Origin of the sequence: Aquimarina intermedia (assembly GCF_008124785.1) — a bacterium.
GTDB lineage: Bacteria > Bacteroidota > Bacteroidia > Flavobacteriales > Flavobacteriaceae > Aquimarina > Aquimarina intermedia.
On the sequence record NZ_VNHU01000007.1, the window covers coordinates 173,014 to 230,684 of the forward strand.

Sequence of the window (57,671 nt, forward strand, 5' to 3'; positions counted from 1 at the left end):
TTGCAATAAATGATATGATTATTATTGATCGAGGACGTGCAATTGACGAACAAAGCGCAATTTTAATAGAAGCAGGAGAGTTTAAGGGTATCGGCTTTTTTAATTTAAACTATCAAATCCAAAAAATTGATATCTTAAAAACTATTATCACCCCAATGCAACACGATGCAGACATCCAGCATATCATACAAAGCTATACAAGAAAACATAAACGTTTAAAAATTATAAAACCAACTTATAATGACTAAAATTACTCATATCTTATTATTTTTCCTTTTAAGTTCATCACTTTTTTCCCAAGAAACATATAATTATAGAAATATCCTTGTTAGTAATTCTGATTTGAACAATACTTCATATGATAAAGATAGTACCGCAAATGCATTTTTCATCTATGAAAAAGGATATAGTCGGATACAAAATGGTAATAAATACAACTTACTAACAGACTACGAGGCTAAAATAAAAATTTTGAATGAGCAAGGATTTGAGCATTCTACCGTAGAATTTGTTTTGTATCGAAACAAGGCAAGAAAAGAACGTTACAGAAATTTAGAAGCCTTCACACATAACATTGATGATGGAAAAATAACCAAAATCAGTATCCAGAAAGATCAAATTTTCGAAGAAATTTATAACGAAAATTATACTGTTGTTAAATTCACTTTTCCGCAGGTGCAGCCTGGTTCTGTACTAACTTATAAATACCAAATTGAATCTCCATTCATATTTAATTTTAATGGCTGGGACTTTCAAAATTCTCTTCCAAAAATGTACAGTGAGTACGTATCGGATCTTCCTGGAAATTACCATTATAACATAGGTTTAGTTGGAACTTTAAAATTAGAAACTAACAAATCGTCCATCATAAAAAATTGTCTCGAAGTTGGCATGGGAGGGGCTTCCGACTGTGTTCACAATACCTATGTTATGAAAGATATCCCAGCTTTTAAGACTGAGAAATATATGACTGCCAAAAAAAATTATTTCTCTCGTATCAAATATGAACTAAAAGTGTTCAAAGGTTTTGATGGAAGCGTTAAGAAGTATAGTGAAACATGGAAAAATGTTGACAGGCAATTACAAAAAGAACGAACAATAGGCCTTCAACTAAAGAAAGTAAAATCAACAAAGGATATTTTCCCAGATTCGCTACAGGTACTTCCTAATACTCTATCAAAAGCTAAAAAACTATATACCTATTTCACAGAAAACTACGTATGGAACAATAAATATGAAATTTTCAGATATGGTGATATACAAGATGTTTTGAAAACTAAAACTGGAAACGTTGCTGGAATTAATATTCTACTTCATAACGCCCTAAAACAACAAGGCTTTAAAGTCAATTCTATTCTATTGTCAACTAGAGAAAATGGCTATGCAACAAAAAATTATCCAATATTAACTGATTTCAACTATATAATCGTACAGATATCAATTAACGGTAAGAAATATTTATTAGATGGAACAGAAAAAGCTCTAACCTTTGGAGAAATCCCATATAGATGTTTGAATCAATACGGAAGGCTTTTAGATTTTAAAAATGGTAGTTCATGGGTGGATTTAAAACCTACTCAACGATCTCTTCACTTCTTCAAAGAAGAAATCAAACTAGACAAGGAGCTCAACTTAATGGGGGTTGCCAAATATACCTACCTAGGGTACCCCGGCTTTTATAAAAGAAAAAAAATAGACCAAATTGGCAAAGATGCGTTTATAGAACAAATAAAATCTCGCAATGTTGATTTAACTATACATGATCTTAAATTATATAATAGAAAAAATTCAGACAAGCCCTTTGAAGAAGAGTTTTCATTTAATAGGTTAGCAGAAGAAATAGATGGCCTAATTTATGTAAGACCATTTACAAAGCCTTTTTTTAAAGAAAATCCTTTCAAGCTAACTGAAAGAAGTTTCCCTGTAGATTTCGGATTTAAGGACACCTACACATATTCTATATCCCTTGAAATTCCAGACAAATATAATTTTATTGACACGCCCAAAAATTCATACTATTCCATTCCAAATAATTTGGGAAAAGTCGGGGTAAGTTATAACCAGAACGGCCAACAGCTTTTAATCACTTATAGAATTAATTTTAATTCTTCATATTACCCTACAGAATATTACCCTATACTTAAAAAGTTTTTTGAATTAGTCGTTAATATAGAAAATAACACTTTCATTACGATTAGTAAAGAAAGTTAATTTTATTTACTTTTATTTAAAACTAAGCCTTGACTGAAAACATCAAAAAAAACTGGAGAGAGAAAATTCATGAAATAATTTATGAAGCAGATACTCCTGCAGGTAAATTGTTTGATGTTGTCTTACTAATCTTAATTATTCTGAGCATCATTTTTGTAATGATGGAAAGTGTCAAAGGTTTGTCTGAAAAAATGTACGATTTTCTGTTGTACGCAGAATGGATCATTACAATTTTCTTTACTATTGAGTATATAGCCCGAGTAATCTCTATTAAAAAAGCAACATCTTATATATTCAGCTTTTACGGTATCATTGATCTTTTATCGACCATTCCGCTATATTTATCTTTTTTCATACTTGGGTCTAATGCGTTGCTAACGGTTCGTGCACTACGTTTACTAAGAGTTTTTCGAATATTAAAAATTACGAGATATATCGGAGAAGCTAATAAACTGACCAGAGCATTAAAAGATAGTCGACCTAAAATTTTAGTTTTCCTATTTGCAGTCTTGGTACTTTGTATCATAATGGGAACCCTCATGTATATCGTAGAAGGAGAAGAAAGCGGATTTAAAAATATCCCTGTGAGTGTATATTGGTGTATTGTAACCCTTACCACCGTTGGTTTTGGGGATATCGCTCCTGTCACCCCACTCGGACAGCTGATAGCTGCAATCATTATGATCATGGGTTATGGTATTATTGCTGTGCCTACAGGTATTGTTAGTGCAGAATATGCCGCAAATAAAAAAACTATTCCTCTGCGCAACAACACACAGGTTTGCTCAAACTGTAATGAAGATAAGCATCAAAATGATGCAAAATATTGTCATAACTGCGGATACACACTTTTTAATGAATAAAAATTTAATAGTCGTAACCGGAACAACTGCTATTGGCAAGACAAGTTTAGCTATCGCTATCGCAAAGCATCTAAAGTGCGAGATTATCTCTGCAGATAGTCGACAATTCTTTAAAGAAATGAATATAGGTACCGCTGTACCTTCTCCAGAAGAATTAGCCGCTATTCCTCATCATTTTATTCAACATCGCAGCATACACGAACCTTATAGCGTGGGAGATTTTGAAAAAGATGCGATGCAATTAATTACTTCCCTTTTCCAAGCAAATAAAAATATAGTTCTGGTCGGTGGTTCCGGCTTGTATATTAATGCAATTGTCAATGGGTTGGATGAATTTCCGGAAGTTGATGAAACTACTAAATCTCAAATTCAGCAGCTCTATAATGAAAAAGGAATAACAGCCTTACAGGAGCAATTAAAACTTCTTGATCCGATGTATTATAATAAAGTGGATCTTCTTAACACACATCGTGTCATGCGTGCTGTAGAAGTAAGCTTAAGTAGTGGTCAACCCTATTCTTCTTTTTTAACCAAAAACAAAAAAACCAGACCTTTTAAGTGCATTAAAATTGGTCTCACCGCCGAAAGATCTATTATTTACGATAGAATCAACTATCGCGTAGATCAAATGGTGAACGAAGGTCTTGTGACCGAAGTTTCGACTTTATATGAGTATAGAAATTTAAATGCACTAAATACAGTGGGCTACAAAGAACTGTTCTCATATCTAGACAAAAAATGGGAACTAGACTTTGCTATTAGTGAGATCAAAAAAAATACACGTAGATTTGCAAAAAGACAGCTCACGTGGTTTAAAAAAGATAAAGAAATAACATGGTTTGATATCGACACGAATCGTGAAGAAATTTTATCCTTCATTGAAAAAAACTCGTTGTAGATTATTCGTTACAACAACGAGTTTCTTCCTCAAAAGATTACCGTTAAAACTTTTCTTAGGCTTCCTCGTTTCTTACAACAAGTCTGAACCCTTCTCCGTGGATGTTAAGAATCTCCACATTGTCATCTTTTTTAAGGTATTTTCTCAATTTTGCGATATATACATCCATACTTCTGGAAGTAAAATAGTTATCATCTCGCCAGATCTTTGTCAATGCTAATTCTCTTGGCATTAAATCATTAAGATGTAAAGCCAGTAGACGTAAAAGCTCATTCTCTTTAGGTGATAATTTGATCGCCTCTTCATCCTTATAGGTCAAAAATCTAAGTTTAGAATTTAAGTGAAACCCTCCAACATTAAATTCAAACTGCTTACTGTCAGCAATTGATTCAGTGCTTTTGCGCTGCATGATTGCTTGAATTTTCATCAATAAAACTTCACTGTCGAACGGTTTGTTCAAATAGTCATCTGCTCCTACTTTATATCCTTTAAGAACATCCTCTTTCATTGCCTTTGCAGTCAAGAAGATGATAGGAATCTCTTCATTTTTATCTCTGATTTCTTTAGCTAGAGTAAATCCATCCTTGTAAGGCATCATAACATCGAGAATACACATGTCATAATCGTCCTTTTTGAATTTTTCGAAGCCTTCCATACCATTCTTGGCATGAACCACATCATAATCGTTCATAATAAGATAGTCCTTTAACACTGTTCCAAAGTTTGGATCATCCTCTACAAGTAAAATCTTTTTGTTCTCTGTTTCCATATTTTTAAGATATTAACGGTAATTTAATTATAAAAGTGGAGCCTTTTCCTTTTTCGCTCTCCACCCATATTTGACCATGATGGTCATCTACAACTCTTTTTACATAGGTTAATCCCAAACCATGCCCTTTGACATTGTGAAGATCTCCCGTATGTTCTCTAAAAAATTTTTCAAATATTTTCTTTTGAGCAATTTTGCTCATACCAATACCCTGGTCTCTTATTTTAACTATAATACTGTTCTTGGCATTTTCTGTATATACATCTATTTTTGGAGCACCTTCAGAATATTTAACTGCATTGTCGAGTATATTCACAAGCACATTGGTAAAGTGATTATCATTAGCCAACACAGATGATTTTAACGCACCTAAATGCGTCTTAATATAACCTCCACTATCCTCAACCAACAGCGACACATGTGTAATGGCATCTTCTATAAGATCATGAAGTTTCATCCGCTCTTTGGGTATGTTCAATTCATTTTTCTCTAATTGAGATATTCTAAGAACATTCTCTACTTGAGCATGCATTCTTTTATTTTCTTCCCGGATCATATTCATATAACGCTTTACCTTATCCGGGTTGCTTCCAATTTTTGGATTTTTTATCGAATCTAACGCCAGATTTATAGTCGCTATAGGTGTCTTAAGTTCATGCGTCATATTGTTGATGAAATCTGTCTTAATTTGCGAAATTTGACGCTGTTGCATAAGTTGGGATAAAGCGCTGGAATAGGCAACTACAATAATCAATGTAAACACAATGGATAATAACGCCATACTTCTGATTGAAGAAAGCACATATTGTTTTTTATCTGTAAACTTTACGTACAATTGATATTTACTTTCGCCATCCTGATTGACAAACAACGGAACAGCATATGTATTGGCATAATCTAAACTAAAATCCTCAGACCGAATTTTGGTTGCCAAGGCATTACTATAAATGGCATATTCAAAATCCACGTTGATGTCGCGCTCCTCTAACTCTCTCTGAATCATCGATCGAATTTCTTTCTTATCTACTCTGCGATGAATAGGTATATAACTAGCAATATCACTTACAACAATCTCATAATCCATGCGTTGCAAATCAGTTAGGCTCTTTATACGCTGCATCTTGAGTTTTGACTTCTTACTAGACTTTTCTTCTTTTCCTTCTTCAGAAACAATATCCGCAGTACGATTTAAAATATCTTTTAACTTGATCGTATCTATATCAAAATTAATAAAAGAAGAAAAAAGCTTATAATCATCCTCTAATGCACCATTATTGTATGAAAACGTTCTGTTGGTTCTTTTATCTATACTAATATTAAGAAGCTGTCTAATAGTTGAATCATCAGGCTCCTCAATACTATCCAAAATTTCTTTTAAGGGATAGTATATTTCTTCAAATTCGTTATACTGAATTTTATTGGATACAGTAATAAGTACCTGCTTGGCATTAAACGAAAATTGTTCCTCATTATTAACAACCGTATTGTTTATCCAATACCCTTGAACAAAAATAATCCCGATCAGTGACAGACTCATTAGGATTATTAGCAATACGAATATCCTTTTATTCATAGACCAAAAGTAAGACTTTAACATTTACCTACTTTACGGTTTAACCAAATGTTAACAAAATGGGCTAATCCCACTATAATCGCCTTACTCCATGAACTTTTGATGAAGCTCCAGCACCTGTTTTTTGGCTTCTTTAAGGTCAATATTTTGAATAACAAAGTCGGCTAAAGGAATTTTTTGACTATCCTTCCATTGGTTATTCATACGCTGTTTTACCTTCTCAACAGAAGTGTCATCACGATCTAAAACACGTTGGATACGAAGTTCTTCGGGAGCGGTTACAAGAATTGTATGATCACATTGCTCTTGGCCTTTATTTTCAAATAAGATCGCAACCTCTTTGATACCATATCTGGCGTTTTGCCGGTTTTTCCAATTTTCAAAGTGCCGTGCTACTGCCGGATGTACAATGGCATTTAGTTTTTCTAATAACGCTTTATCCTTAAAAACTTTATCGGCAATAAATGTCCGATTAAGAGCGCCTTCTATATAAGCCTTTACTCCAAAAAGATTTATTAAAGCACGTTGTACCTTTGGGTCGTTATTCATTAATTTCTTAGCCTCGATATCTGCTATATAGACGGGCACGCCAAGGCTTTTAAACATATTTGCAATCGTTGATTTACCGCTTCCTATGCCACCTGTTAACCCAACAATTTTCATTCTTTATTCACTATTACAAATTGAATTTGTTTTTCCTGCAATCGAACGTCATGTATTTTTTCCGGAGATTTTATGAGTTTCAAAAAAAGAAACGCGTTATTTTCAGAGGCCTCTCTATAATCTGCAATCACTTTGAAGTCTCGTTCTGAGATATCATCATATTTATCTAGACCTACTCTATAAACAATTTTAACTTCTTTAGGAAAAATCTTTACTTCTTCGTTCTCTGGCACATTTTCCAAAATTATAGGAACATTCTGACTCCCCTCAGTAAATTTACTTACTGATACCGAAGCGTTTATAATTCTAGGAACAACATTTACCACCTCCTGCAGACTGTCCATTTTTATTGGCACCTCTTCCTCCCAATTCGATTTTAGTCCGTCCACGGTAAGTGAGGTCGTCACTACATAATTAATTGAGTCTAATACTTGTTTAATACCACTAAGCATTATAGAATCCGGTTGAATCTCCAGACCTTCACTACTTCCATATCCGGCAGCATATTTTAAGCTCACATTGGGACGTACAGGTACTTTTTTATCAAAAATTGTATGTAATTTTAAAAAGACAGTATCTTTTTGAAGGTCGATCACATTTCCCTTGAATTCTAATTTCCGTTTAATAAAATCACCTTTTTTATCTAACGCAAACACATATTCATTTGACCTCTTTTTTGCACTCTCTTTATAATCAAAAACAAGTTCGGGTGTAGTCCAGCTATGTGCTATTAATCGAAAACCATTGCCACCCAAAGTAACCAACAATTTTGCATCACTAGTAGGATCTATAGCCTTATCGTCTGGGATATTAATATAAACAATATCCGCTTCGAGCGTACGTGTGTAGTTTTTTGAGAATTGAATAAATAGCCAAAGTATAGATGTCGCAACCAAAAAAAACAGAAAAACCTTTACATTGTTTCTTTTAAATGAAAATCTATTCATACGTTATTTTCTAAAATTCTTATTTAAAAAAAAGCTTTTTAAATTGCTTTTTAGGATCTCTTTTCAACAGATGAATATAATAATAAGATTTTAAGAATCCACTACCATATCCATAAAACTGAATAAGAGCAGCGGACACAGACATACACGCGATTCCAAAATTCGAGTATTTCTGCAAGGCGCTCACCCATAGTATAAAAAGATAGACCCCTAAAAACGCTAAGGGAACCCAAGTGGAAAAGAAAGCTACTATTATGGAAGCTATGACGAACAAAATAAAAAAAGCAGGAAACCAATACGTTAGTTTAGCCGTCTTAGGGTGCCATAAATTTAGAATAGGTCGCACTAATCCAAACTTGTTTACTTGGATATAAAATTTATGCCATGAAATACGTCTTTTATGAAACACCTTAGCCTCTTCGATTAAAGCTGTTTCATATCCTTGTTTCCATAACCTGATAGTTAAGTCCGGATCCTCACCGGGATGGATATCTCCAAATCCCTGAGTAGCATTAAACGCTTCTCTGGACAACCCCATATTAAAGCTACGCGGTTGAAACTTACCTACAGCACTTTTTTTACCTCGTATACCACCGGTAGTTAAGTAAGACGTCATACTAAAACTTATTGCCTTTTGCAGCTTTGAAAATTTTACATGTGCATCATCAGGTCCTCCATAACAATGCACAAATGAAGTAGACAAATATTTATCTACAGCTAACAGATAGTCGCTAGGCAGAATAACATCGCTGTCGAGAATAATAAAATAATCCCCTGTTGCTCTTAGCATACCGTAATTTCTGGAATCACCCGGCCCCGTATTTTGCTTCTCATAATAACTAATGTCTAATTGGTTATGGAAACATGCTATACATTCTTTTGAATCCTCCGTTGATCCATCTTCGACAATTACTATTTCATAAGGCTTGTCAAAGGTTAAGGCTACCATACTCTCCAACAGTTCAAAAATCTCCTGCGGACGGTTATAAACAGGAATTATAAAAGAATACATAGACAACTATTTTTTAATAAACAGAAAAATCCCATCAAGTTTCTTGAATGGGATTTTGAGAGATATTTAAATTATATTTTAATTTTCTTCTGTAAATTTTTGCATGACCATTTCACTTACGCCCACGTTAGAGAATCCTCCATCATGAAATAAGTTTTGAAGGGTCACTTTCTTAGTTAAATCAGAAAACAAAGTAATAGTATAATCCGCACATTCTAAAGCGCTCGCATTACCTAGTGGTGACATTTTATCTGCATACTCGATGAATCCATCAAATCCTTTCACTCCTTTCCCTGCAGTTGTTGCGGTTGGTGACTGGGAAATTGTGTTTACACGAACTTTTTTATCCCGGCCAAAGAAATATCCAAAACTACGTGCAATAGACTCAAGATACGCTTTGTTATCAGCCATATCATTATAATCCGGGAACACTCGCTGTGCAGCCATATAGGTTAAAGCTACAATGCTTCCCCACTCGGTCATAGCATCCTTTTTATATAAGGTTTGCATTGTTTTATGAAAAGAAAGTGCTGAAACATCCCATCCTTTTTGGCTCCAATCATAATTAAGATCCGTATAGTGACGACCTTTTCTTACATTCACTGACATCCCAATAGAATGCAGCACGAAGTCTAATTTTCCACCAAGTATTTCAACCGATTTTTCAACCAAATTTTCCAAATCTTCTAGAGACGTAGCATCCGCAGGAACAATTTGAGAATTAGTCTTCTCTGCCAGTTGATTAATAGCTCCCATACGCATCGCTACCGGAGCGTTGGTAAGCACAAATGTAGCTCCTTCTTCGTGAGCTCTCTCTGCTGTTTTCCAAGCAATAGAATTTTCATCTAATGCTCCAAAAATTATTCCTCGTTTACCTTTTAGTAAGTTGTGTGACATTTAATAATAAATTAAAATATGTTCTACGAGTGGTAAAGATAACAAAACCCTGTTAACAGCTATCGTTATCAAAAAAATTTACCACTCTTTTTTATGCTCAAAAATTAATTACTTTTCGTAACCTTAGTAATACTATACCTGTAAAAGTGATTTAGCGTGTGTTAAAGCAGATTCGGATATATCCTTACCTCCTATCATCTCTGCTATTTCATTAATTCGTTCTGTAGGATTCAATAATTTCAATCGAGTGACTGTACTCGCATCCATATCTTCCTTAAAAACTTTATAATGCCGTTCTCCGTTTGCCGCTATCTGAGGTAAATGTGTGATACTAATGACTTGAAGGTTTTTACTCATAGATCGCATTAAATCGGCCATTTTATGAGCTATCTCTCCTGACACTCCAGTATCAATCTCATCAAAAATAATAGTAGGTAACTTTGTATATCGCGAGAGAATCACTTTTATACTTAACATAATACGAGACAACTCACCACCTGAAGCTACTTTTTTAAGAACCCCATACGTACCTCCTTTATTAGCAGAAAACAAGAAACTTAATTCATCTTTCCCATTAAATGCATACGCATCACTCATGGTAACATCAGCTTTAAACGTGGCATTCTCCATTCCAAGTGATTTTAAAATTGTCTCCAATTCGTTTATCAATTTAGGTAATGCTTTCTCCCGCTTAGCATGAATTTTCTCTGCAACTTGATCTAATTGTTCTTGTATAGCTATGATCTCAGATTGTAACTTTTCAATTTCATCGTTTAACGAATCCGTTTTTACTACTTTTTCTTCCAACGCATCCCGGATTTCTAATAATTCCCGAATACTTGAAACGGCATGCTTTGTTTGTAAATCGTGGATCAGTTGAAGCCTTTGACCTACCACAGTCAAACGTTCAGGATCCGCCTCTAGTTTATCTAATTCGTTTTCGAGAGACACAAGAATATCTTCTATTTCTATTGCTACACTTTCTACACGGTCCGACAACTCTTTGTAAGTAGCTGTGTATGCTGTTATTTTGTGCAAATTTGATTTTGTTGCACGCAATTGGTCAGACACCCCAAGTTCTTCGGCTCCCACCAACTGTATTGATGCCGATATGCGTTCTTGAATGTCCTCAATATTGTTAAGCGTCTCATAGGCTGCTTCCAGCTCCACAAGTTCGTCTTCTTTTAACTTAGCCTCTTCTAATTCTTTAAAAAGAAACGTATTATATTCATAAGCTTTAGTCAATTCTTCTTGACTTGCAATAAGTGATTTAACCTCTTTTTCTTTAGCTTTCAGAAGATGTAACCCTCGTTTATAAGAATCAATTTCTCTTTCTGTTTCTGCTAACGCATCCAGTACTTCAAACTGAAAGTCATTGGATGTTACTTCCAATGTTTGATGCTGACTGTGAATATCAATCAGATGGAAGCCTACGGCATTCAAAGCGCTAAGCGTTACAGGTGTGTCATTAATAAATGCTCTGGATTTTCCTGACGGAAGAATTTCACGCCGAATAATAGTTTCATCTTCATAATCAAGTTCCTCTTGTTCAAAAATTTCTTGAAGTTTATAGTCAGCTATCGAAAAAACACCTTCTATAACACATTTTGAAGTATTATCTTTTACACTGGTTAGATCTGCTCTTTTACCCAAAAGAAGTCCAAGCGCCCCTAAAAGCAATGATTTACCAGCACCTGTTTCTCCCGTAATAATGATAAGCCCAGAGTCAAAAGATACCTGAAGCTGGTCTATAAGGGCGTAATTTTGTATTGATAAGCTTTGTAGCAAATGCTATAAATATTAAGGTTAATCCTACGGGTAAAGATACTATACTTTTAAAAGGATTTCAAAAATATACATTTCTAAAATTTAATGGCTGACCAATTTTTAGAATATGTAGGCGCAATTTGATTTAACACAGTGACGGTTTCTGCTATGTTGACTGAAGGACCTCCTGAAAGAATACTGGATATCTCGTCGGCTTTTGAATCAAAGAAAATACGCATTAAATATGAATTTGGTCTCCTGTCATGCATTTCTTTTAAAGCGGCCAGCGACTCAATAATTGTCAACTTACCGGTCTTGAGTTCTTGATGCATAACATCTAACCCCTCTCTATGATAGGTATACAGTGCTTTTCTATACCCATCAAACGTTCCTGATAGCAAGTCATCATTAAGCTTGAAACGAGTTTGTGTACCATCTTGTAAATTCCAGCCCAACGAATTACTGGTCTGTGCGTTACCAACGATATTTTTTGCTTCTTGGTAATATTTAGTCCCTCCGTTAAGTTCAAAAGTATCCGCATCAATACCTAGGATGGTGTATAGATAAAATGCGGTTACTGAAATAAGGTTTGATTGAAAACTATTTGCATCATAATTAAGTGGCTGAAACTCAACATAGCTAAAAGTAAACTGTTTATCAATGCTATTAAATGTAGTGCTATTATAATTGGAGCCGTAAACAGGTCGTGACGCCTGAACCTGTATAGTAGCCGAAAATGTATCGTTATTATAAGCGTTAATATTGATTACAAAACTACAATTGATGCGCTCCTCGTTGCGATAATCAACCGCTGTCCATTTGGTAGTATTAATAAATTCTATTAATGAACGTTCGAGCGTTTTAAATACCTGAAGATTGGGCTGTCCGGTTTGTTCTGCATTCACCACTACCCTTGCATTGAATTCTTGTGCTGTACCAAAGAACCCAACACCTACTAACAAAAATAAAATACTGTATTTATACATAGTGTTTGAATCAGTCCCGTTCTCAACTCTTAACCAAATGTAGACAATTATAAATTCAACAAAGACATAATCTTTTCAAAAATATCCTTAGCTACTTCTGTTTTACTTTTTAATTCAAACGTTTGGATATTTTGTTTATGATCGATGAGCGTAATTTTATTTGTTTCATTTTTGAAACCTGCCCCCGCATCGTTCAATGAATTGAGCACAATTAAGTCTAAATTTTTTCTTTTTAGCTTCCCCTGTGCATTAGCAAGCTCATTTTCCGTTTCTAAGGCAAACCCGACCAAATATTGCTTGTCCTTATGATCTCCTAGCCATCTGAGAATATCTGTCGTTCTTTCTAAAGCAATACTCAAATCCCCGTCTTTCTTTTTTAATTTTTGATCAGAAACCTGTTTAGGACGATAGTCTGCAACAGCTGCGGCGGAAATAACTACATCACACGATGGATAATGCGTTTTAACAGTCTCAAACATTTCTGCTGCACTGGTAACAGGAAGCACTGTAATATGTTTGTGAGTTACGGTAATGGCAGAAGGTCCTAAAACACATATCACCTGAGCACCTAAGTTAGCTGCAGTTTTTGCAAGCTCAATACCCATTTTTCCACTGGAATGATTCCCAATAAAACGAACAGGATCAATTGCTTCATATGTTGGTCCCGCAGTAATGAGTATTTTTTTATTTTTTAAAGGAAGTGTTTTAAGAATATGTTGCTCTATAAAGTCTATGATATTATCGGGTTCAGCCATTCTCCCTTCGCCTACTAATCCGCTTGCTAACTCACCGGATTCTGCAGGTATCATAATATTTCCATATCCTTGAAGCGTAGAGAATGTTTTATGAGTGGATGGATGATTGTACATATCCAAGTCCATAGCGGGAGCAAAATACACTGGGCATTTTGCAGACAAATAGGTCGCCAGCAAAAGGTTATCACTGGTTCCTGACGCCATTTTTGAAAGGGTATTGGCTGTGGCGGGTGCAATCACCATGATATCCGCCCATAACCCTAAATCTACATGATTGTTCCAAATTGCGTTATCATCCTCGTCATCATAAAATGAAGAATGTACAGGGTTCTTAGAAAGCGTAGAAAGCGTAAGCGGAGTAATAAAGTCTTTTGCCGCCGGTGTCATAACAACCTTAACCTGTGCTCCACTTTTTATAAGGCCTCTAACTAAAGAAGCCGTTTTATAAGCGGCGATACCAGCAGTGATACCTAAAAGAATTTTTTTACCGCTTATAACAGACATTTCTATACAGTTTCTGAATCAGTCTTTGTATTTCTATGATAAATTTTACCTTCCAGCCATTCCTGAGCTGCTAATGAGTGCGGTTTTGGTAAACGCTCATAAAACTTAGAAACTTCTATTTGCTCTTTATTTTCGAAAACTTCTTCTAAGCTATCGTTATAAGTTGCAAATTCATCTAATTTTTCTAAAAGCTCCTTTTTAATATCCGTATTGATTTGATTAGCTCGTTTTGAAATAATAGAAATTGCTTCATAAATATTATCAGTAGGCTTATCAATTAAATTCTTATCAATTGTAGTAGTATTAACAGGCGCGTTACTCTTTTTTAAATCCATCTTCTCCTAAATTTTCTATTTAAATTCTTCTAATCTTGATGTAATATCTTGTGCTATATCTTCTGCTTGCTGATTAAATTCACCAGCCTTATAATATTTCTTATAGGTCAAATAATATCCCTCAGCTTCTTTAAGACGCTCCTCGACCAAACTTTGATAACTTCCGACAGCCAAAAGATATTGAGATTCCAGCTTGTAGTAAAGCACACTTTCTCTAAAAGGTGATCCCGGATAGTCTACTAAGAAATTATCAAAAGAAGCTATAGCCACTTTATAATCTTCTCTATGATGATATTTCTTTGCAATCTCAAAAGCCTTCTTTTCCTTTTTGACACGAAGTTCGCTCACCATAGTATTTGCTTCTTCTAAGTAAGCACCTTCAGGAAAACCATTTATATACCCCTGAAGTTTCTCTATAGCTTTATCTGTGTCGCTTTGATCCAACGTGTAACGTGGAGATAAAAAATAATAGCTTTTTGCTGCTTTATACGCTGCTTCTTCATTTTTATCACTCTTAGGATAAGACTTTACAAAACGTTCAAACTGATATCCTGACAAATAAAAATCTTCTAATTGATAATACGTATCAGCATAATAGTACATAACGCGTTCTGCCTGTGGCTTCCCTCTGTATTGAGGAACAACTTGCTCAAACAAACGCAACGCCTTCTTATATTTCTCCTCTTTATACAGCTTTTCGGCCATGGTATACTTAACGCTTGCATCTTCACTCTTTAGCACTTTTTGATATTCGCTGCAAGAGGCTAACGTTATTATACTAATAAGTAATAGTACTACTTTCTTCATATTAAAAAATATCTGGCAAAAATAGCTATTTCTACCGTATTAAAAAATTTTAATTTCCCTTATAAATAACGTGTCGTAAACCTCAATGTTGCAATCTTTGATCAACTAAAATCTATCTACATACAATAAAGAATTATTAGTTGAATCCCCATGACTTTCGGTCTCACTATTTTAAGAGTGTAAAAACTTTTCAATTTTTTGAGACAAAGACGAAGAAGCTTTTATTAATGGCAAGCGTACATAGCTTTCACACACCGATCTTTCTTTCAGAATCTGTTTAATTCCCGCCGGGTTTCCTTCTTCAAAAGCATAATCAATTATTGGTAATAAGCGATATAAAATTTCAAAAGCCTCTTTACCTTTACCTGATAATCCTAAACGAACCATTTCTGAGAATTCCTCCGGGAGCCCCTGTCCTATAACACTTATAACACCATCTCCACCAGCCATAATTGCAGGCAGCGCAAGTGCATCATCTCCAGAAATAACCAAGAAATCTTTTGGACGATCTTTTAGAATCTTCAGCAATTGCATAACATCAGACGTTGCTTCTTTAATACCTATAACATTATTTAGCTGCGCCAGTCTCAAAGTCGTTTCTGCAGTCATATTGGATCCTGTACGCGATGGTACGTTGTACAATACTATCGATTTTGAAGTAGCTTCGCTCAACATTTTATAATGCTGATAAATACCTTCTTGCGTAGGTTTGTTATACATGGGAACTACAGAGAGAATTGCCTCAAAGGATGATAGATCACGCGATTGAATTTCCTCAATAATTGCTGCTGTGTTATTACCGCCAATCCCTAGAACCAATGGCAACCTGCTCCTATTGGATTTGATAACACAATCTATAACAGCTTGCTTTTCATCTGCAGACAGCGTTACCGATTCTCCAGTAGTACCTAACACGACTAAATAATCAATTGTACCTTCTACACAAAAATCAACAAGCCCGGAAAGTCCTGCAAAATCAATTGTTCCGTCCTGATTAAAAGGTGTTACTAACGCTACACCGGTTCCTTTAAGAACTGTACTCATATTAATTTTAAAATTTTAAGATATTTTTTTAATTCTTCTATAAACACATCTACCTCTTTCATACTAGTTGCTATACTCAAATCGTTAATCCTAGCATCAACCTCAGGAAAACCAACTTTAAACTTTGCTTTTGACAAAGATGCGATATAGTTGAGCTCTAACAGGTCTGTTTGGTAAAAGTTGATTAACAAATCATACGAATGATCAATTATTTTATTCAAATCTTGATCTACCAGCGCACCTTTATATGTAAAAGCTTTATCGGTATACCAAACTTTACTATGTAATGACCCTGATTCTTTGTTATTTTCCTGATATTCCAGAATATAGAAGTTTTCTGAATTCACCCCTATTTCTTTGCTAAAATTCTTAAAATGGGAGACTAGATCAAAAGATTCGCTTTCTATCAGGATTGCAATACTTTTAATCCGGGCTACTTGCTGAACGTTTCTATTCGCTAATTGAACTTCAATAATCCGTTTCAGCGCATTTCGCTTTAACCCCTTTAAAATCATTAACTAAAAATTAGATGACAAATGTAGCTATTTTATGATTTAAAAAAGAATACGACAACAGATAAAGCCACCTTAGAAACCCTATAACACTGTATTATATAATTTTACAGATAGATATTTTTTTCTTTAACAACTTCTCTTTCCCTAGCTTCTACCAAAAATTTAGTGTAGAAAAACAACCCTAAGGATTCAGCAATGTTAATCACTACGGTAAAGGCTACGTGATAGTAATAGAACTCGTTGATAGGTAAAAAAGCATTAACAAACAGACAGCAGCAAACCGAGATAAAAAGAAGAAAACTCCCTTTATATCTATTCACCAAGTAAATATACATACACACCCCTACAAAATTAAGCTGGGTAGTACATATAGCTATAAAAAAAGACACGGAATTTTTTAAGTTTGGCGCTATCATATCAACCACAGAAATCATCAAATAAATTACTAAAACGAAACTGGTTATAACAGGTAGCGTTAAAAGCTCTTTAATTTTAATTCTTTCAAACCGAATAAACTGTTTAAGAGCAAGAGTACAGGCTACATAAAACAAAGAGATTACCACAGAAATAACACGAAAATACATTGAGAAATCTAAATAGACCAAAGTATCATTTATAATAATTAAAAACATGCTGATATAAAACCAACGGTTACTCCATTTTTTATGAAAGTAAAACACCCATACCAATAGCAATGTTATCACAGGCTTCAGAAATATTAAATTACTTCTTTCGAAACATACGATGACTACTACCAATACTACCAGAGCAATACTAAATAAGAAAACACTTTTTTTATTCATCTTTGAGTTAAGCTGGCAGCACTGATTTTAATTTAAAAAATAAAGTCATCTGTATTTGGTTGTAACTGATCTTGAGTGATAAAAAAACGGATAAGAAAAAATTGACCTAGAAGTTGTAATAAAATGATTATTAAATAAAAAACCTCAACATATACATACAACTCATTTAAGGTGGTCAAAATGTTTACTATTAAAAAACAAGATGCTGCAACCATAATAGCATGGCTGACCACAGCTTTACTATTTAAATAGATATAATATGAAACTCCTAAAAATATAGTAAACGAAATTATCACTCCTAGAAGATGCCATTGGTAAAGAGAAATTTTAGGAAGTATCAAATTGGTTACTGCATAAAATAAATAGAGAATTAAAGACATAGTTACCACAAGCTGTAGCGATAGGACGTTCTTAAACGTAAGCTTTAATTTTCTTAAACTTTTCCAAAGCAATGCCGTTGTTACAAGGTAATAAAGAGAAATCAAATATGTGATTTCTTCAAAAAACAGTAAAAAGTTACGATGTGCATACGTTTCTGTAACTAAAATCAACAAAATACTAATTATTACAAACACATCTATTTTACCTACATGAATTGTGTAATACCCAATTAACACTAGTAATGTTATTGGTTTTATATAATTAACCAGGTCATGTGAAAATACCCCGGCCAGTATTGTGAGTAACGACAGAAAAAGGAATAATGGATAAAGAAGAGATTGTAACTTTTTTCTCATAGGCCAAATGATTTTGCCCTATAGATAAACGAACCTCTGACACCCAGAGATAGATCAGGCATTTTCTTATAAATTTGAATAAAAAATTGATTAGACATCGTTACAATACTCAGTTTTTGATTAAAATTTAAGAATTTCGCGAATTTATAACAATCTTTTTAAATATGAATGTGTTTAATCTACTAATTGTTAAGCCACTACGTAATTCATTTACTAAAAAAATCCTTTTATCCAATGTCGCACTGAAGACATAGCAGTAACCGTAGTTAGCACTGAATCCATAAAACTTTACCTTATCATGTTCAAAAAATCAACCTCTGATATTATAGAAATACCCAATTTTGTGGCTTTTTCTAATTTACTGGGCCCCATCTTATCACCTGCTACCAAAAAAGATGTTTTAGCTGAAATCGAACTTGAGACTTTACCTCCATTATCCTCAATAAGCTTTTTTAATTCATTTCTGGTTACCTGAGTAAACACTCCGGATACTACAAATGTCTTATCTGCCAAAGTCGTTGTTTGACTAGCCAACTTCTCTGCCGAAAGTTCAAGTTGCAACCCGCTTGCTCTCAACCTGTTTATGAGAGAAACAGAATATGGCTGCTTGAAAAATTCAACAACACTTTCAGCAATTTTAATCCCTATTTCGTCAACCATAACAAGCTGCTCTTCTGTTGCAGACATAATAGCATCAATAGATTTGTAATGTTTAGCCAGTTTTTTAGCCACAGTCTCACCAACATAACGTATTCCTAAAGCAAACAACACCCGTTCAAACGGGATCTCGATAGATTTTTGCACTCCTTGAATTAAATTGTCGGCACTTTTTTCTGCCATACGCTCTAAGGGCAATACATCTTCTTTTTTCAATGTATATAAGTCAGCATAATCTTTTATCAAACCAGCTTTAACCAAAAGCGCTACAGTTTCACCGCCCAAACCTTCTATATCCATAGCTTTACGCGAAATAAAATGCTGTATTCTACCCACAATTTGTGGAAAGCACCCAAAGGTGTTCGGACAATAATGTTGTGCTTCCCCTTCAGCTCTTAGCAGTGGCGTCCCACATTCGGAACAATTTTGTATATAAGTTGTGGGAATAGATTTCGAATCTCTTTTTGTAAAGTCAACTCCCACAATTTTAGGAATGATTTCACCTCCTTTTTCTACGAAAACAGTGTCATTCACCCGCACATCTAGCTTTGCTATCTGATCCGCATTGTGCAAAGAAGCACGCTTAACAACGGTCCCCGCCAAAGCTATCGGTTCAAGATTAGCAACAGGTGTAATAGCACCGGTACGCCCTACCTGATAGGTAATCTCCTTTAACCGCGTACTTACTTGGTCAGCTTTAAACTTATAAGCCATAGCCCATCGCGGAGCTTTGGCTGTAAACCCAAGCTCTTCTTGTTGATACAGGTTGTTTACTTTGATCACTACCCCATCAGTTTCGTATGGCAATTCACTACGATGTTTATCCCAATAGGCTATATACTCTAACACTTCTTCAATAGAATCTACCAATTTTGATTCATTAGGAACTTTAAACCCCCATGATCTGGCCTTTTCTAAGCTTTCATGATGAGAAGCAAAACCTAAGTGATCACCAACAATTGTATATAGCAAACATTCCAAAGGACGCTTTGCAACCTCACTACTATCCTGAAGCTTTAAGCTACCTGACGCAGTGTTACGAGGATTAGCATATGGCTCCTCACCGGCAGCAATACGCTCTTCATTCATCTTGGCAAATCCAGCGTATGGCAAAACTATCTCTCCTCTAATGTCAAATGTATCGGGATACTCTCCATTTAGTTTTAGTGGTACAGATTTGATAGTTTTGATATTATTGGTAACCTCATCTCCTTGAAAACCGTCTCCCCGGGTTACCGCTTGCACTAACAATCCATGCTCATATGTCAGGCTTATAGAGGCTCCATCATATTTTAACTCGCAAGTATATTGTATTTGACCATCCACTAATTTTTTCATTCTGTTTTCCCAATCCAAAAGATCTTCTCTGGAATATGAATTATCCAGCGAGTACATACGATGCGTATGTTTTATAGTAGGAAAATTTTTTGTGACCTGCCCTCCTACTCTTAAGGTAGGAGAATTAGCATCATAAAACTCCGGATACTCTGCCTCGAGCTTTTGTAATGTTTTTAATTTGGTATCAAACTCAAAATCCGAAATCTCTCGTTTGTCCAATACATAATAATTGTAATTATGCTGTCTCAACTCCTCACGCAATGCGTTGATTTGTTCTTCTTTATTCATTTTGTCCAAAAACTACTTTATTAAATTATGTTCGGTCAGACTTCAACCATTTTGGCACTTGTTTTGGCATATAATCTTTCATTTTTTGTAAAAGACCGGCTATAGATGCGTCAACAACAAGTAACTCATAATTTTCCATTTTAAGAAATCCTTTGCGTACCATGTGCTCCATAAATTGCAAAAGCTCATTATAAAAACCATTTGTATTGAGAATACCAATCGGCTTTTGATGCAACCCTAATTGACCCCAGGTGATAATTTCAAACAATTCTTCCAACGTACCGAACCCTCCTGGCAACGCAATAAAACCTTCACTTAAATCTTGGATTTTTAGTTTGCGCTGATGCATAGTCTCAACCGTTATCAACTCACTTAATCCATGATGAACCACTTCTTTTTGCTTCAAAAATTCCGGAATTACTCCGATGACAGTTCCCTTAGCTTCAAGGACACCACTAGCTACTTCACCCATAATCCCTATTTTGGCACCACCATATACTAACGTGATGCTATCTTGAGCAAATTGTTTTCCCAATGCTCTTGCATCATCAATTATCTTAAGATCATTACCTTCACTACTTCCACAAAATACTGCTATTGATTTTAGACTCCTCATAATTATTTATCTTTTTGCACGAATCATTCGATCGTTTGTAAACACATCTTTGCGCAGCTCTACATCTTCAAAACCAAACTTTTGCACTAAAGCTACCGTTTCCCTGCCTAAATATTGATTAATTTCGAAATATAACACCCCATCTTCAGTAAGATTTCTGCTTGCTAACTTAGTAATTTTTCTATAAAAAATAAGCGGGTCTTCGTCCTCTACAAAAAGTGCTAAATGCGGCTCATTATCTAATACATTCGATTGAATCTCATGTTTTTCTAACATGCGTACATAGGGAGGATTGGACACGATACAATCGAATTGATAGGATAACGATATAGTATCATCCGTTATATCAGCCTGAATAAATGTTATCGAAACGTTATTTCGCTTAGCGTTTTCGGTCGCCACTTGGATAGCTTGCTCTGAAAGATCCATTGCATACACTTTGGCCTGGGGAAACTTTTTTGCCAACGAAATAGCAATACATCCACTACCGGTTCCAATATCTAAAATCCTTATCGGCTGATCGACTTGTTCTCCATTTTGTAAATCATTATAGATCCAGTCAACGAGTTCTTCTGTTTCAGGACGCGGAATTAAAACATGGGGATTGACCTTAAACACCGATCCATAAAACTCTGTTTCTCCAAGAATGTATTGAATAGGCTGGTGCTGCATCAATTGTTCTTTTGCTGTATTCATTAATTGCATTTCATCTGCAGTTAATAAACGATCTAGTGCCAGCGCTATTTGGGCACGACTTAATCCTAAATAAGTTGCTGAAAGCATATTGAAAAAGGATTTTATCTCCTCAACTTCATACAATCCCTTTAATGAATGTAAAAAATCAGCTCTATAGGTTCGAATATCAAACATTTCATTCATTGTATCCAACAGCAATCCAATTTATAGTGTTTTGAGCATCCATTCTTTACAGCTATAATGACCTGTGTCCCCCATCGGAGCAGCTAAAGGTTCAAATTTTACTTTTCGATATAGCTTACGCGCCGACTCCATATAGGGCATGGTTTCTAAATAGCAGTGCGTATATTCATTATTTTTTGCAAACTCCAAGCATTTTTGCATCATCTGATAACCAATACCACGTCCCCGTACTTCTGATAGAAAATACATTTTTTGTAGTTCGCAAATCGTAGGTTTTTCACCTGTCAAAGGCGCTATACCGGCACCTCCTAAAAGTCTCCCGTCTTCTTCAACTACAAAATACGCACAGCGCTCTTTATCATAGGTCTCATACATCCTATCCAAAGATTCATCCTCATACGCTGTCCCTACTTTTGGAACCCCCATTTCAATTAAAACATCCCGTAAAACTTTGGCTAATAATTTATTGTCTTCCGGTTTAACCGGGCGTAAAATCAATGTACTCATTTGTATTATTAATAGTATTTTTGTTTCAATATTCTTACTCTAAGTAAGCGTTAATAACAGAATAAAATTTTAGTCACTAGTTTTAAAGTAATACAAATTTACAGACCCTAGATTGTATAAAGCTAGTATTTTTACTCCTTATGATGCTTACCAAACAAAGATAAGGCTATATCTGGAAGTAAAAGAACGTATCGAATGAATAGTACCTGGAGTTTCTTTTATAAACTAAAAAAAGTAAACAATTGAGTGTACATAAAAAATATATGCAACGATGTATACAGCTTGCTAAAAACGGTTTAGGTACAACCTACCCAAACCCTTTAGTCGGCAGTGTCATTGTTTATCAAGATCGAATTATCGGTGAAGGCTGGCATTATCAGGCAGGAACAGCGCATGCCGAAGTAAATGCTATTAATGCTGTCGAAGACAAAGCATTATTATCAAAATCAACCATTTACGTTAGCCTCGAACCCTGCAGTCATTATGGTAAAACTCCGCCGTGTAGTGATCTAATTATCGCAAAAGGAATAAAAAGAGTAGTTATCGGCACCATTGATTCCTTTGCAGAAGTAAGCGGTCGCGGAATTCAAAAATTAATACAAGCCGGATGTGATGTCATAGTGGGTGTGCTTGAAGAAGAGTGTAAGCAACTTAATAAGCGATTCTTTACATTTCACAACAAAGAGAGACCTTATATTATTTTGAAATGGGCAAAAACGCGAGATAATTTTATTGCTCCTGCAAATAATCGTGGCGAGAGAGCACCGGTATGGATTACCGAGGCACCCGCAAAACAATTAGTTCATCAATGGAGAGCAGAAGAGCAAGCGATTTTGATCGGTACGCAAACAGCAATTAAAGACAATCCTAAACTTACTTTAAGAAATTGGCAAGGGCAGCAACCGACACGAATTATACTCGATAGAAGCAATAAAGTTCCCGAGAACTCTCATATATTCGACACAAACGCCGCTACAATCTGTTTTACTGAAAAATCAATCAAAAACAATAAACCCACTAATACTGAATATATCATTGTACCTTTTACTCAGGATCTGATCCCTACTATTTGCAAAGCATTGTACGAGCGGGGAATTCAATCATTAATTGTAGAAGGAGGAACAAAAACGCTACAGAGCTTTATCGACCTCAATATGTGGGATGAAGCAAGAGTATTCACAGGAGATAAATACTTTAAAAATGGTAATCCTGAACCAAAATTTAAAGCAACGAAACATTCGCAAGTTCAAATTGGGAACGATTTATTAACAACCTACCAAAATGATTAGAACTATACTATTTGATTTTGGTGACGTATTCATCAACTTGAATAAAGAAGCCACCCAGAATGAATTTATAAAATTAGATGTCTCACATCTAACAGATCACTTAGACGAAGTGAACACCCTTTTTGAAACTGGAAAAATTAATTCCAAGGTCTTTCTAAATGAGTATCAAAATATTTTAAAGCAAGAAACTACCGATTCGATAGTTCATGCGTGGAATGCAATTCTCTTAGATTTCCCCCAACATCGATTTAATTTCATCTTAGAGTTACATAAAAGTCAAAACTACCAGCTAATTTTACTAAGTAATACAAATGCACTTCATATTGAGTGGATTCAAAAAAATGTGCATTTTTATGAGGCTTTTAAAAACTGCTTTGATCATTTCTATTTATCTCACGAAATACAATTACGTAAACCTAATCCTGAAATATATGAATTTGTGTTAACTACTCATAACCTTAAAGCCGATGAAGTACTTTTTATAGACGACACTAAAGATAATACGGATGCAGCCAAAGCTTTGGGCATACACGTCTGGAACATTGCTCCAAAAACTGAAGATATCGTTGATTTGTTTACAATTAAAGCTGAATTATTTTGATCTATCTACTCCTAAGCATAATTGCCTCTACCCTTATTTTTATTGTCTTTAAATTATTCTCAAAATACAATATCAATACAATGCAGGCAATTGTATTTAATTATATTTTCGCTTGCACATCCGGCCTTTTAGCATATGGTGAGCCAATTAGTTTATCAGGCCTCCCACAACAGGAGTGGTTTATAGGGGCTGTTGTATTAGGGTTGATTTTTATACTTGTTTTTAATTGCATGGCCATAACCACACAAAAAAACGGCTTATCTGTGGCTGCAGTAGCTAGCAAAATGAGCGTAGCCATCCCTATTATCTTTGGAATTATTGTATATCATGAAAGTACCGGGCTTTTAAAAATATCAGGAATTATTATTGCGCTATTTGCTGTGTATTTTACGTCAATAAAAAAATCTTCGGGCATTCACATTCAAAAAGAAAACATAATTTTTCCTGTTCTGGTTTTTATAGGGAGTGGTTTTATAGATACTAGCCTGAAGTATATAGAACTTAACTATGTCTCAAAAAACGATATTCCAATTTTCTCGGCAACCATCTTTGGATGTGCTGCACTGTTGGGTCTCCTTGCATTGACGTATCAGAGAATAAGAGGGACACTAAATATTCAATTCAAAAATATATTAGGAGGTATTGCTTTGGGTATTCCAAATTATGGCTCTATATATTTTTTAATACAAGCACTACGTGCTGAAAATCTAGATAGCTCGACAGTATTTACCATAAATAATGTAGCTATCTTATTAGTTTCTACGCTAACCGGAATTTTACTATTTAAGGAAGAATTGATTCTGAAAAACTGGATCGGAATTGCACTATCTATTTTCAGTATCCTTCTGGTTGCACTTTCAATTTAGTACACATTATGATTGATGACACATATAAAACGATAGAAAAACCAGGTAATGAGGTTTTGTATAAAGATAAGAACAGTAAGTTTTTCGGGTACACCTTCCCGGTGAGTTCTGAAGAACAGGTAAAAGACATTCTTGAGCAACTTAAAAAAGAACATCATGCCGCCAGACATTGGTGTTATGCATGGCAGCTAGGTATTGAAGAAACATCATATCGTGCTAATGATGATGGAGAACCCTCTAATTCTGCAGGCCAACCAATTTATGGTCAAATTCAATCTTTTGAAGTTACTAATATTTTGATTGTGGTAGTTCGTTATTTTGGAGGCGTCAAATTAGGTGTAGGAGGTCTTATATCAGCGTATAAGACAGCTGCTCAAATGGCTCTTGAAAATTCTGATATTAAAACTAAAACCATTCGACATCATTTTGAACTTATTTTTGACTATAAAAACATGAATAAGGTAATGCGCATTATCAAATCAAAGCAGATAGCAATCATTAAACAGGATCTAGAACTGGATTGCAGAATTACAATAAGTGTTCGAAAGAAAAAATCAAAAGAAATTTTTGAAACTTTTGACACACTCTATGAAGTCGACATTAAAAAATAATGATCAAAACAGTTCGCTGATTTTATCCAATATTGGTTGCGGACACAGCATAGGTTTCCTAGTTTTTGCATCTACAAAAACTAAATCTGTAGACGCAGTTGTTAATAATTCTTCCTTTTGATTGTATATTTGATATTCGAACTGAATACGAAATGTAGGAATTTTCTTAAGGATAGTTTTAACAGTCAAAACATCGTCAAAGAAGGCAGATTTCTTAAATTTAAAAGCTAAAGTAAATACCGGAAGCATCACGCCATCATCTTCCATTGATTTATAAGAGAATCCTAATTGGGATATCCAGTCAATTCTGGCGATTTCAAGGTATTTAGCATAATTGGAGTGGTGCACAACACCCATTTGATCAGTCTCTGAATAACGAACTTTTAGGGTAGATTTTGAGCTAATTGACATAAATATTAGTTAATTTTTTTAATTGGTTAGAACATAAGAATTTTATAAGTATGCGAAAAAAATAATTAAAATTCAACACCCATTAGATTTTTTTATTACAATATTTGTTCACATATTTGTCATGCAAAAAAGTAAGGAAGATTACATAGATTTCCAGATAACAACCAATAAAGACAGAAACCTGAATACTATAATGAATATAACTGCGCAATCGGTTTGGGAGAATTGTTTGTCTTTTATAGAAGACAATATTACTCCACAAGCTTATAAAACTTGGTTTGAACCCATCAAAGCTGTAAAGCTTACGGATAGCGCTCTAAGTATTCAAGTTCCTAGTAAATTCTTTTACGAATGGCTAGAAGAACACTATGTGAATCTACTCAAGGTTTCACTAACACGTGAATTAGGAGAACATGCAAAATTGGTGTATGTTATCAAAATGGAAAATACATATGGGAATAAAAAACCTTTTACAGAAAAAATTCCTAGTGCCAACAGAATGGCCGTTCGTTCTCAAGAAGTAGATGTTCCTGTTAAAAGTAGAAATCCAGAATTAAAGAATCCTTTTATCATACCGGGGATTCGTAATGTAAAGATAGAATCACAACTCAACCCTAGTTATAATTTCGAAAATTTCTTAGAAGGAGATTCCAACCGATTAGCACGTTCAGCAGGAATGGCTGTGGCTAATAAACCTGGAGGAACATCATTCAACCCTTTACTTATTTTTGGAGGTGTTGGTCTTGGAAAAACCCATTTAGCACATGCTATTGGTGTTAATATCAAAGATAACTATCCTGAGAAAACTGTGCTTTATATTTCTGCTGAGAAGTTTACTCAGCAATATATCGAGTCGGTAAAAAAGAATAATCGAAACGATTTTATTCATTTTTATCAAATAATCGACGTGCTCATTGTTGATGATATTCAATTATTATCTGGAAAAGCAGGTACACAAGATGTCTTCTTTCACATCTTTAACCACTTACATCAAAATGGAAAACAGGTAATTTTGACCAGTGATAAGGCTCCTGTTGATATGCAAGATATCGAACAGCGTCTACTATCTCGTTTTAAATGGGGGTTATCTGCAGAGTTGCATCAACCTGATTTTGAAACCAGAGTATCTATAATTAAAAATAAACTATATCGTGATGGTGTAGAAATGCCAGAAGATATTGTTGAATTTTTAGCCAATAATATCAAAACAAATATTCGAGAGCTTGAAGGGGCGATCATTTCCTTAATCGCACATTCTTCATTCAACAAAAAAGACATAACTATAGATTTAGCCAAGGCTATTGTGGATAATTATGTAAAGAACACTAAGCGAGAAGTATCTATAGACTATATTCAAAAGGTAGTTAGCGATTATTTTCAAATGGATGTTGAGACATTACAGTCCAAAACAAGAAAGCGTCATATTGTACAAGCTCGCCAATTAGCTATGTTCTTTGCTAAAAAATTAACCAAAGCATCCCTAGCTAGTATCGGCACTCAAATCGGCAAGAGAGATCATGCTACAGTGTTACATGCCTGTAAAACCGTAGATAACCTTTCATCAACTGATAAGCAATTTAGAAAATATGTCGAAGATTTAGGAAAAAAACTAACTCTATAATCTCAGTATCTCTTTCAGATTGGTTTTATTCAAAAGCTGTTTCTTTTAAATATTCTACCTTATGAAGACTAAAATCCTTATGGTTTGTTTAGGTAATATTTGCCGATCACCATTAGCCGAAGGTATACTTACCTCAAAATTAGATCCTACACGTTATGAAATACAATCTAGCGGAACTAGCAATTATCATATCGGAGGTCTCCCTGACCGAAGATCAATAGACATTGCTAAAAAATATGGAATAGATTTGACAAATCAACGTGCTGCACAATTTACTGTTGAAGATTTTGATAAATTCACCTACATATTTGCGATGGATCAAGCCAATAAAGATAATTTACAAAAACTCGCAAGAAACGATGAGGATAAACTAAAGATTCGCTTAATTATGGATCTGGTTTATCCTGATGAAAATGTAGAGGTTCCCGACCCCTACTATGGTGGAGAGCAAGGATTTGAAGATGTCTTTAAAATGCTTGACAAAGCTTCAGATATATTAGTAACACAACTGGAGCGTGGCACTCTTTAGATTTTGCCAAGTAAATTTTAAAAATTCCCAAGCACTTTTTTAAGACTGCAAAAGGTAGTTCTATCTGATTTACAAAAAAATTAGTACTATTGTAACCTATCAGAGTATAACATACATTGTTAATCATGTAATATAACCCAACTCTGTTACGTGATCGTTTTACAGACTAAATGTAATTGAATTTAACCGAAGAATGCCAAATAATAATCTATGGAATCAAAACCATTAAATCCAAAAGGTCGCTTATACTTAATTCCAACTCGTCTAGGAGATGATGTTCCCTTAGAAGTTCTCCCTATATCTATAAAAAAGGTTTTAGAACAGGTAAATCATTATATCGTTGAAAACGAAAAGCCAGCAAGACGTTTTATAAAAAAAATCAGTCCCAGCAAAGCGCAACGCTCCTTAATTATCAATACAGTGAATAAATACACCAGTGCTGAAGAGATGCCCGGGTTTCTGGCTCCCTGCTTTAACGGTGAATCGGTAGGATTGTTATCTGATGCAGGTTGTCCAGGAATTGCTGATCCAGGAGCAGAAATAATTAGAATGGCCCACGAAAAAGATATTCAGGTGACTCCTTTGGTTGGCCCATCTTCTATCTTACTAGCTATGATGAGTAGCGGTATGAATGGACAGAACTTCGCTTTTAACGGATACCTGCCCATAGATAAACAAGAACGCAAATCCACGATTAAATCCTTGGAGAGAATCTCATTAGAAAAAAATCAAGCGCAATTGTTTATTGAAACGCCTTACCGTAATGATAAGATGTTTGAGGATTTGAAAACTATCTTACATGCAAGCACACGGTTATGTATCGCTTGCGATATTACCCTGACTACAGAATATATTGTGACAAAAACTATCGAAGATTGGAAAAAAACACCAGTGGATCTACACAAACGCCCTGCAATGTTTATCATCCAAAGAGACTAATAGTAACAAACATACTCTACTGCGTATTCAACGGCATAAATTTGAACCCACACTTATTACCGAATTTAATCAGCAGATAGATACATTTTGAAAAGTAAAAAAGTTACAAACAAAACTAAAGTGTAGCTTTAGCTTTACGATTTGCAATAACATACGAAGTGTCATACCCGGCAAATCGCTTCATGTAGTAGCGTATAGTGGTTCCAAAAGCATCTTCAAAGCCAGACACTCCTCCACTACGCAAATACTCTTTAACAGCCCCAGGACCTGCCAAGTGAGCTGCCGCCAGGATACCGGACTCTGTTACCTCAACGCCATTCATTCTGCGTCCAACAAACCATTTGATATCACGACGTAAGACCCATTTATTTCTTGCTGAATTAGCGTAGAAAGCCTTTTCCTGAAGTTCTGGTGAATTTAGAAATTTCTTGGTATCTCTAATACCAATTAAGGCTAGTGTACCTTTTCCAAATTGATATTTACCCAGGTATCCAAATTGATTGATAACCCCGTAATCCCCTCTTGACTCTTTAAAAGCAACCGCTTCTTTAAAGCCTATGTAGGATTTTCCGAGATTTGGCGAAATAAAAGAATCTGATGTTGTTTCTTCAATTTCATTAAAATTAGGTGCTATGTATAACAGATCTAATCCTGAAGTACTGTATGCACTAAAATCGGTTGATTTTTTGGTTGTGAAACTAGGCAATAAACCTCCACCTACAAGTAACACTATCGATAATCCTAATACCTTTTTTATCATATAAAAAATTTCTAAGTAGCCATCAAAAGATGTCCCCATCTACTTAAATTTTTGCCGTGCAAATATACAATCTTTTTTTTGATAGGTCTTTATACTGTGTTAAAGTATTTATAATATTGATAAACAATGATTTACATCATAACCAACATGTGGTAAAATCAATGAGAGTGTCAAGGAAAACAGGGATTAACAGAAGCATGTATCTCTAAAAATAGACTTAGAAAGAAGGTATCACCAGCTATAACTTTGTTAAAACAATAGATAAAATTTATGATTCTCTTACAAAAGCTTTAAGAAAATTCCTACCTGTTGATTTTCTGCTTATTGATCCATTTTACGTACTGTGCTTTATTGCGATTATGTTGTGCCATATTTTTTGCAAACATATGATATCCGGGTTTTTCTACATTTGCTACAAAAAAGAAAAAATCATGCGATTCATGGTTCAAAACAGCGTCAATTGAAGATATATCCGGCATTGTAATAGGGCCCGGTGGTAGCGCTACATTTCTATAGGTGTTATACGGACTTTCTATTTCTAAATCTTTATACAACACTCTTTTAATTACCATGTCCCAGTCGTCATTCTTTTTTTTAATCGCATAAATGACCGTAGGATCTGCATCTAATTTCCAACCTTTTTTATAACGGTTCATATACACACCGGCTACACGAGGACGTTCATCCACACGCGCTGTTTCTTTTTGTACAATAGAAGCTATGGTAATAACCTCCTGTTTTGATAATCCAATAGCATTCGCTTTCGATTCGCGAGCGTCATTCCAAAAAGCGGTATATTCTTTATACATACGATCTCTAAAGCCTTCTGCCGAGGTATTCCAGAAAAACTCATACTTATTAGGAATATACATTGCCAAAGCATTCTCCAATGAAAAATTATGCGCCTTTAAGTAAGAAGTATTTTTAAAAGCTTTCAGTAGAGACAAACTATCCGCTTCTATTTGCTCTGATATACGTCCCGCCAGATTTTCTAATCGTTCTTGATTATTAAAGGTGACCTTAACAGGAACATTTTTACTCCTCAAAGTATTAACAATTTCATTATTATTCTGATGTTTATAGAGAATAAAATGACCAGCTTTGATGTTTTGGATATATCCTTTTCTTCTGGCTATTCTGTCAAAACTATATATATCTTTAATATACGGACTTATTAACTCAATAAACTCCGTATATGTAGCATCTGTAGGGATATATACTTCTGCTGTTTTACTTTCAAATTTGGTATTTGGAGAAAAAACAGCATCATACACATAATATGCAAAAACACTTCCGGCAATGATACCCATCAACCCAATAACTAATAAAATTTTCTTTATGTACATACTTTAATTAATTGATACAATATTTCGTCTTGAAACCCATCTTTATATCGATTCCAATCCTTTTTCACTCCAACTTTTAAAAAATCATTTGCCTCAAATAGCGTTCTGCTTCTAGTATTATTTCCAGACACATTGGCGTACAACTGATGCACATGTAAATATGCAAAACTATACTTTATTACTAACTGTAAGGCTTCAGATCCATAACCTTTACCTCTATTATTTGCATTGGCTACAACTATTCCCACTCCCACTCGACCATGTTTAGGGTTAAAATCATACAGGTCAATTAGCCCTAAAACTTCAGCATCATTTTTACAAATTACCAAACGTAGTTGTTTTGCTTCATAGATATCCTGATGTGAATTTTCCAGATATTGCTTTATTAAGAATTTTGAATACGGAGTCTGTGTTGAGCTTAGTTCCCAAATCTCTTCATCATTTTCTATTGTATATAAAAAATCAAGATCTGTTGGTTCCAAGGCCCGTAAATAAACTGACTCTCCTTTTAAGGTTACCATACAATTTCTCCTTTAAAAACAAACGTAGCTGGTCCGCTCAAAATAACATCCTTATAAGTGCCATCAGTATCCTTAGCAAATGAAACACTAAGATCCCCTCCCGGAGTATTTACATTGATAGTATTCAAAGCTGTTTTTTTAATTGCATGCATCGCCAGAGCTACAGCGGTTACACCCGTACCACAAGATAAAGTCTCATCCTCCACCCCGCGTTCATAAGTTCTCACCTTAAAAAAGTCTGGGGCCAGTTGTTGAACAAAGTTTACATTTGTTCCTTCTTCAAAATAGGGAGCTCCTCGTCTAATGGCTCTCCCTTCTTTAAAAACATCCACGCTAGCAACATCCGAAACCATACTTATATGATGGGGTGACCCCGTATTCAAAAAAAGATGAGACGCATAGACTTCTATATTGTTGACATCCTGCATTTGTAGGGTTACGATTTCATTTTTTACCGTAGCATAATGCTTCCCATCAATAGCAGTAAAAGTTGCTTTATCATCGATTAACCCTAATTTTTGAGCAAAAGCAACTAAGCATCGCCCTCCGTTGCCACACATTGAACTTTTATTTCCATCTGCATTATAGTAAACCATCTTAAAATCATCTTCGACATCTTCCGGATTCTCCAAAAGCATGAGACCGTCTGCACCAATACCAAACTTCCTGTCACAAAGTCTTGCAACATTTTTGGTATCATTTTTGGAGATTAATTGTTGTCGATTATCAATGATTATAAAGTCATTACCAGTTCCCTGATATTTATAAAATGTACACTTCATGGAATATGCTTAAACCGCAAAGGTACAAAGATTGTTGACATATTTTCATTGTTAAGATCGCGTTAAAATGTAATTAAATAATGTTTTAGTTGTAATTTTAAAAGTTAATCGTAGTCAATAACAATACAAGTTGAATCAAAAAAGAGAAAGAAGATGAAAAAATTTTTGAGCTTACTAATTGTGGCTGTACTCGCAGGAACCATTACGCTGGGTGCATATAAAATGTTTCTTGAAGAAGAAACTACTACAGTAGCAACAACATCTGCAGCACGTCCATCGTTTATACCCGCTTCATATACATCAACAGCTGGTTATACGCCGGCCAATATTGATTTTACCGTTGCTGCTCAAAAAACTGTAAATGCTGTGGTACACGTAAAGCAATATGGAACGACCCGCACACCGCGTAATTTAATGGAGTTCTTACGTAACGGTGGTGGTTCATCACAAGAACGTCGTATCCAAGGAGCAGGATCTGGTGTTATTATTACCGAGGACGGCTACATTGTAACCAATAATCATGTGATTGCTGGAGCATCAGAACTGGAAGTAACTCTCAATAATAATAAATCATACAAAGCAGAGGTTATCGGTACTTCTCCCCAATCAGATATTGCCTTGTTAAAGATTGAATCTAACGAAAAATTGACTTACATACCTTTTGGTGACAGCAACGCTGCAAAAATTGGGGAATGGGTTCTCGCCGTTGGTAACCCTTTTAACCTGACCTCCACCGTGACCGCCGGTATTATAAGTGCAAAATCGAGAGACTTAAATGAATATGATGATAACATTCAATCTTTTATACAAACAGATGCAGCTATAAATCCGGGAAATAGCGGAGGTGCTTTGGTAAATGGGAAGGGAGAACTCATTGGAATCAACACTGCTATCACTTCTCAAACAGGAAGTTATGTTGGTTATGCTTTTGCAGTACCTTCAAATAATGCCAAAAAAATCATAGATGATATCATCGAATTTGGCGAAGTACAACGTGGTATCCTAGGTATCCGTGGAGGTAATATAACTCCAAAGACTATGGAAGAATATGATCTGACTGAGTCACAAGGTGTATTTGTCGCATATGTCGATGAAGATAGTGGAGCTAAAAAGGCTGGATTAAAAGAAGGCGATTTGATAAAAGAAATTGACGGTTTACCTATTCGTAAATTTGCAGATTTGACAGGCTACGTAAATAGCAAACGTCCGGATGATATCATACAGGTGAAAGTTTTGAGGAAACGAAGAGAATTGACACTTCCGGTTACATTAACTAAATATGAAATTCAGGCGTATCATATCAAAGATGTAGGCGTAGAGGTTATTAATCCACCTAAAGGATATTTAGAAAAATTTAATCTTGATCATGGAGTAGTTATTAATAAGGCGCTAAGTCCTAGAATGCAACGTTATGATCTTAAAGGCATTGTGATTACAGAGGTTGACAATAAAAAAGTGAATTCTGTTTTGGAAGTAAAGAATATTATTGACAGTAAATCAGAAAATGAAGATATCATTATAAGCTTGGTGGATCGTAATGGAACTAAACGAGAGTTTATTTTTAATTAAACTTAAACGTTTTAAAACTAATCCCAATATATTATTTGTATTGGGATTTTTTTATACAAAAAACTTTCACGAAAACGTTTGAAATATATACTTTTGCACGAAATTTCATCATTGTAAAAACACAACACAGTATGAGCTCTAACGAAGTTTATGAAAAAGAATTAGCTTTCCAGGCAGACAGACGTCGTGCTACGGTAGCATTTATCAAAACAGTAAGTGACCTATGGTATGACAACTCTATCGAGTTGGTCTTATTCCGTAATCAGTTAATTGATAAAAATGTAAGCGAAATTCTCAATCTTCACGAATATGCGGGTGCATTTGTTCAAAAACCAATATCAATTTTTGATTCTGTAGAGATTGCACAAGCAATCAAATTAATGGATTTACCCCCGGCAAAATTAGATATAGGTAAACTTACCTATGAATATCATCTGGCCGAAAATCAATTTGAGTCGGCAGCTGCTTTTGTAATGGATAAACTGAAAGACGCTAAAGAATTTAAAACAATATCTCCCAAAGACGTAGTACTCTATGGTTTTGGTCGTATTGGTCGTTTGGTTGCTCGAGAACTAATGACCATCACGGGACGAGGTAGTCAGCTTAGGCTACGAGCCATCGTAACACGTGGGGCTATCACTCAAGATGTTTTAGAAAAACGCGCCTCTTTATTACGAAGCGATTCTGTACATGGAGATTTTGCAGGAACAGTAGAAACTGATTTAAAAAACGAAGCTCTATTAATTAATGGAACCACTGTACGTATCATAAGTGCAAACGCGCCAGAAGATATTGACTATACTGAGTACGGTATTGATAATGCTTTGGTAATTGATAACACAGGTGCATTTAGAGATAAAGAAGAATTAAGCAGACATTTAAATTCTAAAGGAGTTGACAAAGTTTTATTGACTGCTCCAGGAAAAGGAATTCCGAACATCGTTCACGGAGTGAATCATAAAGAACATAATCCTGATACTGTTGACATTTTCTCTGCAGCATCCTGTACCACCAATGCCATAACACCTATTTTACAGGTTGTTGAGGAGACATTTGGTGTGGTTAATGGTCATCTTGAAACGATCCATGCCTACACCAATGATCAAAACTTGGTGGATAATATGCATAAAAAATATAGAAGAGGTCGTGCCGCAGCCCTCAATATGGTAATCACAGAGACCGGAGCAGGAAAAGCAGTGTCAAAAGCCCTACCTAGTTTTGAAGGTAAACTTACATCTAATGCAATTCGGGTACCGGTTCCTAATGGTTCCTTAGCTATCCTAAATCTACGGTTAGGTAAAAATGCCTCTATCGATAGTATGAATGCTGCGATAAAAAAGTACGCTTTAGAAGGAAATTTGGTTGAACAAATCAAATACTCTTTAGATAACGAACTCGTTTCTAGTGATATTATAGGCTCTTCGGCACCATCGATATACGACAGCAACGCTACCATCGTAGATGCTTCCGGAGAAAATGCAGTGTTGTATGTTTGGTATGATAATGAATATGGCTACAGTCATCAGGTTATTCGCTTATCAAAATATATAGCAAAGGTGAGACGTTTTACATATTATTAAACTGAACTTAACGCAAATAAAACGGGGTGCTACAAAATTGTAGCACCCCGTTTCGTTTTATGAGTTTGTTAACTGGTTCCAACTTAAGGTTGTAGTATTTTGCACGCATAAAACCCTAACAATGTCCACAGAAGAGAAAAAAAAACGGAGTCAATTTAAAAAGAAACGCAATTACATTCCTTTTGTTATCATTGGTATTCTCGTTGCCATACGGGCATTCTTACCCTATTACATTGAACAACGTATTAATAATACCCTGGCAGCTATTCCCGGGTATTATGGCCAAGTTGAGGATGTTGATCTTGCGCTTTGGAGAGGCGGGTATATCATTGAGAATCTTTATTTAAATAAAGTTGATGCAGAAACACAAGTTCCGTTTTTGAATTTTCCAAAGACTGACATTTCTATCGAATGGAGATCGCTGTTTAAAGGGAAAATTGTCAGTGAGATAAGCATGTCAAATCCAGAGGTGATTTATGTTTTTGAAGACCAGCAGAAAACTACTGCTGATGATGCCAATGTTGACGATTGGACCAAAGCATTAACCGACCTTGTACCAATTGACATAAACCGGTTTGAAGTTAGTAAAGGAAAAGTAGCTTTTGTCCAAGTTACTTCAGAACCAACAATCGATTTACATATTAATAATCTAAATGTGCTTGCCGAAAATTTAAAGAATGTACTGAGAACAGATAAAAAACTTCCTTCTACAATAAAGGCTACCGGTGTATCTATCGGACAGGGAGATTTTTCGCTGGACGGTCAAATGGACATTTTTAAAGAAATTCCCGATGTAGATATCAATATGAGTTTAAAAAATGCCAATGCTACAGCATTAAATGACCTTACTAAACACTACGCTGGTATAGACTTTAATAAAGGTCAATTTGAGCTATATAGCGAAGTTGCTATTGCAGATGGATATCTAAAGGGATACCTCAAACCTATCCTCAAGAATAGTAAATTAGTAGGTAAAGAAGATAGTTTTTTGGGTACCCTATGGGAAGGATTTGTTGGATTCTTTAAGTTCATTTTAAAAAATCAAAAACAAAATACAATAGCTACTCGAGTTCCGATAGAAGGAGACTTGACCAAAGTTAAAGCAAGTGCTTGGTCTACCTTTTTTAATATTATTAAAAATGGATGGATAAAAGCTTACCAAGGTGATGTGGATAAAAATATAAACTATGAAGATGCTGAACGACCGAAGGATAAAAAATAGCAACAACCTGTGGTAACGAGTTAGTTAGAATAAATTTTAATATACTAAAACCAAATGGGCAGGAAACATCAGCATAGAACGTTAGTTTTTCTTGAAAAATGTTTCTAGTTCCTTACAATATTGTATATTTATTATCGTTAGTGAACGTAATTAATAATTCAACTAAATAACAACAATGACTTTACGCAAATATTTACTAGTTTTAGTTACAGCCCTATTCTTTTTTCAAGGTAGTTTTGCACAAGAAGAACAGGAGAATATGTCTGCCGAGGAAGCATTAAAACAAGCAAATATTGAAAATCAATTCAGTACCGTAATCAAAAAATCCGGTAGATATCAAGAATACAAAGTTGTGAAACGTGTTTGGATGGATCAACTTAAGGTAAACACACTTGATACGCTGAAGAGTCTAGAGAACAGTCTTGCCACTTCAAATCAACGGATTATGGATCAAGAGGCTAAGATTAATGAGTTGCAACAAACCTTAAGTACTACTAATCAAAACTTAGCTTCAATTACAGAGGAGAAGGATAATATGAGCTTTTTAGGAATCGCTATGACCAAGGCTAGTTACAAAACGATGATGTGGGCATTTGTAGCGATCATATTAGTACTGCTGGGATTCTTTATTTTTAAATATAAAAACAGTAACGCTGTTACTTTAGAAGCCAAGAAAAATCTGGCAGAAACAGAAACAGAATTTGAAGATCACCGTAGAAGAGCTTTGGAGCGTGAGCAAAAAGTGATGCGTAAATTACAGGACGAAATCAATAAGCAACGCAAAACAGGCGCTAAATAGTTTCTTTTCATAAGATTCTTTGCATCTTTGCAACCCTTTTGAAAAATATAAAAGATGCGCATTGATATCATAACCGTTGTACCTGATCTATTAAAAAGTCCTTTTGAAGCTTCAATTATGAAGCGATCCATAGATAAAGGCTTGGTTAGTGTACACTTCCATAATCTTAGAGATTATGTCACCGATAACTACAGACAAGTTGACGACTATCAATTTGGAGGAGGCGCCGGCATGGTAATGATGATTGAGCCTATTGATAAATGTATTTCGGCTTTGAAATCTCAACGCGATTATGATGAAGTCATATACATGACACCAGATGGAGAAACTTTAAACCAAGGCGGTGCCAATCAATTATCCTTACTAAAAAATATTATCATTCTTTGCGGACATTACAAAGGTGTAGACCAACGCGTAAGAGATCATTTTATTACAAAAGAAATATCAATCGGAGACTATGTCCTCTCAGGCGGTGAATTAGGTGCCCTCATATTGTGCGATGCTGTGATTCGTTTAATCCCGGGAGTATTAGGTAATGAAACCTCTGCCTTGACTGACTCGTTTCAAGATAACTTATTAGCTCCCCCAATATACACACGTCCTGCAGAATATAAAGGCTGGAAAGTTCCTGATATATTAACCTCAGGAAATTTCCCAAAGATTGAAAGCTGGAGAGAAGAGCAAGCATATCAAAGAACTAAAGAAAGAAGACCAGATCTACTTGACGATTAGATAATTATCTATAAAAAGTAATTTCACCAATCACTTGCATATTATCAAATATTATTTATTTTTGCACCCTGTTTGAAATAACCTCTGGCGAAAATCGCGAATGTTGTTTTGACATTAATAAAAAAACTACATCAAAATGGAAGATTTAGTAAAATTCGTACAAGACGAATTTGTAACGAAAAAGGAAATGCCAGAATTTGCTGCTGGTGACACGATTACTGTGTATTACGAAATTAAAGAAGGTGAAAAATCACGTACTCAGTTTTTTAGAGGAGTGGTAATTCAACGTAGAGGTTCTGGCGCTACTGAAACATTTACTATCCGTAAAATGTCTGGTACTGTTGGAGTAGAACGTATATTCCCATTAAACTTACCTGCACTTCAAAAAATTGAAGTTAATAAACGAGGTAAAGTTCGTAGAGCTCGTATTTTCTATTTTAGAGAACTTACAGGTAAAAAAGCTCGTATTACAGAGAGAAGAAGATAATAGCTTCCCTCTTAACATAAAAAGGCTACCCATGGGTAGCCTTTTTTTTTATGAACAATTGTTAATACCGTTCGTTCATAACATGTTGAAAATTAATCAAGTACAACCCCTTATTTTTTAAGTTTTTTTAGTATATTTATTATAATAAAAGATCACCGAATGACACTAGGATTTCGAGTCTTTTGTGACAATGTTCTTCGAACATTTTGGGTAACTTTACTATTGAGATTATATTATAAAAGCTAAAGTTATTTTTTTGCGTACATCCTTGAAATAATTTTAGGGCCATAGCTTGAAATCATTTCAAAATGAAACTCAAAGGAAAAAATAAAGCTTTGTCATCAATCCTAATAGTAAGATACATTTGACTGTCAAAGTCACTTTGATCATAATCATTAAAATGAATTATGGTAAAAACTTTTGATAGTTATTTTTGAATAGTTTTTCAATTGATTTAGAGTTAGTTGTTAAACGTTCAAAACTGTAAATTTTGTTGGTATAAGCAACATGAGTTCTTATTTAATAGTTTGTAAAAAAGCTAACAATATAAATTTGCAGAGGAAAGCCATGTCAAAATTCAATATTTTGGTATGGCTTTTTAATTTTACCAGACTGTTTGTCAACTTCTCATTCCTTTTAAAGAGACTACAAATCAAACCTTGAGGTTGCATTTACCTACTTAGATTTGTATATTCGCGCTCGGAAAATCATTTCATATTTGTATTTATTTTGATTATTTATATTTTCAAAACCATGTGTTTACCATATGTATGAAACTGATCTCTCAAAAGATTGCTACTTAAATGTACAATCAAAACCTTAGAAATGAATTCGTTTCTATTACGTATAAACACTAAAAACTCGTTCAAAACATGGCAATTGAAAATTCCAAAATTGTATATACTCAAACTGACGAAGCTCCGGCATTAGCTACGTATTCTTTTTTACCCTTCGTACAGAAATTTACTGAACCCGCAGGTATTAATGTGGAAACCAAAGATATCTCACTGGCAGCCCGAATTTTGGCTAATTTCCCTGAATTTCTAAAAGAAAACCAAAGACAACCGGACGCCTTGGCAGAACTGGGAGAACTTGCCAAAAAACCTGAAGCTAATATTATTAAGCTGCCCAATATCAGTGCTTCCATTCCACAACTCAAAGCAGCAATTTTAGAATTGCAATTACAAGGATACGCACTTCCTGACTATCCTGAGGAGCCAAAAAATGATGCTGAAAAAGAAAGTAAGCAAAGATATGATAAAATTAAGGGTAGCGCTGTTAATCCTGTATTACGAGAAGGGAACTCAGATCGACGCGCACCTAAGCCGGTAAAACAATATGCTCGTAAAAATCCTCACAGTATGGGGGCTTGGAGCAGTGATTCAAAGACTCATGTAGCCACGATGGAGAGCGGTGATTTTTGTCATAACGAAAAATCTGTGGTACTCAACCAATCAGATGATGTTAAGATTGAGTTTATTGATGATAACGGCAATGCAACCGTGCTTAAGAAAAGCACTCCCCTATTAGAAGGCGAAGTAATCGATGCTACCGTACTTAATAAAGTAGCTTTACTCAAATTTTTGGAACGCGAGATTAAAGATGCCAAAGATAAAAACGTACTTTTTTCTTTACATATGAAAGCGACCATGATGAAGGTTTCTGACCCTATCATTTTTGGGCATGCTGTAACTGTATTCTTTAAAGATGTTTTTGAAAAACATGCTGGGATACTTGAAGAGTTAAATGTAGAAGTCAATAATGGTTTTGGAGATCTTCTCAACAAAATTAAAAAGTTACCGGAAGCAAAAAGAAAAGAAATTGAAGCAGATATTGATGCTGCTTTCAAAAGTCGTCCGGGATTGGCAATGGTAGACTCTGATAAAGGTATTACCAATTTACACGTACCAAGTGATGTGATTATTGATGCTTCTATGCCAGCCATGATACGTACTTCAGGGCAAATGTGGAATGCAGAAGGAAAAACTCAAGATACTAAAGCAGTAATTCCGGATAGTAGTTATGCCGGTATTTACCAGGAAACAATTGATTTTTGTAAGGAGCATGGTGCATTTGACCCTACGACGATGGGTACTGTTCCTAATGTTGGACTTATGGCTCAAAAAGCTGAAGAGTATGGTTCACATGACAAAACTTTTGAAATTAAGGGAGATGGAATTGTACGAGTGGTAAACGCTGCAGGTGACATCCTTATCGAACATGAAGTTGAAGAAGGTGATATCTGGAGAATGTGTCAAACTAAAGATGCACCTATTCGTGATTGGGTAAAGCTTGCTGTTAATAGAGCAAAAGCTTCTAATACTCCTGCGATTTTTTGGCTAGATGAAAACAGAGCACACGATGCACAACTGATCAAAAAAGTAAACACTTATCTTAAAGAGTACGACACAACTGGTTTAGATATTCAAATAATGTCTCCGGTTAAAGCGACGCGTTACACCTTAGCACGTATGAAGGATGGCAAAGACACTATCTCAGTAACCGGGAATGTTCTAAGAGACTATAACACTGATTTGTTTCCGATTCTCGAACTTGGTACAAGTGCAAAAATGCTGTCTATTGTTCCACTAATGAATGGAGGTGGCTTATTTGAAACAGGAGCAGGTGGATCTGCCCCAAAACACGTGCAACAATTTAACAAAGAAGGACATTTACGTTGGGATTCTTTAGGAGAATTCTTAGCCTTGGCGGTTTCACTAGAACATCTGGGTGAGAAAAACAATAATGCGAAGGCTCTTATCCTAGCAGATGCTTTGGATCAGGCAACCATCAAATTTTTAGATAATAAAAAGTCTCCTTCCAGAAAAGTGAACGAACTTGATAATCGAGGGAGTCATTTTTACTTAGCGCTTTACTGGGCACAAGCCTTGGCGGAGCAATCTAAAGATAAGAAACTTCAATCCGAATTTAGCGTGCTAGCGGAAAAACTGGAGGATAATGAAAAAACAATCATTGATGAGCTAAACAATGCGCAAGGAAGCGCTGTAGATATGGGAGGTTATTATTGGCCAAATCCAGAAAAGGTTGCTAACGCCATGCGTCCTAGTAAAACACTGAATACGATTATAAAATAAGTAGTACTAATTTAATAAATTAAAGAGGCTGTTATGGAACGATTAGCCTCTTTTTTTTGTCTAATTTGAAAACCTCAACTAAATGAAAGAAAAATTATTTTGCATCATTATCACAATTCTACTAACCGGATGTGCCACTGGATATAAAAATATCAAACCTAGCAAATTATCTTATGTAGCGGAAGAATCACATGAGACAGGTATTAAGATATTTTACAAACCTGATGTCCTCATAAAAAAATATGCTAAAAAGGAAAGAAAAAAAGATGTAAATGTTCTTGCAGTGAAAATGATCAACTCTTCTGAAGAGGTTTTAGTTTTAAACGATAATTTAAAAATAACTGATATCACAGGTAATAACCTTCAGCTTTTAGATAATAATGAAATATATAAGCCCTTAAAACAAAATGTGGCCACCTACCTACTATACCTGTTGCTCACTCCTTTAAAATTTTATACTTCCTCTACAAATCAATATGGCCAAACTCAGCAAGACTCTTCTTTTCCATTAGGACTCATTCTAGGTCCAGGTATAACCGCTACCAACATGATAATAGCGAGTTCTGCTAATAAGCAATTCAAAAATGATATCAACACTCTTAATCTAAAGAACAAAACTATTAAACCTGGAGATACATTACACGGAATTATCGGTATCAAAAAATATCAATACGGTAGTTTGAAATTGAAAATAAACTAATACATCCATCTTGGTAAAAAACCAACAAAGCCTGCAATATCATGCGGGCTTTGCTGTTTTGTTAAATAATTAAATCGTTATCCTTTCCTTATGCTTAAACAAAAATGGTTGTAATCTTACGTGTGAAGTTTGTAACAATACTATGCATTTCACGTCTATCAAGTATATAAATCCTTCTAACCTATCTTCTTTTGAATAAACTTATTACCACCAGTATATTTTTAATACTTTTTAATAACCTACTACATAGTCAAGAGAAATATACGCTTAGCGGAACGATCTCTGAGCAGTCTAGTAACGAGACCCTTATAGGTGTTAACGTTCTTTTTCCAGAAGTTTCAAAAGGCGTTGTAACAAATGAATATGGTTTCTACTCTATAACGTTACCAGAGGGTATCTATCAATTGCAGATAAGTTATTTAGGGTTCCAGGATATTATTCAGACCCTGAACCTCTCCAAAGATCAGAAAATTGACTTTCAATTAGAAGAGACTTCCGAGATGCTCGACGAAGTTGTTATAACTGAAGATGTAGAACGCATCAATATCAAGAATCCGCAAATGAGCCTTAACAAACTGTCTGCGGGAACTATTAAACAGATACCTGTAGTGTTGGGTGAAGCCGATGTAATAAAATCCATCTTACTTCTTCCAGGAGTAACCAGCGGTGGTGAAGGAGCCTCCGGATTTAATGTACGTGGAGGCGCTGCTGATCAAAATTTAATACTGTTAGATGAAGCTACTATTTTTAATTCATCGCATCTTTTTGGCTTCTTTTCAGTGTTCAATCCGGACGCTATCAAGGATTTAAAGTTATATAAGGGCGGAATTCCGGCAAAATATGGAGGACGCGTATCCTCTGTTTTAGACATCTATCAGAAAGAAGGAAATAGCAAAAAATTTCATATTAATGGAGGCGTGGGGCTGGTAGCAAGTAGAATACTTGCCGAAGGTCCTATTGTTAAAGATAAAGGCGCATTTCTGGTCGGCGGAAGGTCCTCCTACGCACATTTATTTCTACCGCTATTTGACATAGACAATTCGGCTTATTTTTATGATTTGAATACTAAACTGAACTACAAAATTAATGAGAACAACAATATCTATCTCTCTGGATATTTTGGACGGGATGTTTTTAATCTAAATGATAGTTTCAAAAACGTATATGGTAATTCTGTGCTCAATTTACGATGGAATCATCTTTTTTCTGACAAGCTATTTTCCAACTTATCTTTAATCTACTCTGATTACTTTTATGGCCTGGAATTAGATTTCGTTGGTTTTGAATGGAATTCCGGAATTCGTAATTTCAACCTCAAATATGATTTCAAACATTATATCAGCGATGGTTTTCAGCTAACCTATGGGATCAACGATATCTATTATCACTTTAATCCTGGTGAAATAAAACCCAACAGAGACGACTCCGGTATTACTGAAGAAAAACTTATCGATAAGTATGCTAACGAATTAGGCATTTATTTTGATGCTGAACACAAAATTTCTAATCAACTTACGCTTCAATATGGTGTAAGGCTAAGTAATTTTATTAGATTAGGTCAGGATGAATTAAACAGCTATGAAAATGACAATCCTGTTATTTTTGATGCCCAAACTCATAATTATAGTGGTGCCGAACCTATCGGGATAACAACGTATAAACGCAGTGACCAAATAAAGACATTTACAAACCTAGAACCAAGAGTAGCGCTATCCCTGGCTTTTAACGATGAAACATCCATTAAAGCAAGTTATAACCGGATGACGCAATATTTACACTTACTCTCTAATACAAATGCCCCTACACCATTAGATGTATGGACACCCAGTGGAAAATATGTAAAACCACAAAAACTAAATCAATACGCAGTAGGATTCTTTAAAAGTCTTCAAAATGACTCGTATTCTCTGGAAACAGAGGTTTTTTACAAAGACATCAAAAATCGAATTGATTATATTGATGGTGCCGATTTGATTGCTAATGATGCCATTGAACAAGAAATTTTAAACGGTGAAGCAAGAGCTTATGGACTCGAATTACTTTTGCGTAAAAACACGGGAAAGTTCAAAGGTTGGTTCGCTTACACCCTATCCAAATCTGAACAACGAACACCGGGAAGAACTCCTGTCGAAACTGGTATTAATAACGGAGCTTGGTACAATACTCCATATGATAAAACGCATGATATCTCTATAAATAGTAGTTATGAATACAACGATAAATGGAAGTTTGCTGCTAACTTTTTATTTCAAACAGGACAACCTACGAATTATCCCAGCGGACAATTTGTGTATCAAGATCTTATAGTTCCTATTTATGATGGACAACGTAACAGTGAGCGATTGCCGTCCTACAACCGGCTTGACATATCAGCTACCTTAACGCCGAGAAAAAATAAAAACCGAAGATGGCAGGGAGAATGGGTATTTAGTGTCTATAACGTTTATAATAGAAGAAATGCTGCATCTATAAATTTTAGTCAGAATGAAGACACCAGAAGAAATGAAGCAGTACAGACATCTATTTTTGGCATAGTACCGGCAGTTACTTATAATTTCAAATTCTAATCCTATGACTATCATTAAAAATACTATCATAATACATATGACAAAAGTTTTTTTACTCGTGCTATCAATGCTATGCTTACTAAGTTGCGAAGATGTCGTGGATATTGACACCCCGGAGGGCACACCGCAGCTTGTAATCGATGCTTCCTTCAGAATATATTCAGACGAGCAACCCATTCAAGTAGACAACGCCATCAAATTATCGTTGTCGGCACCTTTTTTTGGTAACAATATTCTTGCGGTGAGCAATGCTACTGTATATATTACCGATGTGACCAATCAATCGCGTATCACCTATGTGGAATCCGATATTGCTGGAACCTTCATTCCTGATCAGGCGGATGCATTTATCCCTCAGTTTAATCGTACTTATGAGCTAACGGTTAGTTATGACGATGAAACCTATATTGCTACAGCTAATTTAATTCCGACAGTTCCTCTGGATGAAATCAAACAAGGTGATGGTAGTTTTTTTGATGAAGAAACCGAAATTTTTGCAGTCTATACAGATGTTAAAGAGCGAGAAGATTATTATTTTCTGGATTTTGGGTTTAATGAATATGCTGTGAGCGAAGATCGATTTTATAACGGGCAAACTTTTGATTTTCCATTTTATTATGAAGATTTAGAGCCTAATGATCAAATCACTATTTCGATTCTGGGGATAGATAAGCAATACCTGCAGTATGCAGAAATTCTTATTGAACAAAGTGATCCAGATGGAGGGCCTTTTCAAACACCACCTGTGAATTTACGTGGTAACATCGAGAATACAACCAATTCAGAACAGAGAGCTTTAGGGTATTTTCATATCGCTCAAGCATATAAATTATCATATACCGTTATCACGCCCTAGCAGATTAATCCGTATTTTTGAAGCATGACTTTTATAAAAACCACAGAACAAGATTCAAAATATAATGCGCTTGAAAAAATGAGCGTACATGAGTTATTAACTTCGATTAATAAGGAAGATAGAACTGTACCTCTTGCTGTCGAAAAAGCCATTCCGCAAATCGAACAAGTAGTCACACAAGTAGTAGATAAGCTCAAAAACGGCGGTCGCCTATTTTACATGGGTGCAGGTACCAGTGGTAGACTTGGTGTGGTAGATGCCAGTGAATGTCCTCCGACTTTTGGAGTAGCGCACGATTTGGTGATTGGACTTATTGCAGGCGGAGACCCGGCAATTAGAAATGCAGTCGAATTTGCCGAGGATGATACAACGCAAGGTTGGAAAGATCTTCAGGAGTATGAAATTTCATCAAAGGATGTAGTTATCGGTATTGCTGCATCAGGGACGACGCCCTATGTGATTGGAGCTTTACAAAAATGTAACCAAAATAATATTATTACTGGCTGTATAACGTGTAATGAAGCTAGTCCGTTAGCGACTACCGCACAATTTCCTATCGTTGTAACTGTAGGACCGGAATTTGTAACCGGAAGTTCCCGTATGAAAGCAGGAACTGCACAAAAATTAGTTCTCAACATGATCTCTACAGCCGTCATGATTCAATTAGGGCGTGTTAAGGGTAATAAAATGGTGGATATGCAATTAAGTAACGACAAACTTGTAGACCGTGGTATCCGAATGTTAATGACAGAACTAAACATAGCAAGAGAAGAAGCCACTAACCTACTCAATAAATACGGGAACGTTCGTAATGCCATAACATCTTATGAAACCACAAAAAACTAATAAGGATCTTTTAGCTAAAGGAGTACAACGCATGGCCATTGCTCTTATTTTCATGTTTATTGGCCCGGTCATTATTCATTCAGCTTTTAAAAATCAGGATCATACGATGTATATTCCTATACTCTGTCTAGGCATCGCAGGAGCAATTTTTGCAATCACCATGGGGTTTATAGGAATTAAAATAATGATGGACGCCTTCTTTGGCAAAAGAAAATAAATTTAGATTCCTGTCCGCTTTGTAACAGGCGTTGTTGGATTATATCCAAATCCAGAAATCTCGTAAGAAATTCCTAAACTGTGCATAATATATCCAATAATAGCATAATGATGTAAGGCATGACTGTTTGCATGTGCTAAAATGCTTTCGAGCGTATAATTCACTGTAATTTTACCACACCCCATATCATCGGTAACATGTAGTAAATAATCTGTATTCGTATCAATATAAGATTTTAAGGTATGCTGCACAGATCGTATGCATTGCAGCGCAGCGATCGGATCTACAGCCAATACTTCATCCCGTTGCCTCGAAGTTAAGTCTATCTCATTACTATCCAATCCTCGAATTATACAATCAAAAAAATCCAGCGTATGGCGTATATGACTTCCTATACTTGAATGATAAGGTCCGACACAAGTCTCATTGTAGTTATGTATATCAATAGTTTTTAACAAGCAAATTGCTTGATCCAAAGTGGTATTAATAGAAGATATAACCGTTTTTTTCATATAAAAATATGTCCTAAGATACAGTTTTAACTTACAAATACAACAAGGCCAACTATATTTTAAAAGCAGAAGTTTCTCTAAATCAACTAACTATTTATCAATTTACACCTTTATAATGTAAGTAGGACATAGATCACCACATTATATGGTTAAACCATAAAAATTAAGATAAAGTGCGTTTTTTATCGATAAAAGGTTAATATTTTTGGTGCGTGACTTAAAAATATTGTATACTTGTGGTTCATAAAAGCCCTATTACAAATGAAAGAAATCGTTTCGATCTTATTTTTATCTTGTTTTATCTTACAAGCAACTGCACAAGATTTACATGAAGACGCATTAACTGCAGCCAGTTATGCTTATGCACACGCAAAGAAAGCTCATGGTGCTAATAATGTTTTTCATACACAGGAATATGCTGATAAAGCTATAGAGTCTTTTAGAAAAGCAGAAGATTTAGCCGCACAATGTGAATGTATGGAAGCTAATGAGACTGCTTATCAAGCTACGACTGACTTAGAAAGCGCTCTGGAGCAAGACACGTATGAACGTAGTCGCTTTTATGTAAAACGTGCTAAAGAACTTGGGTCTACTTTATTAGAACAGTTAACAAAATGTCGTGTTGATAGCCAAAATGCTGTTGCACAAAATCCGGTAGAAGCTAAAGAAGCGGCTATTGCAGAGGCTAGTGAAGAGGTTGAACAAAAACAACAGGAGTTAGAAGAAAAAAGACGTCAACTTAACCTGGAACAACAAAGATTAGAACAGCAAATTGCTGAACAAAATAAATTAAAAGCAGAATTCGAAGCAAAACGCGCTGCAGAGTTAAAGCAACAAACTGCAATAAAAGCTAAAGCTGAATTAGCCTTAAAAAAATTAGAGACTGCACTTCAAGAATTAAGTATTGTACTTAATGAAGATGCAACTTTTCAAGCACAGAAGGATTACCTACGTAGTCAAAGTGATCTTGAAAATGAAACACTGGACGATACTAAAAATTTCTATGTAGATCGTGCTAAAGAACTTACGCGTACCGCAATGAAGCAATTTGCCGGGAATGCCGAAAATTAATATCGCTTAATTTTATTTTGTAGCCCCAAAATAAAATTTTTTCCAAACGGTATCTTTTACGAGATACCGTTTTTTTTGTGCATAACTTTTTGCATGAAAACTCTTCTTTATTGGAATTATTCCATAATTTTGGAATAACTCCAATAATATAGATTTTGAGAACAATCCTACATCTTGATTTAGATACATTTTATGTATCTGTTGAACGACTTATGAACAGCTCCTTACAGCATAAACCCCTATTAGTAGGCGGTGTAAGTGACCGAGGAGTTGTAGCTGCATGCAGTTACGAGACCCGAACTTTTGGTGTTCATTCTGGTATGCCAATGAAAATTGCAAAAGAATTATGTCCCGAAGCCGTAATTATCAAAGGAAATGCCGGAACCTATAGCAAGTACTCTGACCTCGTTACCGAGATTATCAAAGAACAAGTTCCTGTCTTAGAAAAATCAAGTATTGACGAGTTCTACGCCGATCTATCCGGTATGGATAAGTTTTTTGGTTGCTTTGACTACTCCAAAGAGCTTCGGCACAAAGTAATAAAGGAAACAGGTCTCCCCATATCATTTGGTCTCTCTACTAATAAAGTAGTTTCAAAAGTAGCAACCAATGAAGCAAAACCCAACAACCAGTTAATGATAGATTTTGGTACAGAAAAACCTTTTCTAGCCCCATTATCCATAAAAAAAATACCTATGGTTGGTGATAAAACATATCAAACACTTCGTGGTTTGGGAGTAAAATACGTAAGAACCATTCAAGAGATGCCCGTCGATGTTATGAAACGTGTTTTGGGAGCTAATGGTTACACCATTTGGAAACGGGCCAATGGTATAGATGACACTCCGGTCATAGCGTTTTCTGAGCGTAAATCCATCTCAACAGAACGTACTTTTGATAAAGACACTATTGATGTATACAAGTTGAGAACGCTGTTGATAGCCATGACTGAAAATTTAGCATATCAATTACGCCGTGGTAATAAACTTACTGCTTCTATAACCGTCAAAGTTCGCTATTCTGACTTTAACACTTATTCAAAACAACTTAAAATTCCCTATACCAGCGCAGATCATCTACTAATCCCCAAAATTCTGGAACTGTTTGAAAAGCTATATCAAAAAAGAATGTTGGTTCGTCTGATTGGTATCCGGTTTAGCCATCTGGTCAACGGTAATTATCAAATCAATTTGTTTGAGGATAATGAAAAACAACTCAATCTCTATAAAGCCCTGGATCACATTCGAGGGCAATACGGGGATCGTAGTGTGATACGTGCGGTGGCCATGGGATCAAAAACTATTGGTCGTATGCAAAACCCCTTTAACGGACAACCTCCTGTTGTGCTGGCTCATAGAAAACATTAATTATTTGGGCGTGACCCTAATGGGTCGGGCTATACGCGCTACACGATAGCTCGCTTCTATCCCTCACGCACCGCCAACAAATCACTAATACATGTATCTCAATTGTCACTCCTACTTCAGTTTGCGATTCGGAACTTTTTCAGAAATCGCTTTATTAGAATTAGCCATAGAAAATAAAGTAGATCGCTTAGCATTAACTGACATCAATAATACTTCTGGCTGTCTCAATTTTGTACGCAAAGCCAAAGAAAAAGGAATTCAACCTGTAGTAGGAGTTGATTTTAGAAATAACCACCAACCTCTCTATGTAGGTATTGCTAAAAACAATGAAGGCTTTAAAGAACTCAATGATTTTTTATCCCATCATCTTCATCATAAACTTGATTTTCCACAACAGGCACCAATATTCAAAAATGCATATATTATATACCCTTTTGAGCAAGTTCGAAAACTTGACAAGCAAGATTTTGAGACTCAAGAGTACATAGGCATCGCTATCAAAGATCTGAATAAGCTTAAATTTTCAAGTATAAAAGCATATACTGATAAACTTGTGGTGCTTCAACCGGTAACCTTCAGGTCCAAAAAAGATTTTAATGCGCATCGCCTGTTGCGGGCTATTGACAACAACATCTTACTCAGCAGACTTCCGGTAACACAACAAGCTTGCTTTTCAGAAAAAATGTTTCGAATCGACGTATTAAAAGAACACTATGATGAATTTAAACATATCCTCAAAAACACGCAAACCCTCCTTGCCTCCTGCAGTATCGATTTTGATTTCTCAAAAAACAAACCCTCTCTTAATCAAGTAAGCTATACCGGTGATCTACAAAAGGACCAATTATTACTAAAAGAACTTTGTCAAAAAGGTCTCTCCTACCGCTATCCCGATCCAGATCAACAAGTACTTGACAGAATAGAGAAAGAACTGACTATGATCATTCAGATGAAATTTGTCTCGTATTTTCTGATCAATTGGAGAATTATCACATATGCAAGACAAAAAGGATATTACTATGTAGGTCGCGGTAGTGGTGCTAACAGCATTGTAGCCTATATTTTACGTATCACCGATGTAGATCCCATAGAACTGGATTTATATTTTGAACGTTTTATAAATACGCATCGTACGAGTCCGCCGGATTTTGATATTGATTTTTCCTGGAAAGATCGAGAGGATATTACTCAATTCATTTTTGACACCTTCGATAATGTAGCACTCATGGGAACGTATATCACCTTTCAATACAAAGGAGTTGTAAGAGAATTAGGAAAAGTATTTGGTTTACCAAAATTTGAAATCGACAAACTAAGTAGCGGAGCATATCATGCAAGCTCATTAGATTCTATGAGCAAATTGGTATTGTTGTACGGCAAACTAATAGAAGGAATGCCTAATTATATAAGTATTCATTCCAGCGGAATTTTAATTAGTGAAGCGCCACTACATTATTATTCTGCAACCAATTTACCTCCCAAAGGTTTTCCTACTGTACAATACGATATGCTGATCGCAGAAGATCTGGGACTGTACAAATTTGATATTCTGGGACAACGAGGTTTGGCAAAAATAAAAGATGCCATTGAAATTATAAAATATAACCGGCCTGACCATCCTCCCATTGACATACATAAAATTGACGGTTTTAAAAAAGATCCTAATGTCAACGCATTGATTCGTGAAGCAAGGTGCATGGGATGTTTTTATGTAGAATCACCTGCAATGCGAATGCTCTTAAGTAAATTAAAAACTGACAATTATATAGGTCTGGTTGCAGCAAGTTCAATTATACGGCCGGGCGTTGCCAAAAGTGGTATGATGCGAGAATATATCTTGCGTGAACACGATCCGTCACGTAAAAATCAATCCCATCCTATTATGCTTGATTTGATGAAGAGTACGCATGGTATTATGGTGTATCAAGAAGATGTCATAAAAGTAGCCCATGTTTTTGCCAAATTGACCTTGGATGAGGCTGATATTCTACGACGCGGAATGAGTGGAAAATTTAGATCCCGTAAGGAATTTAAAGAGGTCCGGGAAAAATTCTTTGCAAACTGTGTCGCCGAAGGGTATGAATCCTCTTTAATTACTGAAATTTGGGAGCAAGTGGCCAGTTTTGCAGGCTATGCGTTTCCAAAAGGACACTCTGCCTCTTATGCAGTAGAAAGTTATCAAAGCCTGTTTTTAAAAGCATATTTTCCACTGGAGTATTTGGTTGCCACACTAAATAATGGTGGAGGCTTTTATCGTCCCGAAATATATCTGCATGAAGCAAAAATGTCAGGAGCCATAATACTCCCTCCCTGTATTAACAACAGCTCTTACGATCATATACTACATGATAAAACAATATTTTTAGGATTTATGCTCCTCAGGGATTTAGATACCAAAACAACTACTTATATTCTTGAAGATCGTATACAAAATGGTGCCTTCAAATCATTGGAAAACTTTATAGATCGGATTCCTATTGGATTAGAGCAACTTTCAATTTTGATAAAGATAGATGCCTTCCGTTTTACAAATAAAAACGTTCACGAGTTATTATGGGAAGCTCATTTTAAATTAAATGGTACTCCGCCTAAACAATCATTACCACCGGTACTTTTTGAAGAAGAAAGAGCTAATTATACCCTTCCAAAATTCAGTAGATCTCACTTGGAGGTAGCATTTCAACAAATTGAATCTTTTGGCTTTCCACTTTGTGGGTACTATCCCTTACTTCGTAATGCACCAAAAAATAAGAACGGAGCAAAGCACCTACCTCACTACCTAAATAAGACCATAGATATCTATGGCTATCTTATTACTGTAAAAAACACAAAGACACATACCGGAAAACATATGCTGTTTGGTACTTTTTTAGATCAACACGGAGTGGTGTTTGATACCGTAGTTTTTCCTCCTGTGGCGGCAAAGTATTCTATCAAATATAAAGGTGTATACCGGATGTTGGGAAAAGTAGTTAGTGAATTTGATTTTTTAAGTATTGAAATACATAAAATAAGTAAACAAGATTACATTCAAGATCCACGCTATGTCTAATCTTACTTTTTATCCTTGCCGGATATAGAATGAATATCACTGTGCTAAATTTCGGGTAGAAAAAAATCCTTCATCGGTATGGTGAAGTATTTCAAGAAAAGCGGTGCCCCACTCTTTCACAATAGTAGTAATTATAAAAACCAGCGCTTCTCGCTTTCCCGACTAAATTGATTAACCAATTTGCTACTGTCAAATTCCTTTAAAATCTTTATAATTCGTTGTATTGAAGATTTGCTATTTCTCATCTGTTTAAATTTGAGATTTTTATTCTACTACTAAAGAGTTTAATTCTAAAGAAAGATTTCATAGTTTAGAGCATTGAAACTATTTTTTTTAAGCTAAAAAAATAAACTAATACATTTCAATTTCGAAAAGCTGTATAAATATCTAATATTCAAAATCACAATTTGAACAAATGAGACTAAGTATACTTATTCCAATGTACAATGCTGAAAAATTTATCATTAGGTGCTTAGAAAGTTTAGTTACCCAAAATATTCCAAAGAGAGATTATGAAATATTAGTAATGGACGATGGTTCTACTGACAATAGCAACAAAATTGTAGCTGATTACATTAAAGAACATTCTAATATATTTTTATATTCTCATGACAATGTAGGTGCATACTCTACTAGAAATAAACTTTTAAAATTAGCTAAAGGAACGTATATATATAATGTTGATGCAGATGATTATATCGCTCACAATACTCTTAACCATTTAGTGAAGTTTGCTATAAGCAATAAACTTGATTTATTGGGGTTTGGCGCTACAGTAACCAATGTTCATGATCAATACGAAACAGAAGCTTTTGCGACTACCCCAAAACCTTTAATTATAACTGGACCAACATACCTTGAACAAAATAAACATCTTAGAATTGAAATATGGTGGTATTTGGTAAGGAAAGAATTTCTGGACACTAATGAAATTACGTTTAATAATAATGAATACAATGCGGATGTTATTTTTACAATTCAATCATTTTTGAAGGCTGAAAGAGTAACATATTTTCCAATCTCCATATACAGGTATTATCAATCTCAAAATTCCATTATGCGCAGCACAGATATTGATCATCATAGAAAACGAATAGAATACTCGTTTTCTATGATACTCGATTTCAGTAATTTAATAAATTATATAAAGAAAAGCTCAATAAATAATAAAGACATAATAGTTGATAATCTTTGTTTTAGAAGAGACGTTTTCCTCTTCTTTTTAATTATAAGAATGATTAGAAACAGTTTTCCTTCAGGAATAATTCAAAAAAAAATAAATGCTTTAAAAAAGATAGCGATCTACCCGATACGAACGGATATCGGAAAAGAAAATAATTCACTAAAATACCGATTACTAAATTTCATCATTAATACACCTGTTCTACTCCTTTCAGTAAATTGTATTAATAGTTATTTAAAGAAGTTGAAACTATTTTTCATGAAAAGTAACACCACGTAAATGAAGCTAAGTATTATAATACCCATGTATAATGTTGACGCGTATATCGAGAGATGTATTATTAGTATTTTAAAACAAAATTTAGATCCTAATATGTTTGAGCTAATTATCATTGACGATGGATCGTCAGATAAAAGTCCCCAAGTAGTCCAAAAATATATTGAAACCTACTCGAATATTACATTATACAGTCAAAAAAATAAAGGCGTTGGCGCAGCTCGAAATCAAGGTATAAAATTGTCAAAAGGAGAATATATCTATTTTATTGATGGAGATGATTATCTTGTAAATAGCGTGTTTGATTTATTATTAAAAAGCATTGAAGAATTTAATCTTGATATCTTAGGGTTTAATTCTTCTAAAACCGCTAAGAGTGAGTTTTTTTTTACCAGTACAAAACCCATTTCAATTGCTCCAGACGAGATTATGGATGGCACTACTTTTATTGCCCAAAACAATTATAGAAATGAAGTATGGTGGTACATTATAAAAAAAGATTTTTTAACAAATTCACAGATCACTTTTGAAGAAGGTAGAATGTTAGAAGATGTGATTTTTACAACCGCTCTAATACTTCGATCAAATCGAATTGTGTCATTAAAGTTAGATGTTCATAGATATTTTATTAGGGAGGATTCTATCTTAAATCTAAAAAATTCAAATCATTACCTTCACTTAATCGATGATTACAAGAATGTAATTTATGAGTTTGAAAACGTTATTAAACATCTAGAGGAAATCGGTACTATAGATTTTAAATGTTTACAAAGAATGAGATCTAAACAACAGTCTTTTACCTTTTTTCTTATAGTAAGAGCATTTAAATCAAATATGACTTACAAGGTTTTATTGAAGTATTTAAAAGATATAAAAAAAATTAAAGCCTATCCTTTAGATAAATTTTTAGGTTACGATTATAACGGAGTAACCTACCTGATTTTGACTAAAATATTTGATAATCGGATGACACTTTTTATCAGTTTCATACTATTTCGATCACTCAGAAGAGTAGCGGCGCCTTTGCCCGTTCGCTTCCAATAAAACAAACCGTTTAAAAGAAAAATAAAGAGTATACTTGATCTGCTGCATCCTGGGTTTTATGAACTATTCATAGCAGTTACTGACCACTCTTCAGGAAAACTGGATAGCGTAAGGTGAAAGAATTATTTAATAATAAACAATTAAAGTACTTAGGTTCGTAATTCTCTGGACGCATATAGTAAGAAATGAGAATTAGTCCATCAGGTGTCAGCTGTAATATAGGAAACCCTATAACATCTTTTCCATTTCATAGGAGATAATGATCCTGCAAGCTTCGAAAGCTAAAAGCCTTAAGGTGAAGAATTGGCTGAAAAAGAAGCCTGTTCTTCGTCTCACTCTTGACCCGCAAATCTTATTGCATCAACTTATGGCTTTGATTCTATTCTTTGAATTATGAAAACACTATAATTCTATTTATGCTATTTTGATTATATTTAATTGTAAAAGAAAAGAATGAACAACATTATAATTACTTCTGCAGGGAGAAGAGTATCTTTAGTAAAAGCATTTAAAAAAGAATTAAAAGTATTATCACCAAGTGGTAAAGTGTTTGTGGCTGATGCAGAACCCGACTTATCCTCTGCTGCTCAGGTAGCTGATCAATCATTTAAATTACCCTTACTTAGTTCTAATTCATATATAACTACTTTATTGAAAGTATGTAAAGATCACAAAGTTAAAATTATAATTCCAACTATAGATACCGAATTATTGCAGCTTGCAGAACATAAAGAGCTCTTTATAAATCAGAACATTATTCCGATTATATCGTCTATTGATCTCATTAAGATATGTAACAACAAAAGGGCTACCAATCAACTATTCAATTATAAAGGTATTAAACCTGTTGAAGAATATACTAAAACACATTATAAACTACCACTATTTATTAAACCAATTAATGGTAGCGGTGGTGTTGACAATCACATTATAAAACTAAAAAATGAAATAAGTACAAGTCAATTATTGAATACAAATTTGATGTTCTCAAAATATATAGACTTGAAATATTATGAAGAATATACTTGTGACCTATATTATGACAAAAACAGTTATCTAAAATGTGTAGTCCCCAGAAAAAGAATAGCTATAAGAGCAGGAGAAGTTAGTAAAGGAGTTACGAAAAAGAATTCATTAATATCATACATAAAAAAACACCTTGAAGTAATTGAAGGTGCAATAGGGTGTATTACAATCCAATTTTTTATGCATAAGAGTGACCAAAAAATATATGGTATTGAAATTAACCCTCGATTTGGAGGAGGTTTTCCTCTTTCTTATTTAGCTGGGGCAAATTATCCTAAATGGATTATTGAGGAATATATATTTAAAAAAGATATTGATGCCTATAGTGATTGGAAAAACAACTTACTTATGTTACGCTATGATGAAGAGATTATAATCGAAGAATATGATGATTAAGAAGATTATAATCTTTGATTTGGATGACACCCTCTATAAAGAAATAAATTATCTTAGATCAGCATATCAAGAAATTTCAAGAAAAATAGCATCTGAAGTTAAGGTTGATAGTGAAATTATTTATAGCGATATGCTGTTAATGTATTTTGACAAAAGAAATGTATTTGCGTCAATTCTAAAAAAGTATTCAATAAATGGTTTTTCACCTGCTGATCTTCTAAATATTTATAGAGGTCACTACCCTGATATTAAACTATCACCATCTATTAAAAATGTGTTGGATAACCTCAAAAATTCTGATGTAGAGCTAGGATTAATAACAGATGGACGTAGTATACAACAGAGAAATAAAATAAAGTCACTGGGCTTAGATTTAATATTTAAATACATTATCATATCTGAAGAATTCGGAACTGAAAAGCCTGCT

At 34.8% G+C, this 57,671-nt stretch carries 54 protein-coding genes (2 of these 54 only partly in view); 30 read left to right on the forward strand and 24 right to left on the reverse strand.

The annotated features are described in order from the left end of the window. The 4 genes in view from BD809_RS11570 to miaA are tightly spaced (at most 29 nt apart) and all read left to right on the forward strand, a layout consistent with a single transcriptional unit that may run on beyond the window. A protein-coding gene (locus BD809_RS11570) for an exonuclease domain-containing protein (RefSeq protein WP_148783134.1) crosses the window boundary here: on the forward strand, window positions 1-248 show its final stretch. The gene continues 1,126 nt to the left of window position 1, outside the view; 248 of the gene's 1,374 nt are visible here — the last part of the coding sequence; its start codon lies beyond the left edge, outside the window; it ends in the stop codon at window positions 246-248. Further along, window positions 241-2,211 carry a DUF3857 domain-containing protein gene (locus tag BD809_RS11575; protein WP_148783135.1) on the forward strand — a complete coding sequence of 657 codons (1,971 nt, stop codon included), beginning with the start codon at window positions 241-243 and terminating at the stop codon, window positions 2,209-2,211. Before BD809_RS11570 ends, BD809_RS11575 begins: the two co-directional genes overlap by 8 nt. 29 nt (window positions 2,212-2,240) lie before the next feature. Continuing rightward, window positions 2,241-3,074: an ion transporter gene (locus BD809_RS11580; protein ID WP_148783136.1), complete on the forward strand. Its 834-nt coding sequence runs from the start codon at window positions 2,241-2,243 to the stop codon at window positions 3,072-3,074. Beyond that, entirely contained in the window at window positions 3,067-3,972 is a 906-nt protein-coding gene (miaA, locus tag BD809_RS11585; protein ID WP_148783137.1) for a tRNA (adenosine(37)-N6)-dimethylallyltransferase MiaA, read from the forward strand. Before BD809_RS11580 ends, miaA begins: the two co-directional genes overlap by 8 nt. 55 nt (window positions 3,973-4,027) lie before the next feature. Here miaA and BD809_RS11590 read toward each other — a convergent pair whose 3' ends face one another. From BD809_RS11590 to BD809_RS11670, 18 genes are all read right to left on the reverse strand, one after another. Beyond that, on the reverse strand, window positions 4,028-4,741 hold the full coding sequence (locus BD809_RS11590) for a response regulator transcription factor (RefSeq protein WP_148783138.1): 714 nt from the start codon (window positions 4,739-4,741) through the stop codon (window positions 4,028-4,030). Window positions 4,742-4,745: 4 nt separating this feature from the next. After that, window positions 4,746-6,314, reverse strand: coding sequence for a sensor histidine kinase (locus tag BD809_RS11595; RefSeq protein WP_148783139.1), 1,569 nt, complete (start codon window positions 6,312-6,314; stop codon window positions 4,746-4,748). Window positions 6,315-6,398: 84 nt separating this feature from the next. Beyond that, window positions 6,399-6,977, reverse strand: coding sequence for a dephospho-CoA kinase (gene coaE, locus BD809_RS11600; RefSeq protein WP_148783140.1), 579 nt, complete (start codon window positions 6,975-6,977; stop codon window positions 6,399-6,401). After that, on the reverse strand, window positions 6,974-7,924 hold the full coding sequence (locus BD809_RS11605; RefSeq protein ID WP_148783141.1) for a CdaR family protein: 951 nt from the start codon (window positions 7,922-7,924) through the stop codon (window positions 6,974-6,976). The genes coaE and BD809_RS11605 overlap by 4 nt, the downstream gene beginning before the upstream one ends. A 19-nt stretch (window positions 7,925-7,943) precedes the next feature. After that, complete coding sequence (locus tag BD809_RS11610) at window positions 7,944-8,936, reverse strand: glycosyltransferase (RefSeq protein WP_148783142.1); 993 nt, start codon at window positions 8,934-8,936, stop codon at window positions 7,944-7,946. 78 nt (window positions 8,937-9,014) lie between these two features. Continuing rightward, window positions 9,015-9,833: an enoyl-ACP reductase FabI gene (locus BD809_RS11615; protein WP_148783143.1), complete on the reverse strand. Its 819-nt coding sequence runs from the start codon at window positions 9,831-9,833 to the stop codon at window positions 9,015-9,017. A 132-nt stretch (window positions 9,834-9,965) separates the two neighbouring features. After that, window positions 9,966-11,621: a DNA repair protein RecN gene (gene recN, locus BD809_RS11620; protein ID WP_148783144.1), complete on the reverse strand. Its 1,656-nt coding sequence runs from the start codon at window positions 11,619-11,621 to the stop codon at window positions 9,966-9,968. 74 nt (window positions 11,622-11,695) lie between these two features. Then, the gene (gene porD / locus BD809_RS11625) at window positions 11,696-12,586 is read right to left on the reverse strand and encodes a type IX secretion system protein PorD (RefSeq protein ID WP_148783145.1); all 891 of its coding nucleotides are present in this window, start codon (window positions 12,584-12,586) and stop codon (window positions 11,696-11,698) included. Between the two features lie 47 nt (window positions 12,587-12,633). Further along, window positions 12,634-13,845, reverse strand: coding sequence for a bifunctional phosphopantothenoylcysteine decarboxylase/phosphopantothenate--cysteine ligase CoaBC (gene coaBC, locus BD809_RS11630; RefSeq protein ID WP_148783146.1), 1,212 nt, complete (start codon window positions 13,843-13,845; stop codon window positions 12,634-12,636). A gap of 2 nt (window positions 13,846-13,847) precedes the next feature. Continuing rightward, the gene (locus BD809_RS11635; RefSeq protein WP_148783147.1) at window positions 13,848-14,180 is read right to left on the reverse strand and encodes a DNA-directed RNA polymerase subunit omega; all 333 of its coding nucleotides are present in this window, start codon (window positions 14,178-14,180) and stop codon (window positions 13,848-13,850) included. A 15-nt stretch (window positions 14,181-14,195) separates the two neighbouring features. Further along, window positions 14,196-14,987 (reverse strand): outer membrane protein assembly factor BamD, encoded by a 792-nt coding sequence (locus tag BD809_RS11640; protein WP_148783148.1) that lies wholly within the window; start codon window positions 14,985-14,987, stop codon window positions 14,196-14,198. A 171-nt stretch (window positions 14,988-15,158) separates the two neighbouring features. Then, the gene (gene dapA, locus BD809_RS11645) at window positions 15,159-16,031 is read right to left on the reverse strand and encodes a 4-hydroxy-tetrahydrodipicolinate synthase (protein WP_148783149.1); all 873 of its coding nucleotides are present in this window, start codon (window positions 16,029-16,031) and stop codon (window positions 15,159-15,161) included. After that, the gene (locus tag BD809_RS11650; protein ID WP_148783150.1) at window positions 16,028-16,546 is read right to left on the reverse strand and encodes a DUF6913 domain-containing protein; all 519 of its coding nucleotides are present in this window, start codon (window positions 16,544-16,546) and stop codon (window positions 16,028-16,030) included. The genes dapA and BD809_RS11650 overlap by 4 nt, the downstream gene beginning before the upstream one ends. A gap of 835 nt (window positions 16,547-17,381) precedes the next feature. Next, the gene (locus BD809_RS11655; RefSeq protein ID WP_148783151.1) at window positions 17,382-18,086 is read right to left on the reverse strand and encodes a hypothetical protein; all 705 of its coding nucleotides are present in this window, start codon (window positions 18,084-18,086) and stop codon (window positions 17,382-17,384) included. A 288-nt stretch (window positions 18,087-18,374) separates the two neighbouring features. Then, window positions 18,375-20,369, reverse strand: a complete 1,995-nt coding sequence (gene ligA / locus BD809_RS11660; RefSeq protein ID WP_148783152.1) for an NAD-dependent DNA ligase LigA — start codon at window positions 20,367-20,369, stop codon at window positions 18,375-18,377. Window positions 20,370-20,394: 25 nt separating this feature from the next. Continuing rightward, window positions 20,395-20,985, reverse strand: a complete 591-nt coding sequence (locus BD809_RS15865) for an LOG family protein (RefSeq protein ID WP_246131523.1) — start codon at window positions 20,983-20,985, stop codon at window positions 20,395-20,397. Window positions 20,986-20,991: 6 nt separating this feature from the next. Next, window positions 20,992-21,864, reverse strand: coding sequence for a peptide chain release factor N(5)-glutamine methyltransferase (gene prmC / locus BD809_RS15870; protein WP_246131526.1), 873 nt, complete (start codon window positions 21,862-21,864; stop codon window positions 20,992-20,994). A gap of 21 nt (window positions 21,865-21,885) precedes the next feature. Continuing rightward, window positions 21,886-22,371 carry a GNAT family N-acetyltransferase gene (locus BD809_RS11670; RefSeq protein ID WP_148783153.1) on the reverse strand — a complete coding sequence of 162 codons (486 nt, stop codon included), beginning with the start codon at window positions 22,369-22,371 and terminating at the stop codon, window positions 21,886-21,888. A gap of 242 nt (window positions 22,372-22,613) precedes the next feature. Here BD809_RS11670 and ribD point away from each other — a divergent pair, with 242 nt between their 5' ends. From ribD to BD809_RS11690, 4 genes are all read left to right on the forward strand, one after another. Beyond that, the gene (ribD, locus tag BD809_RS11675; protein ID WP_170251873.1) at window positions 22,614-23,660 is read left to right on the forward strand and encodes a bifunctional diaminohydroxyphosphoribosylaminopyrimidine deaminase/5-amino-6-(5-phosphoribosylamino)uracil reductase RibD; all 1,047 of its coding nucleotides are present in this window, start codon (window positions 22,614-22,616) and stop codon (window positions 23,658-23,660) included. Continuing rightward, window positions 23,653-24,261 carry an HAD family hydrolase gene (locus BD809_RS11680; RefSeq protein ID WP_148783155.1) on the forward strand — a complete coding sequence of 203 codons (609 nt, stop codon included), beginning with the start codon at window positions 23,653-23,655 and terminating at the stop codon, window positions 24,259-24,261. Before ribD ends, BD809_RS11680 begins: the two co-directional genes overlap by 8 nt. A gap of 80 nt (window positions 24,262-24,341) precedes the next feature. After that, window positions 24,342-25,127, forward strand: a complete 786-nt coding sequence (locus BD809_RS11685; RefSeq protein ID WP_317130872.1) for an EamA family transporter — start codon at window positions 24,342-24,344, stop codon at window positions 25,125-25,127. A gap of 8 nt (window positions 25,128-25,135) precedes the next feature. Next, window positions 25,136-25,738: an IMPACT family protein gene (locus BD809_RS11690; protein WP_148783157.1), complete on the forward strand. Its 603-nt coding sequence runs from the start codon at window positions 25,136-25,138 to the stop codon at window positions 25,736-25,738. A 3-nt stretch (window positions 25,739-25,741) separates the two neighbouring features. On the opposite strand, the gene BD809_RS11695 is transcribed toward BD809_RS11690, so the two are convergent. Continuing rightward, window positions 25,742-26,149, reverse strand: a complete 408-nt coding sequence (locus BD809_RS11695; RefSeq protein ID WP_148783158.1) for an acyl-CoA thioesterase — start codon at window positions 26,147-26,149, stop codon at window positions 25,742-25,744. A gap of 193 nt (window positions 26,150-26,342) precedes the next feature. Here BD809_RS11695 and dnaA point away from each other — a divergent pair, with 193 nt between their 5' ends. From dnaA to BD809_RS11710, 3 genes are all read left to right on the forward strand, one after another. Next, window positions 26,343-27,770, forward strand: a complete 1,428-nt coding sequence (dnaA, locus tag BD809_RS11700; RefSeq protein WP_148783193.1) for a chromosomal replication initiator protein DnaA — start codon at window positions 26,343-26,345, stop codon at window positions 27,768-27,770. Window positions 27,771-27,831: 61 nt separating this feature from the next. Further along, on the forward strand, window positions 27,832-28,299 hold the full coding sequence (locus tag BD809_RS11705; RefSeq protein ID WP_148783159.1) for a low molecular weight protein-tyrosine-phosphatase: 468 nt from the start codon (window positions 27,832-27,834) through the stop codon (window positions 28,297-28,299). Between the two features lie 210 nt (window positions 28,300-28,509). Continuing rightward, window positions 28,510-29,238, forward strand: a complete 729-nt coding sequence (locus tag BD809_RS11710) for an SAM-dependent methyltransferase (RefSeq protein WP_148783160.1) — start codon at window positions 28,510-28,512, stop codon at window positions 29,236-29,238. A 115-nt stretch (window positions 29,239-29,353) separates the two neighbouring features. On the opposite strand, the gene BD809_RS11715 is transcribed toward BD809_RS11710, so the two are convergent. The 4 genes from BD809_RS11715 to dapF all read right to left on the reverse strand — a co-directional run bounded on the left by BD809_RS11715 (window position 29,354) and on the right by dapF (window position 32,647). Then, window positions 29,354-30,037, reverse strand: a complete 684-nt coding sequence (locus BD809_RS11715; RefSeq protein ID WP_246131524.1) for a peptidoglycan-binding protein LysM — start codon at window positions 30,035-30,037, stop codon at window positions 29,354-29,356. Between the two features lie 263 nt (window positions 30,038-30,300). Further along, window positions 30,301-31,344 carry an endolytic transglycosylase MltG gene (mltG, locus tag BD809_RS11720; RefSeq protein ID WP_148783161.1) on the reverse strand — a complete coding sequence of 348 codons (1,044 nt, stop codon included), beginning with the start codon at window positions 31,342-31,344 and terminating at the stop codon, window positions 30,301-30,303. Further along, complete coding sequence (locus BD809_RS11725; protein ID WP_148783162.1) at window positions 31,335-31,865, reverse strand: GNAT family N-acetyltransferase; 531 nt, start codon at window positions 31,863-31,865, stop codon at window positions 31,335-31,337. The genes mltG and BD809_RS11725 overlap by 10 nt, the downstream gene beginning before the upstream one ends. Further along, window positions 31,859-32,647 carry a diaminopimelate epimerase gene (dapF, locus tag BD809_RS11730; RefSeq protein WP_148783163.1) on the reverse strand — a complete coding sequence of 263 codons (789 nt, stop codon included), beginning with the start codon at window positions 32,645-32,647 and terminating at the stop codon, window positions 31,859-31,861. Before dapF ends, BD809_RS11725 begins: the two co-directional genes overlap by 7 nt. 153 nt (window positions 32,648-32,800) lie before the next feature. Between dapF and BD809_RS11735 the strand changes: the two genes are divergently transcribed. The 12 genes from BD809_RS11735 to BD809_RS11790 all read left to right on the forward strand — a co-directional run bounded on the left by BD809_RS11735 (window position 32,801) and on the right by BD809_RS11790 (window position 47,317). Continuing rightward, a complete protein-coding gene (locus BD809_RS11735; protein WP_148783164.1) occupies window positions 32,801-34,216 on the forward strand; it encodes a S1C family serine protease in 1,416 nt (471 codons plus the stop codon). A gap of 131 nt (window positions 34,217-34,347) precedes the next feature. After that, the gene (locus tag BD809_RS11740; protein ID WP_148783165.1) at window positions 34,348-35,796 is read left to right on the forward strand and encodes a glyceraldehyde-3-phosphate dehydrogenase; all 1,449 of its coding nucleotides are present in this window, start codon (window positions 34,348-34,350) and stop codon (window positions 35,794-35,796) included. A 121-nt stretch (window positions 35,797-35,917) separates the two neighbouring features. Next, window positions 35,918-37,018 (forward strand): DUF748 domain-containing protein, encoded by a 1,101-nt coding sequence (locus BD809_RS11745; RefSeq protein ID WP_148783166.1) that lies wholly within the window; start codon window positions 35,918-35,920, stop codon window positions 37,016-37,018. A 175-nt stretch (window positions 37,019-37,193) separates the two neighbouring features. Next, window positions 37,194-37,817 (forward strand): tRNA (guanine-N1)-methyltransferase, encoded by a 624-nt coding sequence (locus tag BD809_RS11750; protein WP_148783167.1) that lies wholly within the window; start codon window positions 37,194-37,196, stop codon window positions 37,815-37,817. A gap of 54 nt (window positions 37,818-37,871) precedes the next feature. Further along, window positions 37,872-38,549 carry a tRNA (guanosine(37)-N1)-methyltransferase TrmD gene (gene trmD / locus BD809_RS11755; protein WP_148783168.1) on the forward strand — a complete coding sequence of 226 codons (678 nt, stop codon included), beginning with the start codon at window positions 37,872-37,874 and terminating at the stop codon, window positions 38,547-38,549. A gap of 136 nt (window positions 38,550-38,685) precedes the next feature. Next, entirely contained in the window at window positions 38,686-39,036 is a 351-nt protein-coding gene (rplS, locus tag BD809_RS11760) for a 50S ribosomal protein L19 (RefSeq protein WP_148783169.1), read from the forward strand. A gap of 872 nt (window positions 39,037-39,908) precedes the next feature. Then, window positions 39,909-42,131, forward strand: a complete 2,223-nt coding sequence (locus tag BD809_RS11765; RefSeq protein ID WP_148783170.1) for an NADP-dependent isocitrate dehydrogenase — start codon at window positions 39,909-39,911, stop codon at window positions 42,129-42,131. Window positions 42,132-42,213: 82 nt separating this feature from the next. Continuing rightward, a complete protein-coding gene (locus BD809_RS11770) occupies window positions 42,214-42,831 on the forward strand; it encodes a hypothetical protein (RefSeq protein WP_148783171.1) in 618 nt (205 codons plus the stop codon). Window positions 42,832-43,022: 191 nt separating this feature from the next. Beyond that, window positions 43,023-45,398: a TonB-dependent receptor gene (locus BD809_RS11775; RefSeq protein ID WP_148783172.1), complete on the forward strand. Its 2,376-nt coding sequence runs from the start codon at window positions 43,023-43,025 to the stop codon at window positions 45,396-45,398. 37 nt (window positions 45,399-45,435) lie between these two features. Continuing rightward, the gene (locus BD809_RS11780; RefSeq protein ID WP_211356717.1) at window positions 45,436-46,254 is read left to right on the forward strand and encodes a DUF4249 family protein; all 819 of its coding nucleotides are present in this window, start codon (window positions 45,436-45,438) and stop codon (window positions 46,252-46,254) included. Between the two features lie 24 nt (window positions 46,255-46,278). Beyond that, the gene (gene murQ, locus BD809_RS11785; protein WP_148783174.1) at window positions 46,279-47,100 is read left to right on the forward strand and encodes an N-acetylmuramic acid 6-phosphate etherase; all 822 of its coding nucleotides are present in this window, start codon (window positions 46,279-46,281) and stop codon (window positions 47,098-47,100) included. Further along, on the forward strand, window positions 47,081-47,317 hold the full coding sequence (locus tag BD809_RS11790; protein WP_148783175.1) for a DUF6095 family protein: 237 nt from the start codon (window positions 47,081-47,083) through the stop codon (window positions 47,315-47,317). Before murQ ends, BD809_RS11790 begins: the two co-directional genes overlap by 20 nt. A 2-nt stretch (window positions 47,318-47,319) precedes the next feature. On the opposite strand, the gene BD809_RS11795 is transcribed toward BD809_RS11790, so the two are convergent. Next, window positions 47,320-47,829, reverse strand: a complete 510-nt coding sequence (locus BD809_RS11795) for a DinB family protein (RefSeq protein WP_148783176.1) — start codon at window positions 47,827-47,829, stop codon at window positions 47,320-47,322. Window positions 47,830-48,090: 261 nt separating this feature from the next. Here BD809_RS11795 and BD809_RS11800 point away from each other — a divergent pair, with 261 nt between their 5' ends. The 7 genes from BD809_RS11800 to BD809_RS11830 all read left to right on the forward strand — a co-directional run. Continuing rightward, complete coding sequence (locus tag BD809_RS11800; RefSeq protein WP_148783177.1) at window positions 48,091-48,900, forward strand: hypothetical protein; 810 nt, start codon at window positions 48,091-48,093, stop codon at window positions 48,898-48,900. A gap of 152 nt (window positions 48,901-49,052) precedes the next feature. Further along, window positions 49,053-50,267, forward strand: coding sequence for a DNA polymerase IV (dinB, locus tag BD809_RS11805; protein WP_148783178.1), 1,215 nt, complete (start codon window positions 49,053-49,055; stop codon window positions 50,265-50,267). Between the two features lie 91 nt (window positions 50,268-50,358). Next, a complete protein-coding gene (locus BD809_RS11810) occupies window positions 50,359-53,319 on the forward strand; it encodes a DNA polymerase III subunit alpha (protein WP_148783179.1) in 2,961 nt (986 codons plus the stop codon). Window positions 53,320-53,734: 415 nt separating this feature from the next. After that, entirely contained in the window at window positions 53,735-54,781 is a 1,047-nt protein-coding gene (locus BD809_RS11815; protein WP_148783180.1) for a glycosyltransferase, read from the forward strand. After that, window positions 54,782-55,822: a glycosyltransferase gene (locus BD809_RS11820; RefSeq protein WP_148783181.1), complete on the forward strand. Its 1,041-nt coding sequence runs from the start codon at window positions 54,782-54,784 to the stop codon at window positions 55,820-55,822. A 453-nt stretch (window positions 55,823-56,275) separates the two neighbouring features. After that, window positions 56,276-57,244, forward strand: a complete 969-nt coding sequence (locus tag BD809_RS11825) for an ATP-grasp domain-containing protein (RefSeq protein WP_148783182.1) — start codon at window positions 56,276-56,278, stop codon at window positions 57,242-57,244. Next, on the forward strand, window positions 57,234-57,671 hold the 5' portion of the coding sequence (locus BD809_RS11830; RefSeq protein ID WP_211356718.1) for an HAD family hydrolase. The gene runs 228 nt beyond the window's last position; 438 of the gene's 666 nt are visible here — the first part of the coding sequence; it begins with the start codon at window positions 57,234-57,236; its stop codon lies off the right edge, out of view. Before BD809_RS11825 ends, BD809_RS11830 begins: the two co-directional genes overlap by 11 nt.

Coding starts and splice junctions, on each gene's coding strand:
- BD809_RS11825 (WP_148783182.1), top strand. CDS start 56,276: ATGAACAACATTATAATTACTTCTGCAGGGAGAAGAGTATCTTTAGTA.
- BD809_RS11575 (WP_148783135.1), top strand. CDS start 241: ATGACTAAAATTACTCATATCTTATTATTTTTCCTTTTAAGTTCATCA.
- ligA (WP_148783152.1), bottom strand. CDS start 20,369: ATGAATAAAGAAGAACAAATCAACGCATTGCGTGAGGAGTTGAGACAG.
- BD809_RS11770 (WP_148783171.1), top strand. CDS start 42,214: ATGAAAGAAAAATTATTTTGCATCATTATCACAATTCTACTAACCGGA.
- BD809_RS11820 (WP_148783181.1), top strand. CDS start 54,782: ATGAAGCTAAGTATTATAATACCCATGTATAATGTTGACGCGTATATC.
- BD809_RS11745 (WP_148783166.1), top strand. CDS start 35,918: ATGTCCACAGAAGAGAAAAAAAAACGGAGTCAATTTAAAAAGAAACGC.
- BD809_RS11725 (WP_148783162.1), bottom strand. CDS start 31,865: ATGGTAACCTTAAAAGGAGAGTCAGTTTATTTACGGGCCTTGGAACCA.
- BD809_RS11605 (WP_148783141.1), bottom strand. CDS start 7,924: ATGAATAGATTTTCATTTAAAAGAAACAATGTAAAGGTTTTTCTGTTT.
- BD809_RS11790 (WP_148783175.1), top strand. CDS start 47,081: ATGAAACCACAAAAAACTAATAAGGATCTTTTAGCTAAAGGAGTACAA.
- BD809_RS11815 (WP_148783180.1), top strand. CDS start 53,735: ATGAGACTAAGTATACTTATTCCAATGTACAATGCTGAAAAATTTATC.
- miaA (WP_148783137.1), top strand. CDS start 3,067: ATGAATAAAAATTTAATAGTCGTAACCGGAACAACTGCTATTGGCAAG.
- dapF (WP_148783163.1), bottom strand. CDS start 32,647: ATGAAGTGTACATTTTATAAATATCAGGGAACTGGTAATGACTTTATA.
- dnaA (WP_148783193.1), top strand. CDS start 26,343: ATGAATATAACTGCGCAATCGGTTTGGGAGAATTGTTTGTCTTTTATA.
- BD809_RS11780 (WP_211356717.1), top strand. CDS start 45,436: ATGACAAAAGTTTTTTTACTCGTGCTATCAATGCTATGCTTACTAAGT.
- BD809_RS11615 (WP_148783143.1), bottom strand. CDS start 9,833: ATGTCACACAACTTACTAAAAGGTAAACGAGGAATAATTTTTGGAGCA.
- BD809_RS11595 (WP_148783139.1), bottom strand. CDS start 6,314: ATGAATAAAAGGATATTCGTATTGCTAATAATCCTAATGAGTCTGTCA.
- BD809_RS11650 (WP_148783150.1), bottom strand. CDS start 16,546: ATGATTTTAAAGGGGTTAAAGCGAAATGCGCTGAAACGGATTATTGAA.
- prmC (WP_246131526.1), bottom strand. CDS start 21,864: ATGAATGAAATGTTTGATATTCGAACCTATAGAGCTGATTTTTTACAT.
- BD809_RS11705 (WP_148783159.1), top strand. CDS start 27,832: ATGAAGACTAAAATCCTTATGGTTTGTTTAGGTAATATTTGCCGATCA.
- BD809_RS11800 (WP_148783177.1), top strand. CDS start 48,091: ATGAAAGAAATCGTTTCGATCTTATTTTTATCTTGTTTTATCTTACAA.
- porD (WP_148783145.1), bottom strand. CDS start 12,586: ATGTATAAATACAGTATTTTATTTTTGTTAGTAGGTGTTGGGTTCTTT.
- BD809_RS11715 (WP_246131524.1), bottom strand. CDS start 30,037: ATGGGGACATCTTTTGATGGCTACTTAGAAATTTTTTATATGATAAAA.
- BD809_RS11750 (WP_148783167.1), top strand. CDS start 37,194: ATGACTTTACGCAAATATTTACTAGTTTTAGTTACAGCCCTATTCTTT.
- BD809_RS11710 (WP_148783160.1), top strand. CDS start 28,510: ATGGAATCAAAACCATTAAATCCAAAAGGTCGCTTATACTTAATTCCA.
- BD809_RS11610 (WP_148783142.1), bottom strand. CDS start 8,936: ATGTATTCTTTTATAATTCCTGTTTATAACCGTCCGCAGGAGATTTTT.
- BD809_RS11590 (WP_148783138.1), bottom strand. CDS start 4,741: ATGGAAACAGAGAACAAAAAGATTTTACTTGTAGAGGATGATCCAAAC.
- coaBC (WP_148783146.1), bottom strand. CDS start 13,845: ATGTCTGTTATAAGCGGTAAAAAAATTCTTTTAGGTATCACTGCTGGT.
- BD809_RS11695 (WP_148783158.1), bottom strand. CDS start 26,149: ATGTCAATTAGCTCAAAATCTACCCTAAAAGTTCGTTATTCAGAGACT.
- BD809_RS11735 (WP_148783164.1), top strand. CDS start 32,801: ATGAAAAAATTTTTGAGCTTACTAATTGTGGCTGTACTCGCAGGAACC.
- murQ (WP_148783174.1), top strand. CDS start 46,279: ATGACTTTTATAAAAACCACAGAACAAGATTCAAAATATAATGCGCTT.
- BD809_RS11635 (WP_148783147.1), bottom strand. CDS start 14,180: ATGGATTTAAAAAAGAGTAACGCGCCTGTTAATACTACTACAATTGAT.
- BD809_RS11640 (WP_148783148.1), bottom strand. CDS start 14,987: ATGAAGAAAGTAGTACTATTACTTATTAGTATAATAACGTTAGCCTCT.
- BD809_RS15865 (WP_246131523.1), bottom strand. CDS start 20,985: ATGAGGAGTCTAAAATCAATAGCAGTATTTTGTGGAAGTAGTGAAGGT.
- BD809_RS11810 (WP_148783179.1), top strand. CDS start 50,359: ATGTATCTCAATTGTCACTCCTACTTCAGTTTGCGATTCGGAACTTTT.
- BD809_RS11795 (WP_148783176.1), bottom strand. CDS start 47,829: ATGAAAAAAACGGTTATATCTTCTATTAATACCACTTTGGATCAAGCA.
- BD809_RS11685 (WP_317130872.1), top strand. CDS start 24,342: ATGCAGGCAATTGTATTTAATTATATTTTCGCTTGCACATCCGGCCTT.
- BD809_RS11670 (WP_148783153.1), bottom strand. CDS start 22,371: ATGAGTACATTGATTTTACGCCCGGTTAAACCGGAAGACAATAAATTA.
- coaE (WP_148783140.1), bottom strand. CDS start 6,977: ATGAAAATTGTTGGGTTAACAGGTGGCATAGGAAGCGGTAAATCAACG.
- mltG (WP_148783161.1), bottom strand. CDS start 31,344: ATGTACATAAAGAAAATTTTATTAGTTATTGGGTTGATGGGTATCATT.
- BD809_RS11680 (WP_148783155.1), top strand. CDS start 23,653: ATGATTAGAACTATACTATTTGATTTTGGTGACGTATTCATCAACTTG.
- BD809_RS11690 (WP_148783157.1), top strand. CDS start 25,136: ATGATTGATGACACATATAAAACGATAGAAAAACCAGGTAATGAGGTT.
- BD809_RS11765 (WP_148783170.1), top strand. CDS start 39,909: ATGGCAATTGAAAATTCCAAAATTGTATATACTCAAACTGACGAAGCT.
- BD809_RS11740 (WP_148783165.1), top strand. CDS start 34,348: ATGAGCTCTAACGAAGTTTATGAAAAAGAATTAGCTTTCCAGGCAGAC.
- dapA (WP_148783149.1), bottom strand. CDS start 16,031: ATGAGTACAGTTCTTAAAGGAACCGGTGTAGCGTTAGTAACACCTTTT.
- rplS (WP_148783169.1), top strand. CDS start 38,686: ATGGAAGATTTAGTAAAATTCGTACAAGACGAATTTGTAACGAAAAAG.
- trmD (WP_148783168.1), top strand. CDS start 37,872: ATGCGCATTGATATCATAACCGTTGTACCTGATCTATTAAAAAGTCCT.
- BD809_RS11655 (WP_148783151.1), bottom strand. CDS start 18,086: ATGAGAAAAAAGTTACAATCTCTTCTTTATCCATTATTCCTTTTTCTG.